The organism is Burkholderia plantarii (assembly GCF_001411805.1).
GTDB lineage: Bacteria > Pseudomonadota > Gammaproteobacteria > Burkholderiales > Burkholderiaceae > Burkholderia > Burkholderia plantarii.
This window is the reverse complement of record NZ_CP007212.1, coordinates 1-56,661: the sequence shown is the minus strand read 5'-3', so window position 1 is coordinate 56,661 and position 56,661 is coordinate 1. Positions and strand designations below refer to the sequence as shown.

At 68.2% G+C, this 56,661-nt stretch carries 51 protein-coding genes (1 of these 51 only partly in view); 30 read left to right on the top strand and 21 right to left on the bottom strand.

The genetic code is table 11. From position 1 onward, the window contains the following. On the bottom strand, positions 1–68 hold the beginning of the coding sequence (locus bpln_RS00245; RefSeq protein WP_055137834.1) for an Lrp/AsnC family transcriptional regulator. 424 nt of this gene lie to the left of the window's left edge; 68 of the gene's 492 nt are visible here — the first part of the coding sequence; the start codon lies at positions 66–68; its stop codon lies beyond the left edge, outside the window. Between the two features lie 139 nt (positions 69–207). Here bpln_RS00245 and phhA point away from each other — a divergent pair, with 139 nt between their 5' ends. Together phhA and bpln_RS00235 are read left to right on the top strand one after the other, a co-directional pair. Then, a complete protein-coding gene (phhA, locus tag bpln_RS00240; protein WP_055137833.1) occupies positions 208–1,113 on the top strand; it encodes a phenylalanine 4-monooxygenase in 906 nt (301 codons plus the stop codon). A 113-nt stretch (positions 1,114–1,226) separates the two neighbouring features. Beyond that, positions 1,227–1,538: a 4a-hydroxytetrahydrobiopterin dehydratase gene (locus bpln_RS00235; RefSeq protein WP_042623472.1), complete on the top strand. Its 312-nt coding sequence runs from the start codon at positions 1,227–1,229 to the stop codon at positions 1,536–1,538. 268 nt (positions 1,539–1,806) lie between these two features. Here bpln_RS00235 and bpln_RS33435 read toward each other — a convergent pair whose 3' ends face one another. Next, positions 1,807–2,037 (bottom strand): DUF3717 domain-containing protein, encoded by a 231-nt coding sequence (locus bpln_RS33435; RefSeq protein ID WP_080937041.1) that lies wholly within the window; start codon positions 2,035–2,037, stop codon positions 1,807–1,809. Positions 2,038–2,147: 110 nt separating this feature from the next. Here bpln_RS33435 and bpln_RS00230 point away from each other — a divergent pair, with 110 nt between their 5' ends. Further along, the gene (locus bpln_RS00230; RefSeq protein ID WP_012734156.1) at positions 2,148–2,840 is read left to right on the top strand and encodes a response regulator transcription factor; all 693 of its coding nucleotides are present in this window, start codon (positions 2,148–2,150) and stop codon (positions 2,838–2,840) included. Positions 2,841–2,947: 107 nt separating this feature from the next. Beyond that, positions 2,948–4,504, top strand: a complete 1,557-nt coding sequence (locus bpln_RS00225; protein ID WP_042623471.1) for a sensor histidine kinase — start codon at positions 2,948–2,950, stop codon at positions 4,502–4,504. 112 nt (positions 4,505–4,616) lie between these two features. On the opposite strand, the gene bpln_RS00220 is transcribed toward bpln_RS00225, so the two are convergent. The 7 genes from bpln_RS00220 to mnmC all read right to left on the bottom strand — a co-directional run bounded on the left by bpln_RS00220 (position 4,617) and on the right by mnmC (position 13,991). After that, positions 4,617–5,174 carry an SET domain-containing protein gene (locus tag bpln_RS00220; RefSeq protein WP_055137832.1) on the bottom strand — a complete coding sequence of 186 codons (558 nt, stop codon included), beginning with the start codon at positions 5,172–5,174 and terminating at the stop codon, positions 4,617–4,619. A gap of 397 nt (positions 5,175–5,571) precedes the next feature. Beyond that, positions 5,572–6,684 (bottom strand): NADH:flavin oxidoreductase/NADH oxidase, encoded by a 1,113-nt coding sequence (locus tag bpln_RS00215; protein ID WP_055137831.1) that lies wholly within the window; start codon positions 6,682–6,684, stop codon positions 5,572–5,574. 204 nt (positions 6,685–6,888) lie between these two features. Then, a complete protein-coding gene (locus bpln_RS00210; RefSeq protein WP_042623468.1) occupies positions 6,889–7,599 on the bottom strand; it encodes a glutamine amidotransferase in 711 nt (236 codons plus the stop codon). 37 nt (positions 7,600–7,636) lie between these two features. Further along, complete coding sequence (locus tag bpln_RS00205) at positions 7,637–8,278, bottom strand: MarR family winged helix-turn-helix transcriptional regulator (RefSeq protein ID WP_042623467.1); 642 nt, start codon at positions 8,276–8,278, stop codon at positions 7,637–7,639. A gap of 511 nt (positions 8,279–8,789) precedes the next feature. Next, a complete protein-coding gene (locus tag bpln_RS00200; RefSeq protein ID WP_042623466.1) occupies positions 8,790–9,905 on the bottom strand; it encodes a YbdK family carboxylate-amine ligase in 1,116 nt (371 codons plus the stop codon). 50 nt (positions 9,906–9,955) lie between these two features. Continuing rightward, complete coding sequence (locus bpln_RS00195; RefSeq protein WP_055137830.1) at positions 9,956–11,170, bottom strand: cation:proton antiporter; 1,215 nt, start codon at positions 11,168–11,170, stop codon at positions 9,956–9,958. Between the two features lie 814 nt (positions 11,171–11,984). Then, positions 11,985–13,991: a bifunctional tRNA (5-methylaminomethyl-2-thiouridine)(34)-methyltransferase MnmC2/FAD-dependent 5-carboxymethylaminomethyl-2-thiouridine(34) oxidoreductase MnmC1 gene (gene mnmC, locus bpln_RS00190; protein WP_055137829.1), complete on the bottom strand. Its 2,007-nt coding sequence runs from the start codon at positions 13,989–13,991 to the stop codon at positions 11,985–11,987. Between the two features lie 382 nt (positions 13,992–14,373). On the opposite strand from mnmC, the gene bpln_RS00185 reads away from it, so the two are divergent. Next, positions 14,374–14,652, top strand: a complete 279-nt coding sequence (locus tag bpln_RS00185) for an HU family DNA-binding protein (RefSeq protein WP_006401505.1) — start codon at positions 14,374–14,376, stop codon at positions 14,650–14,652. 169 nt (positions 14,653–14,821) lie between these two features. On the opposite strand, the gene bpln_RS00180 is transcribed toward bpln_RS00185, so the two are convergent. Together bpln_RS00180 and bpln_RS00175 are read right to left on the bottom strand one after the other, a co-directional pair. Beyond that, positions 14,822–16,171, bottom strand: a complete 1,350-nt coding sequence (locus bpln_RS00180; RefSeq protein ID WP_055137828.1) for a GTP-binding protein — start codon at positions 16,169–16,171, stop codon at positions 14,822–14,824. 387 nt (positions 16,172–16,558) lie between these two features. Further along, positions 16,559–17,017, bottom strand: coding sequence for a lytic transglycosylase domain-containing protein (locus tag bpln_RS00175; RefSeq protein ID WP_055137827.1), 459 nt, complete (start codon positions 17,015–17,017; stop codon positions 16,559–16,561). Positions 17,018–17,397: 380 nt separating this feature from the next. Here bpln_RS00175 and gspD point away from each other — a divergent pair, with 380 nt between their 5' ends. Genes gspD through gspF form a run of 3 tightly spaced genes read left to right on the top strand, consistent with a single transcriptional unit; the run spans position 17,398 to position 22,449 of the window. After that, complete coding sequence (gene gspD / locus bpln_RS00170; RefSeq protein ID WP_082465157.1) at positions 17,398–19,746, top strand: type II secretion system secretin GspD; 2,349 nt, start codon at positions 17,398–17,400, stop codon at positions 19,744–19,746. Then, on the top strand, positions 19,743–21,227 hold the full coding sequence (gene gspE, locus bpln_RS00165) for a type II secretion system ATPase GspE (RefSeq protein WP_055137825.1): 1,485 nt from the start codon (positions 19,743–19,745) through the stop codon (positions 21,225–21,227). The genes gspD and gspE overlap by 4 nt, the downstream gene beginning before the upstream one ends. Before the next feature lie 4 nt (positions 21,228–21,231). Further along, a complete protein-coding gene (gspF, locus tag bpln_RS00160; RefSeq protein ID WP_055137824.1) occupies positions 21,232–22,449 on the top strand; it encodes a type II secretion system inner membrane protein GspF in 1,218 nt (405 codons plus the stop codon). A 77-nt stretch (positions 22,450–22,526) separates the two neighbouring features. Here gspF and bpln_RS00155 read toward each other — a convergent pair whose 3' ends face one another. Continuing rightward, on the bottom strand, positions 22,527–22,937 hold the full coding sequence (locus bpln_RS00155) for a type II secretion system protein N (RefSeq protein WP_042623458.1): 411 nt from the start codon (positions 22,935–22,937) through the stop codon (positions 22,527–22,529). 149 nt (positions 22,938–23,086) lie between these two features. On the opposite strand from bpln_RS00155, the gene gspG reads away from it, so the two are divergent. Genes gspG through bpln_RS00115 form a run of 8 tightly spaced genes read left to right on the top strand, consistent with a single transcriptional unit; the run spans position 23,087 to position 29,062 of the window. Further along, complete coding sequence (gene gspG, locus bpln_RS00150; protein ID WP_042623457.1) at positions 23,087–23,539, top strand: type II secretion system major pseudopilin GspG; 453 nt, start codon at positions 23,087–23,089, stop codon at positions 23,537–23,539. 46 nt (positions 23,540–23,585) lie between these two features. Beyond that, positions 23,586–24,077 (top strand): GspH/FimT family pseudopilin, encoded by a 492-nt coding sequence (locus bpln_RS00145; RefSeq protein WP_042623456.1) that lies wholly within the window; start codon positions 23,586–23,588, stop codon positions 24,075–24,077. Further along, positions 24,074–24,493, top strand: a complete 420-nt coding sequence (gene gspI / locus bpln_RS00140; RefSeq protein ID WP_404990989.1) for a type II secretion system minor pseudopilin GspI — start codon at positions 24,074–24,076, stop codon at positions 24,491–24,493. Before bpln_RS00145 ends, gspI begins: the two co-directional genes overlap by 4 nt. Further along, positions 24,471–25,148 (top strand): PulJ/GspJ family protein, encoded by a 678-nt coding sequence (locus bpln_RS00135; RefSeq protein WP_042623454.1) that lies wholly within the window; start codon positions 24,471–24,473, stop codon positions 25,146–25,148. Before gspI ends, bpln_RS00135 begins: the two co-directional genes overlap by 23 nt. Then, positions 25,145–26,287: a type II secretion system minor pseudopilin GspK gene (gspK, locus tag bpln_RS00130; RefSeq protein ID WP_055137823.1), complete on the top strand. Its 1,143-nt coding sequence runs from the start codon at positions 25,145–25,147 to the stop codon at positions 26,285–26,287. Before bpln_RS00135 ends, gspK begins: the two co-directional genes overlap by 4 nt. A 24-nt stretch (positions 26,288–26,311) precedes the next feature. Continuing rightward, entirely contained in the window at positions 26,312–27,733 is a 1,422-nt protein-coding gene (gene gspL, locus bpln_RS00125) for a type II secretion system protein GspL (RefSeq protein WP_055137822.1), read from the top strand. After that, on the top strand, positions 27,730–28,233 hold the full coding sequence (gene gspM, locus bpln_RS00120; RefSeq protein ID WP_055139410.1) for a type II secretion system protein GspM: 504 nt from the start codon (positions 27,730–27,732) through the stop codon (positions 28,231–28,233). The genes gspL and gspM overlap by 4 nt, the downstream gene beginning before the upstream one ends. A 52-nt stretch (positions 28,234–28,285) precedes the next feature. Further along, positions 28,286–29,062, top strand: a complete 777-nt coding sequence (locus tag bpln_RS00115) for a type II secretion system protein N (RefSeq protein WP_175937934.1) — start codon at positions 28,286–28,288, stop codon at positions 29,060–29,062. A gap of 147 nt (positions 29,063–29,209) precedes the next feature. Here the strand turns inward: bpln_RS00115 and bpln_RS00110 are convergent, their stop codons facing one another. Beyond that, positions 29,210–30,769, bottom strand: coding sequence for an efflux transporter outer membrane subunit (locus tag bpln_RS00110; protein ID WP_055137821.1), 1,560 nt, complete (start codon positions 30,767–30,769; stop codon positions 29,210–29,212). Between the two features lie 314 nt (positions 30,770–31,083). Between bpln_RS00110 and bpln_RS00105 the strand changes: the two genes are divergently transcribed. Then, positions 31,084–31,533: a MarR family winged helix-turn-helix transcriptional regulator gene (locus bpln_RS00105; protein ID WP_055137820.1), complete on the top strand. Its 450-nt coding sequence runs from the start codon at positions 31,084–31,086 to the stop codon at positions 31,531–31,533. A gap of 107 nt (positions 31,534–31,640) precedes the next feature. Here the strand turns inward: bpln_RS00105 and bpln_RS00100 are convergent, their stop codons facing one another. Then, on the bottom strand, positions 31,641–32,585 hold the full coding sequence (locus tag bpln_RS00100) for a LysR family transcriptional regulator (protein WP_055137819.1): 945 nt from the start codon (positions 32,583–32,585) through the stop codon (positions 31,641–31,643). 541 nt (positions 32,586–33,126) lie between these two features. On the opposite strand from bpln_RS00100, the gene fliL reads away from it, so the two are divergent. The 10 genes from fliL (at position 33,127) to bpln_RS00050 (ending at position 44,200) form a co-directional block, all read left to right on the top strand. Further along, positions 33,127–33,624, top strand: a complete 498-nt coding sequence (gene fliL / locus bpln_RS00095) for a flagellar basal body-associated protein FliL (protein ID WP_042623448.1) — start codon at positions 33,127–33,129, stop codon at positions 33,622–33,624. A 17-nt stretch (positions 33,625–33,641) separates the two neighbouring features. Next, the gene (fliM, locus tag bpln_RS00090) at positions 33,642–34,640 is read left to right on the top strand and encodes a flagellar motor switch protein FliM (protein ID WP_042623447.1); all 999 of its coding nucleotides are present in this window, start codon (positions 33,642–33,644) and stop codon (positions 34,638–34,640) included. After that, on the top strand, positions 34,633–35,085 hold the full coding sequence (gene fliN, locus bpln_RS00085; protein ID WP_042623446.1) for a flagellar motor switch protein FliN: 453 nt from the start codon (positions 34,633–34,635) through the stop codon (positions 35,083–35,085). The genes fliM and fliN overlap by 8 nt, the downstream gene beginning before the upstream one ends. Next, positions 35,082–35,711, top strand: coding sequence for a flagellar biosynthetic protein FliO (fliO, locus tag bpln_RS00080; RefSeq protein WP_055137818.1), 630 nt, complete (start codon positions 35,082–35,084; stop codon positions 35,709–35,711). Before fliN ends, fliO begins: the two co-directional genes overlap by 4 nt. Before the next feature lie 2 nt (positions 35,712–35,713). Next, positions 35,714–36,514, top strand: coding sequence for a flagellar type III secretion system pore protein FliP (gene fliP, locus bpln_RS00075; protein ID WP_055137817.1), 801 nt, complete (start codon positions 35,714–35,716; stop codon positions 36,512–36,514). A 13-nt stretch (positions 36,515–36,527) separates the two neighbouring features. Beyond that, complete coding sequence (gene fliQ / locus bpln_RS00070; RefSeq protein WP_042623443.1) at positions 36,528–36,800, top strand: flagellar biosynthesis protein FliQ; 273 nt, start codon at positions 36,528–36,530, stop codon at positions 36,798–36,800. Positions 36,801–36,834: 34 nt separating this feature from the next. Next, complete coding sequence (gene fliR / locus bpln_RS00065) at positions 36,835–37,614, top strand: flagellar biosynthetic protein FliR (protein WP_042623442.1); 780 nt, start codon at positions 36,835–36,837, stop codon at positions 37,612–37,614. A 448-nt stretch (positions 37,615–38,062) separates the two neighbouring features. Next, on the top strand, positions 38,063–40,075 hold the full coding sequence (locus bpln_RS00060; protein WP_148653913.1) for a site-specific DNA-methyltransferase: 2,013 nt from the start codon (positions 38,063–38,065) through the stop codon (positions 40,073–40,075). Positions 40,076–40,119: 44 nt separating this feature from the next. Further along, complete coding sequence (locus bpln_RS00055; RefSeq protein ID WP_055137815.1) at positions 40,120–43,161, top strand: type III restriction-modification system endonuclease; 3,042 nt, start codon at positions 40,120–40,122, stop codon at positions 43,159–43,161. A gap of 310 nt (positions 43,162–43,471) precedes the next feature. After that, positions 43,472–44,200, top strand: coding sequence for a hypothetical protein (locus bpln_RS00050; RefSeq protein WP_148653912.1), 729 nt, complete (start codon positions 43,472–43,474; stop codon positions 44,198–44,200). A gap of 106 nt (positions 44,201–44,306) precedes the next feature. Here bpln_RS00050 and bpln_RS00045 read toward each other — a convergent pair whose 3' ends face one another. Beyond that, entirely contained in the window at positions 44,307–45,206 is a 900-nt protein-coding gene (locus bpln_RS00045; RefSeq protein WP_055137813.1) for a LysR family transcriptional regulator, read from the bottom strand. A gap of 185 nt (positions 45,207–45,391) precedes the next feature. Between bpln_RS00045 and bpln_RS00040 the strand changes: the two genes are divergently transcribed. After that, the gene (locus bpln_RS00040; RefSeq protein WP_055137812.1) at positions 45,392–46,321 is read left to right on the top strand and encodes an aromatic alcohol reductase; all 930 of its coding nucleotides are present in this window, start codon (positions 45,392–45,394) and stop codon (positions 46,319–46,321) included. A 308-nt stretch (positions 46,322–46,629) separates the two neighbouring features. Here bpln_RS00040 and bpln_RS00035 read toward each other — a convergent pair whose 3' ends face one another. Together bpln_RS00035 and bpln_RS00030 are read right to left on the bottom strand one after the other, a co-directional pair. Next, a complete protein-coding gene (locus bpln_RS00035) occupies positions 46,630–47,418 on the bottom strand; it encodes an anti-sigma factor (protein WP_055137811.1) in 789 nt (262 codons plus the stop codon). After that, positions 47,415–47,930: a sigma-70 family RNA polymerase sigma factor gene (locus bpln_RS00030; RefSeq protein ID WP_055137810.1), complete on the bottom strand. Its 516-nt coding sequence runs from the start codon at positions 47,928–47,930 to the stop codon at positions 47,415–47,417. The genes bpln_RS00035 and bpln_RS00030 overlap by 4 nt, the downstream gene beginning before the upstream one ends. Before the next feature lie 227 nt (positions 47,931–48,157). On the opposite strand from bpln_RS00030, the gene bpln_RS00025 reads away from it, so the two are divergent. Together bpln_RS00025 and bpln_RS00020 are read left to right on the top strand one after the other, a co-directional pair. After that, on the top strand, positions 48,158–49,231 hold the full coding sequence (locus bpln_RS00025) for a catalase family peroxidase (RefSeq protein ID WP_055137809.1): 1,074 nt from the start codon (positions 48,158–48,160) through the stop codon (positions 49,229–49,231). Then, complete coding sequence (locus bpln_RS00020; protein ID WP_055137808.1) at positions 49,228–49,773, top strand: cytochrome b; 546 nt, start codon at positions 49,228–49,230, stop codon at positions 49,771–49,773. Before bpln_RS00025 ends, bpln_RS00020 begins: the two co-directional genes overlap by 4 nt. Before the next feature lie 135 nt (positions 49,774–49,908). On the opposite strand, the gene bpln_RS33430 is transcribed toward bpln_RS00020, so the two are convergent. From bpln_RS33430 to dnaA, 4 genes are all read right to left on the bottom strand, one after another. Then, on the bottom strand, positions 49,909–50,847 hold the full coding sequence (locus bpln_RS33430) for a DUF5655 domain-containing protein (protein ID WP_082465156.1): 939 nt from the start codon (positions 50,845–50,847) through the stop codon (positions 49,909–49,911). A 104-nt stretch (positions 50,848–50,951) separates the two neighbouring features. Next, entirely contained in the window at positions 50,952–53,429 is a 2,478-nt protein-coding gene (gyrB, locus tag bpln_RS00015; protein WP_042623432.1) for a DNA topoisomerase (ATP-hydrolyzing) subunit B, read from the bottom strand. 238 nt (positions 53,430–53,667) lie between these two features. Then, complete coding sequence (gene dnaN / locus bpln_RS00010; RefSeq protein WP_042623431.1) at positions 53,668–54,774, bottom strand: DNA polymerase III subunit beta; 1,107 nt, start codon at positions 54,772–54,774, stop codon at positions 53,668–53,670. A gap of 185 nt (positions 54,775–54,959) precedes the next feature. After that, complete coding sequence (gene dnaA / locus bpln_RS00005) at positions 54,960–56,558, bottom strand: chromosomal replication initiator protein DnaA (protein ID WP_055139408.1); 1,599 nt, start codon at positions 56,556–56,558, stop codon at positions 54,960–54,962. Positions 56,559–56,661: the final 103 nt, after the last annotated feature.

The following is a 56,661-nucleotide window of genomic DNA, read 5'->3' as shown; positions in this document are numbered from 1 at the left end:
TGGGTCGCGCGTCCGAAGCGCTGCAGCACGTCGAGCAGCGCCAGATCGAAGTGGTCGAGTTCCAACATGAAGATTCTCCGCGTGATTTTATTCGTTGATGCGAGATTATCGCATTAAACGGGTTTCCAACGTCGAAATTGCGCCCTTCCCGCGCGTTACCCGCTCTACACTGGCATGCATCGTCACCGCAGCCATTCAGAGCCAGCCATGTCCACCGTCGTCACCGCGATGCTGCAGGAGCAGTTCGACGCGGGTCTCGAGACCCGCCCGGATTTCACCATCGATCAGCCGCTCGAGCGCTATACGCGCGTCGATCACGCGGTCTGGTCGCAGCTCTACGCGCGGCAGACGGCGCTGCTCGAGGGCCGCGCGGCCGACGCGTTCGTGACCGGCATGAAGCGCCTCACGCTGCCGGCCGACCGCGTGCCGTCGTTCGAGGACGTGAACCGGCAGCTCAAGCCGGCCACCGGCTGGGAGATCGTCGCGGTGCCGGGGCTCGTGCCCGGCGACGTATTCTTCGCACACCTTGCGAATCGCCGCTTCCCCGTCACCTGGTGGATGCGCCGCCCGGACCAGCTCGACTACCTGCAGGAGCCGGACTGCTTCCACGACCTGTTCGGCCACGTGCCGCTGCTGATCGATCCGGTGTTCGCCGACTACATGCATGCCTACGGCCAGGCCGCGCTCGCCGTGTCCGACGATCCGTTCGCGCTGTCGCTGTTGGGCCGGCTCTACTGGTACACGGTGGAATTCGGCCTGATCCGCAGCCGGCACGACCCTGACCAGCTGCGCATCTACGGCGCCGGCATCGTGTCGAGCCGCGGCGAATCGGTCTACAGCCTCGAGAGCGACGCACCGAACCGGATCGGCTTCGATCTCGACCGCGTGATGCGCACCGCCTATCGCATCGACACGTTCCAGAAGACCTATTTCGTGATCGACGATTTCGAGCAGCTGTTCGCGCTCGCGAAGGTGGACGCGCGCGCGCTGGCCAGACGGCTCGCCGGGCTCGTCGAGCATCCGGCCGGCGCCGTGCTGGCCGGCGACCGGGTCCTGCATCGCGGCACCGGCGAAGGCTGGGCCAGCGACGACGACACCACCGGCCGCTCCTGAATCAACGCCGTCCCGCGGCAAATATGAAAGAATGTGTCGATGGCGCGCCGCCGCTTCGCGAGGTTCGTGCGACGGCGGCCGGGCGCGCGTCACCCGCACACGAGGGCACTGCCATGATCCACAAACTCACATCAGAAGAACGCAAGACGCAACTCGAGACGCTCCCGCACTGGTCGGCCGTGCCCGGCCGCGATGCGATCCAGCGCAGCCTGCGCTTCGCCGATTTCAACGCGGCGTTCGGCTTCATGACCCGCGTGGCGATCAAGGCTCAGGAAATGGATCACCATCCCGAGTGGTTCAACGTCTACAACCGCGTCGACATCACGCTGTCCACGCACGACGCGAACGGACTCACCGAACGCGACATCAAGCTCGCGCGCTTCATCGACGAAGTCGGCCGCGACGCCCACGCGCAGCTCGGCTGAGCCGCACGCCGCGCGGGCACCTCGGCCACGGCCTGCAGGCTTCGCATCGCGCGTCTTCGGCGCGATGCGTCCCTCTGTCCCGTTCGCGTTCCCCGCCTCTGTTCATTCCGGCGGCCCACCGGTCGCGCGTCGCATCACGCGCCCTCGTTTCGCCGCACGCTCGTAACACACCGCAAAACAAATGGCCGCGGACAAACCCGCGGCCACGTCAACGCTTCAGCACCGCCGCACGTTGCTTGATGCAGAACCTGGTTGATGGCGCGAGCCTTCAGCTTTCCAAGCCGTTCTTAAGGCGCGCGTAAGACTCCCAGGCACGACGTGCAATGGGGTCCAAACCTTCCAGTTTTAGCGCGCTTTGCCGCTGTACAATCAGCAACGCATACGGCTTGGAAAGCGCGCTCGCCTCTTCGCACAGCTTGAGTTCATCGCCGCTCGATGGTGAGCGGGCGCGCCAGAAATTGATCGCGGCTTCGAGTTCGTGGATCGAGATGTCGGACATATAGTTGGAATTTCGTTCGCTAGCCGCCTTGCCTGTCGTCGGCCACGCGACATGCTGTTGGAAACGGCGTCGTGATGTCCCAGCCAACCCATTGTACTTGAGCGAATCTCATGCGACTCCTCCTCATCGAAGACGACCGCCCCATCGCACGCGGCATCCAGAGCAGCCTCGAACAAGCAGGCTTCACCGTCGACATGGTCCACGACGGCATTTTCGCCGAGCAGGCGCTCGCGCAGAATCGCCATGAACTCGTGATCCTCGACCTGGGCCTGCCCGGCATCGACGGCATGACGCTGCTGTCGCGTTTCCGTCAGACGAATCGCCACACCCCGGTGATCGTGCTGACGGCGCGCGACGAGCTCAACGACCGCGTGCAGGGCCTCAATTCCGGCGCCGACGACTACATGCTGAAGCCGTTCGAACCGGCCGAGCTCGAGGCACGCATTCGCGCAGTGATGCGCCGCAGCGGCCCGCACAGCGACATGCCGCGTCCGGAAGTCTCACTCGGTGGCGTGCGCCTGTCGGGCGTCGATCGCCGCATCTTCAACGACGACAAGCCGCTCGAACTCTCGCCGCGCGAATTCGCCGTGCTCGAAATGCTGCTGCTGCGCCATGGCCGCGTGGTCAGCAAGGCGCAGTTGCAGGACCACCTGACGCACTTCGGCGGCGACCTCGGCGACACCGCGATCGAAGTCTATGTCCACCGCGTGCGCAAGAAGCTCGAACAGTGCCGCGTGGAGATCGTCACGGTGCGCGGCTTCGGCTACCTGCTGCAGGAAATCCGCCAGCCGGCGAGCGTCTGAGACCGCGCCCGGCGCCGCCCGGGCACCGCCAGACGGCGCACCGCGCCCGCACGTTCCACGTCTCGCCCGGCCCCGGCCGGGCGCTGCTTTTTTCGATGATTGAAGCGATGCCCTCCGAACCGGCCGCCACCAGCCTGCGCCGCTCGCTGCTCCGGCGGCTCGCCGCGCCCCTGTCGATGCTCGCGCTGATGAGCGGCCTGATCGCCTACTGGCTCGCGTGGCAATACACGCAGCACGTGATCGATCGATCGCTTGCCGATCTCGCCACCGCGATCTCGAAGCAGATCCAGATCGCCGGCCCCGACGCGCCGTTCACGGTGCCGCCGCTCGCGCAGGCGATGTTCTCCGACCCGGCCGAACAGCTGATCTACCGGATCAGCGACGGCGAGCACGAGCTGGCCGGCGACCCGAAGCTGCCGCTGCAGGGCACGAGCGTGCGGCGCATGCATTACGCGTATGTGTTCGAGGCCGACTACGAAGGCCAGGCCGTGCGTGTCGCGCAGGTGCGCGTGGAGCAGACCGACGACGGCAACCCGATGATCGTCGAGGTGGCGCAGCCGGTGCGCCATCGCTACCAGATCGCGGCCGAGTTCCTGGTCGCGATCATGATGCCGCTGCTGTTGCTGCTGCTGGCCGGCTGGGGCATCGTCTGGCGCGTCGTGAACCAGCAGTTGGGGCCGCTCACGCACCTGGCCGATTCGCTGAACCGGCAGACCCACACCTCGCTCGAACCCGTCGACGAAACCGAGGTGCCGCTCGAAATCCGGCCGCTGACGAGCGCGATGAACGCGCTGCTCGGGCGGCTCAAGACCGCGCTCGACGCGCAGCGCAAGTTCATCGCCGATGCCGCGCACCAGTTGCGCACGCCTCTGACGGCCGTGAAGCTGCATGCCGAACACGCCGCCGTGGCGCGCGATCCGCAGCAGACGCTGGCCGCCGTCCACGAACTGCGCGCGGCCGCCGACCGCGCGGTGCGGCTCTCGAACCAGCTGCTGTCGCTCGCGCGCGCCGAACCGGGCGAACAGGCCGCGCGCTTCGTCGATGTCGATCTGGCCGCGCTCGCGTTCGAGACCGGCGCCGAATGGGTGCCGCGCGCGCTGACCGCGCACGTCGATCTCGGCTTCCAGACCAGCGACGATCCGGGCAGCGCCGAATCGCTCGCGAATCGCGCGAAGTCCGGCGACGACGAGCTGCCGCCCGACGATTTCGATCTCGCCAGCGTGCCGCCGCTGGTGGTGCGCGGCAATCCGGTGCTGTTGCGCGAGGTGATCGCGAACCTGCTCGACAACGCGCTGAAGTACGTGCCGCTGGCCCGCCCCGAGGGCGCGCGGATCACCGTGAACGTTTCGCAGGTGATGCTCGACAACGGCCGCGAAGCCGGCGAGATCGTAGTGGAGGACAACGGTTCGGGCGTGCCGCCGGGCCAGCAGGCGGACCTCTTCAAGCGCTTCTTCCGTGGCGACGCGCAAAGCGGCAACGGCGTGGAGACGGGCGCGGGCCTCGGTCTCGCGATCGTTCACGACATCGTCGCGATGCACGACGGCGACGTGCTCTATGCCGACGCGCCCGAAGGCGGCTCGCGCTTCATCGTGCGGATTCCGCTGGCCGCGAAGCCGGCCGATGTGGCGGCCAACGCGTCCGAGCCCACGCCGCTGCAAGCCTGACGGCGCCAGAGCCGGGTCGAAGCCGGGAGGCTGGACGGCCGGCGTAATGGAGGCCAGCGTAATGGAGGCCGGCGCGCTCGCTCTCGCGAAGCGGATCGCGCCCGCGGCGGCCTCATTTCTTCTTCTTGCCGTCCTTGTCCTTGCGGTCGGCCTTATCCGCCTTTTCGGCCTTCACGGCTTTCTCGTCCTTGCGGGCTTTCTTCTTTTTCTTCTTGTCCGACCCGTCGCTGACGGCCAGCATCGTGCCGCGGCAGGTGCTCGCGCCGCAATGGCAGGCGTAGTCGCGTTTCAACTGCTTGGTCAGCTTCGCGTCGATCACGAGCCCGTAGTCGTAGAACAGCTCCTCGCCGGCCTCGAGGTCGCGCAGCGCGTGGATGAACACGCGCCCCGCGGTTTCCTCGGCCTCGCAGTTCGGCGCGCACGAGTGATTGATCCAGCGCGCGCTGTTGCCGTCGACCTTGCCATCGATCACACCGCCTTCTTCGAGCGCGAAATAGAACGTGTGATTCGGATCGTTCGGGTCGTGCGGATGGCGGCGCAGCGCCTCCTTCCAGGAGATCCGCTCGCCCTTGTATTCGACCACGCGCTCGCCCGCCTTGATCGGCGCGGCCGCGAATACGCCCTTGCCGTGAACGCCGGAACGGCGCACCACGATCCTGCGTGAACTCATCGATGAATCCTTGTGAAGACGATGGGATGGCGCGATGCCGGCGGCCGGCACGCCGCGGTTCGCTCGGCGACGCGCGCGATGCCGCGCACGTGCGGGGACGTCCGGGCACGCACCCGCGACGGATCAACCGAATGCTACACGCTCGGCAATGCTTCGTTCAACCGATCAGGTGCAGGAACCGTGGATTTCCCGACGGATCCGGTAAAGAAATCAGCGGAAATCGGCGGAAACCGGCCGAAGTCGCCGGAATGCGGCGGGCTGGCTCGGGCCGGGGAAGCTATCGCGCGACCGGATCGGTGCATCGCGCGGCGGCGGACGGGCCGCCGCCGGTTCCTCACTGATCGCCATTCGTCGTCGTCAATCGTCGAACGCGGGCCGTGCGCCCCGAGCGAGCGCCTCAACGCTGACCGAACGACACCTCGCCGAACAGCGCTTTTTGTTCGCGCGGCTGCGAGCGCCAGTATTGCGGCGGCGCCGTCACCGTCGCGCCGAGTTCGGCCGCCGCATGCCACGGCCAGCGCGGGTCGTAGAGCATCGCACGGGCCAGCGCCACGCAATCGGCGTCGCCGTCGGCGATGATCTTCTCGGCCTGCGCGGGCTCGGTGATGAGGCCCACCGCGAACGTCGTCAGTTCGACCGCATGGCGCACCGCGCGCGCGAACGGCACCTGGTAGCCGGCCGACAGCGGGATCTTCTGCAACGGCGAGACGCCGCCCGAGGACACGTCGATCCAGTCGCAGCCGCGCGCCTTCAGTTCCTTCGCGAACGCGATCGTCTCGTCGAGCGTCCAGCCGCCGTCGACCCAGTCGGTGGCCGACACGCGCACGCCCACCGGCCGCTCGGCCGGGAACGCCGCGCGCACGATCTCGAAGATCTCGAGCGGAAAGCGCATGCGATTCTCGAGCGAGCCGCCGTACTCGTCCGTGCGATGGTTCGCGAGCGGCGAGAGAAATTGGTGCAGCAGGTAACCGTGCGCGGCATGCACCTCGAGCGCGTCGATACCGAGCCGCGCGGCACGCTTCGCGGTCGCCTCGAACGCGCGCCGCAGCCGGTCCAACCCGGCCGTGTCGAGCGCGAGCGGCGGCGCCTCGCCGTCCTTGTGCGGCACCGCCGACGGCGCATGGGGCAGCCAGCCGCCGTCGGCCACCTCGATCTGCGAGCCGCCCTCCCACGGCGCACGGCTCGATGCCTTGCGCCCCGCATGGCCGATCTGCATCGCGACGCGGATCGGCGAATGCCGGCGGATCGCGGCGAGCACCGGCTCGTAGGCGGCTTCGGTCGCGTCGTCCCATAGTCCGAGGTCACCGGGCGTGATGCGCCCGTCCGGCTCGACGGCCACCACTTCGGTGCAAAGCAGCGCGGCGCCCGACAGCGCGAGATGGCCAAGGTGGATCGTGTGCCAGGCGGTCGGCTCGCCGCGCTCGGCCGAGTACTGGCACATCGGCGATACGACGATCCGGTTCGGCAGCGTCAGGCTGCGCAGCGACAGGGGGGAAAACAGGGCGCTCATCTCGTGTGGCTCGCTACAAGGGGGAACGGGAGCGGATGAGGTTAGCACGCGGTGCGCAACGCTGCTGACGGCGCGCGCTGCCCGATCCCGCCGGCGGTTCGCGCAGTGGCTACGAGAAAACAAAAACGGCACGCCAGGCGTGCCGATCGATATTTCCTCATTTCCGCGCGCAGGGAACGGGCCCCGCAGCGCCCCGCGTTCCGCTCAGAGCCCGACCGAGGCGAGCCACTCGCCGAACATCCGCGCGGCGGCCGGCGCCAGTTGCGGGCCGTGGCGCGCGGTGTCGGCGCGCAGCTGCCGCGCATCCACCCCGGGAGTCGCGGCGATCTCGCCGGCATGGCCGATCAGCCAGGCCTCGAAGCTCTCGACCGCCACTTCGGGATGACATTGCAGCGCGAGCACATGCTGGCCCCACGAAAACGCCTGATGCGCGCAGTCGGGTGTCGAGGCGAGGTGGATCGCGCCGGGCGGCAGGTCGAAGGTATCGCCGTGCCAGTGCAGCATCGAGGTGGCGGTGCCCGCCAGATGGCGCAGCGGCGAGGCCTGGCCGGCCGCGGTCAGCGTGAGCGGGGTCCAGCCGAGTTCGCGGGTCTTGCCGGCGTAGACGCGCGCGCCGAGCGCTCGCGCGATCAACTGCGCGCCGAGACAGATCCCGAGCGTGGGCAGCCCGGCGTCGATGCGCCGGCGGATCAGCTCGACGAGCGGCGCGGTGGTCGGATAGAGCGCGTCGTCATAGGCGCTGATCGGGCCGCCCAGCACCACCAGCAGCGACGGCCCGCAGGCGTCGAGCACCTCGACGCGCGACGTGCCGACGTCGACGTAACGCACGCGCCGGCCGCGTTCCCCGAGCACGCGCTCGAAGCTGCCGAGATCCTCGAAGTGAACGTGGCGGATCGCTACGACTTCTGCATTCATCAACCGGACTCCGTCTGACGCGCCACGCGCGGCGAATTTACAGCTGCGCGAAAACCTTCCAGGTCTTCTTCTGCGTCAGCGCATCGGCTTCCTCATGCACCGAGCAGTCGAGGCGCAGGTCGCTGTCGGCCATCGTCAGGTCGAGCAGCGAGCAGCGGTACGACGGCTTCCTGACCGACTTGCCGGGCTGGAAATGCTTGCAGGTCACGCACATGCGGTGCAGGGGCGCCTCGCCGGCCACCTGCAGCTCGCGCAGCACCTTCAGCAGCGAACGGTACAGGGCGCCCTGCTCGTCGTTGCCGAGCACGCCGACCGCCTTCGACAGGAAATCCGGCCATTGCAACGCCTTCTTCGCCGCGGTGCGGCCGCGGGCGCTCAGGCGCACCGCGAGCGCGCGGCCGTCGTCGAGCGCACGACGCTTTTCCACCAGACCCTTGCCCTCGAGCGTGCTGACCGCATCGCTGGTGGTGGCCGCGGTGAGCTGGGTTTCGCGTGCGATCTCACCGAGCCGCATCGGCCCCTTGCGCTGGAGCAGCAGCACCAGGATCTCGCCCTGGGTCGGCGTCAAGCCGGCGCCTTCCGCCCAATCCCATGCCTGGCTCCGCATGGCCGTACTTAATCGCAACAGGCTATGGGTCACACGACCCGCCGCCTCCTTCCCGTAAACGCCTTCACTCATAGTCTTTTCGCTGTTGCCGGCCTCGGATCCATCCGACGGCCTTTGTGGGGAGATCCGTGTCCGGTCTCTGCCATCAAAATGCAGTACCCGGAACGGCGCACCAACGCCCGTTCACCGTGACCTGATTCGCCACGAACCGGCATGCGAGCGCGACGCTATCCGGCGCCGTCGATCGCAAAGCCGACATTCTAAGCGAGAGCGGAAAATCGCACAGCTAAGTTATCCAAATAAGTCTGTGGATAAACGTGGGATAAGCGAGCGTTTTCGCTGTGCTTTTCAGCAACGAATCTCATGTACGGACGCCGCCACGCTTTCATTCAACAAACAACTTCACGCGGACGGGCCGGCACGGCGCCCCGGGGAATCATCCCAGGCCTTTGACTTTGCACGTAAACCTTTGGTTATCCACAGCGGCGGATCAACAATTGTTTGCGACTACTATGTTTGTTCGCGCCGGCCGGCTGATCGATGGCCATTCGACCGGCGCCACCGGCGCGGGAAATAGTCTTTTTCATTCGCGCCAGCGCAGGCACTGCTGGCGGACCGTCTCGTTCAGCGATTTCTCCTGCTTGAAAACGGTGCGCAGCCATGAGGCGTCGTTCACGCGCGCCCGGGCCAGCGAACCGATCTCGTCGAGCGCCGCGCGCGAATCGAGCGCGGCCGCATGCGGCGCGAGCCGGTCGAGCGTGGCGAGGATGTCCTCGGCGATGGTGCGCCGCTCGCCCGTCTGCGGGTTCACGCAGGTGCCCTCCAGCCCGAAGCGGCAGGCCTCGAAACGGTTGAAGGTGTAGACCAGGTAATCGTCCTCGGACAGCATGAGCGGCTTGTCGAGCAGCAGGTAGCGCGCGAGGGTCTGGATGTAGCAGGCGATCGCGGCCGCGCGGTCGACCGACAGCGGCGTGTCCATCACGCGCACCTCGATCGTGCCGAAACCGGGCTTCGGCCGGATGTCCCAGTAGAAGTCCTTCATGCTGTTGACCACGCCGGTGTTGACCATCTTCGAGAAATACTCCTCGAAACCGTCCCAGGTCAGCGTGTACGGCGCGCGACCCGACATCGGGAACGCGAACACCGAATTCAGGCGTGCCGAATGAAACCCCGTGTCGACGTTCTGCACGTAGGGCGAGGACGCCGACAGCGCGATGAAGTGCGGGATGTAGCGCGACATCGAATGCAGCAGGAACAGCGCGCTGTCCGCGTCGGGGCAGCCGATGTGGACGTGCTGGCCGAACACCGTGAACTGCTTGGCCAGATAGCCGTACAGCTCGGACAGGTACTGGAAGCGCGGCGCGTCGTAGATCTGCCGGTCGCTCCACTGCTGGAACGTGTGGGTGCCGCCGCCGCACAGCCCGACGTTCAGATGGTCGGCCGCTTTCACGAGCACGTCACGAATCGCATGCAGTTCGCCGAGCGCCTGATCGTGCGAATGGCAGATGCCGGTCGACAGCTCGATCATGCTCTCGGTGATCTCCGGCGTGATGTTGCCGGGATGCGGCTCGTTCTCGACCAGCCGCATCAGGTCGGAGGCGGCCTTGGTCAGGTCGTAGTTGTGGGTGTTGACGATCTGGATTTCCAGCTCGACGCCGAACGTGAACGGCTCGGAATTGTTGAAGGTTTCGAGTGCCATGGCGAATTCCGGGTAACGGGTGGGGCGCCGCCGCGCGAGGGCGGCGCCGGTCAGCTCTCGTCGCGTCGTTCGCCGACGGCCGACAGGCTGCGGTAGACGAACGCCGGCCCGACGATCTGCAGGATCACGATCGCGCAGAGCACGACCGAGCGCAGCTGCGGGTCGAAGTTGGGATAGAGCTGGTAGGTGTCGTCGACGAGCAGGTAGGCGAGCGCCGACATCGGCGCGAGCGACAGGCCGAGCGCCACGCCCTGCTTCACGCCGATGCCGCTCTTTTTCGCGAACGCCACCACCCCGACCAGCTTCGCCGCGATCCGCGTGACGATCAGCACGATCGCGATCAGGCCGCCCGCGGCGAGGTCGTGCCAGCTGAACGAGGTCAGCGTCAGCACGAACAGAATCACGGTCAGCAGCCAGCCGGCGGTGCCGAAGTGCTCGGGCCAGAGCTGCGGGCGCGCCTCGAGGTTCTTCACGATGATGCCGGCCAGCAGCAGCGTGAGCACGGTGGAGAGCTTGAGCGCCTGCGCGATCGCGATGGCCAGCACGACCAGGCCGAACAGCGCGACGAACGAGTGCTCGTCGCGCATCACCGGGGCGATGTGGCGGAACAGGTAGTTGCAGGCGCGCGCGAGCAGGTAGGCGAGGATCAGCGAACCGGCGATCAGGTAGACGGGCTGCAGGATGGTGGCGAACACATTGCCGTACTCCTCCTGATGCAGCCAGCTGGTAAGCAGCTTGGTCAGCACCACCGAGTAGACGCTGTTGAGCGCGGTGAGCGTCAGCAGCCGCTGCGACACCTGCCCTTCCGCGCGCAGTTCGGTCTTCAGCTGGATCGCCATGGCGGGCGAGGTGGCCACCGCGATCGCCGCCAGCACGATCGACACCATTGCCGGCACGCGGAGCACGAGCAGCACGGTCAGCACCAGCGCGAAAGTGAGCACCGCCTCGGCCACGCTGCTCGCGATCAGCCAGGGGTTGCGCCGGATCCAGCGCAGGTCGAGCCGGCTGCCCAGCTCGAACAGCAGCAGGCCCAGCGCGACGTTGATCAGCAGGCGCGCGGTGTCGCTGGTGCTCGCGTCGATCGCGCCGAACCCGGCCGAGCCCGCGATCAGGCCGATCACGCCGTAGCCGGTCACGCGCGGCAGGCGCCAGGCGCGATAACAAAGTTCGCCGCACAGGCCCGCCGCGAACAACGCAATGCCGGCCCAGAACACGGCGTCGGGCACGAACGGCCAATTCGGTAGAAACGAGAACGCCGACTTCATCGTGGTGAATGCTCCTTATTCGAAGACAACCGGCAGCGACGCAGGGTCGAGCGTCTCGAGCGAGTCGGCGCGCGCTGGCTGGCTGTGGTCGCCCGGCCGTGAGGATTCGCTGGTCTAAGGCTTCAGGACGCGGGGCAGCCCGATTCGCGGCTGGTTGACATGCCGCTCGGGCCATGGCCGATCTGGACGTCGGCCTGAGGTGTGACGGAAACAGCGCGATCTCTCATCCTCGGATTCTGATACGCACGAACTGTTCCAGGGGTGCCGCCCCGATAACGGACCGGGGTGGCGCGAAGGTGTTCGATTGTGCCACATCTATTTCGCTCCGGATCGTATTTCTCCCGGGGCCTGGCCGGCTGGCCGATGCGCTGCCGTTCGGTTTTATAGGTTTACCTGTATGTATACGTAGTAGAAGTTAACAAGGGCACCGGCTTTCTGTGGATAACTGCTGTAAACGCTGAAAATTCAATGCGTTGAGAAATGCGTAAACGGTCGCACAGACTGTGCGGACCCACAGGGATTCACAGAACAACTTTTGCCGTCCTGTGTGGCTAGCCCGAGTTACCCCGTTTACGTCCACTGTGGCTGCACAGAGAATTCGCAGGCAATTCGCGCGCTTATCCACAGATTCCGGTGGATAAAAACCTGTGCCCTGCCAGGTTGGCCGGGACGATTGGAGGCGCGGCGGACGCGCTCCGAGCACGTGCGCCGGGGGCGGCAACAGGTAAAAAGGTGAAAGTCGGGACAAATTGAAGCAATAAGGGAGGCAGCAGGCGCGCTTCCCCGCGGCAGATCGGCAGACCGGCGGACCGGTTCAGCCGGCGCGGCCCTGGCGCAGCGCACGCAGCAGGAAACGCGCGGGATCGATCGCCTCGGCCAGTTCGCGTTCGATCGGCCAGGGTTCGCCCTCGATCTGCGAGGCGATCAGTTCGGCGCAGAGCGAAGCCCAGACGAAGCCGCGCGAACCAAAGCCGAACGCACCGTAAAGGCCGGCCGCGCGCGGCAGATCGCGCGCCTGCGCGCCCGCCAGGCTGCGCGCGTTGGACGCGGCGGCGGTTTCGTCGCCGAGCGCGCCGGCCATCGGCAGGCGGTCGCTGGCGACGCAGCGGAACGCGACGCGTCCGGTGAGCGTTCCGGCGTCGAGTCGCGCACCGGACGGGTCGACCGCGTTGGTCACCGCGTCGAAGCGCGGCAGCAGCGCCGCGAGTCGTGCGAGATTTTCCCGGTGGCCGGCTTCGCGTAGTTCGGAATCCGTAGCGTCGGGTTCGTAGGTCGCGCCGGTCAGCAGCGTGCCGTCGGCGAACGGGATCAGATAGCCGTCGCCGATCGCGGGCATCGTGACCGCCGGGGCGACGCCGGGCGGCAGTATCGTCAGTTGGCCGCGCACGCGCTGCACCGGCGCGTGCCGCAGGCCGGCGACGCGTGGCGCGTCGGCCGCGTTCGCGACGATCGCGATCGCGGCGCTCGCCAGCGTGTTGCCGGCCGCGTCGAGCGCGAGCCAGCCGCCGCCCTCGCGCGGCGCGAGCCGGGCCACCTCGGTGCCGGCCAGCCGCGTGAGCCGCTCGCCCGCCGCGGCGCACCATGCTTGCGCGAGCGCGGCTGGATCGAGCGAGCCGGCCTGCGGATACCACCAGCCGCCGTGCGCGACCTCGCTGCCCAGGCGCGCGGCGGCCGCTTCGCGCGACATCAGCATGGCGAGCGAATCCGGCATCGCGAGCGCGTCGGCGGCGGCCTGCATGCGGGCGAATTCGTCGTCGTCGCAGGCCAGCTGCAGCAGGCCGTCGCGGCTGCGCGCGAAGTCATGGCCGGCCGCTTCGAGCGCGCGCCAGCGCGACAGCGCATAGAGATAACCGGCGCGCGACAGCCGCGCGCCGAAATTGTCGTCGCGCGCGATCAGCGGATGAAACACGCCCGCCGGATTGCCCGACGCCTCGGCGGCCGGCCGCGCGTGACGTTCGATCAGCGTGACGTGCCAGCCGCGCACGCTCAACCGCTCGACGAGCGCGCAGCCGGCCAGGCCCGCGCCGATCACGATCGCATCGCGCGTCGCGACCTCGGCCGCGCGCGGCGGCTCATGGCGCCGCACTTTCCAGCGCGGCGCGAACTCGCCGACCAGCATCGCGCGCTTGCCGGCGAAACCATTCACCTTGCGCCACGCGAAACCGGCCGCCTCGAGCGCGCGTTTCACGTCGCCGGCGCTGGTATAGGTGGCGAACGTCGCGGCTTCGTCGGCCAGCTTCGCGAGCGCGCGGAATATCTCCACGGACCAGAGCCCGGCATTCTTCGCCGGCGCGAAACCATCGAGATAAAACGCGTCGGCGCGCAGCACGAGCGAGGGCAGCAGCGCGAGCGCGTCGCCGAACGCGAGCGTCAGCACCACGCGCCCTTCGTCGAATTCGAGACGATGCAGCCCGGGCGTGAGCATCGGCCATGCATCGACAAGCGAATCGATCAGCGATGCGAAGGATTTCGCATCAGTCGTTGCGTGGGCAACGAGATGGGTGGCCGCCGCGCGCAGGTCCTCCCGCGAGAACGGATGCTTTTCGATCGACACGAAATGCAACCGTTCGCCGCGCGCCGGATCGGCGCGCCATGCGGCCCAGGTCGCGAGGAAGTTGCAGCCGATGCCGAAACCGGTCTCGACGATCGTGAAGCAGCGCCGGCCGCGCCAGCGTTCCGGCAGCCCGTTGCCGCGCAGGAATACATGCTCCGCCTGGGCCAGCGCGCCGGCCGCGCTGTGATAGATGTCGTCGTAGGCGGGCGAGACGAGCGTGCCGTCGTCACGGAATACGAGCGCGGCGGGAACGATTCGGTCGGTCATGCGAACTATTCGAAAAAGCTGGTTGACGCCGCCGGAGGCCCGCCCCGCCTGGGCGTTGGCAAAAACCAACGTCGTTGCGAAGTGGCGGCGCCGCATGCTTGACAACGTTGGTGACCCGGCGGCAAAAATGCGGGCGTCGGCTCGGAGATCCGGCGAAATCTGGATGAAAATCTTTGAAACCCTTGTCGTTATTGGGTTTGCGCTGCGCTATCATAGCAAGCGCCGTACTGCGGAAGCGCCTCAGGGCTCACCCGCAGGTACGAGGCGCGGCGCGCACCGAGTGCGCCCTGCCGTCGCCGCGAACTGCGTTGCAACGGCTTGCGCACGTATAATCGGCGCGTCTGCGCTGTTCGTGTCAACTTAACCTGAGAAAGGAACCTTAATGAACAAACAGGAACTGATCGACGCCGTCGCCGCACAGACGGGCGCCAGCAAGGCTCAAACCGGCGAAACGCTGGACACGCTCCTCGAGGTGATCAAGAAGGCCGTGTCGAAAGGCGACGCGGTTCAGTTGATCGGCTTCGGCAGCTTCGGTTCGGGTAAGCGTGCAGCACGTACCGGCCGCAACCCGAAGACGGGCGAAACCATCAAGATTCCGGCTGCCAAGACCGTCAAGTTCACGGCTGGCAAGGCATTCAAGGATGCAGTGAACAAGCGCTGAGCGACGCGCTTGTGAGCGAAAAACCCGCCTGTCGGCGGGTTTTTTTTCGTCCATGCGAGCGGCGGCCGGTGTCGCCGTCGCGGCGGTTTCGCAACCGGCGCGACCGCCTTGACGAAGCTTCACAGTCTTCAACCGGCCGCGCCCGATGCATCGCGCGTGGCGATCGCGTTCAGTGGCGATGGACGATTTCGTCGTCGCCGTCGTGACCGTGATGACCGTCGTGATGATCGTGATGATCGTGGTGGTGCTCGTCATCGTGATCGTGCTCGTCGAGCTCCCAGGCCGGGAACGGATCGGGCAGCGCGCGCCAGGCCGCTTCGCCCGCCGCGTATTCGGCGTCGTCGAGCAGGCAGGCATCGAATTTCGCGCGCCACGCGTTCGCGTCCAGGCCGATGCCGATCAGCACCAGTTCCTGGCGGCGGTCGCCGATCGTGGCGTCGTCGGGCTCGCCGTACCAGTCGGCGGCAATCTCGTCGAGCAGCGCGGGATCGTCCTCGGGCCATTCCGCACGATCCTGCGCGGCCCACCAGAGTCCGGCCGGTCCGTGCCGGCAGACGCCGCCCGCCTGCGACAGCGAACCGCCGATATCGTGGCGCGTCGCGAGCCAGAAGAAGCCCTTGCTGCGCAGCACGCCCTGCCATTCCTCGTGCAGCAGCGTCCAGAAACGTTGCGGATGGAACGGCCGCCGCGCGCGATAGACGAAGCTGCCGATGCCGAATTCGTCGGGCGTGCCGTGCGCGTGATTAACGTCACCATGCTGGTCGTGATCGTGGTGATGTTCGAGCGAGGCGAGCCAGCCCGGCGCGTTCGCCGCGGCTTCGAAATCGAAGCGCCCGGTCGCGATCACCTCGGCGATCGGCACCTCGCCGAAACGGCTCACCACCTGCCGCGCGCGCGGATTGAGGCTTGCGAGGATCCGTTGCAGGCGCGCGAGTTGGTCGGCGTCGACGAGGTCAGCCTTGTTGACCACCAGCACGTCGCAGAACTCGATCTGCTCGATCAGCAGTTCCACCAGCGTGCGGTCGTCCTCGTCGTCGCTGACGAGGCCGCGATCGGCGAGGCCCTCGTCGGAGCCGTAGTCGCGCAGGAAATTGAACGCGTCGACCACGGTGACCATCGTGTCGAGCCGCGCGACGTCCTCGAGCGCGACGCCGTCGTCGTCGACGAACGAGAAGGTCTCGGCGATCGGCATCGGTTCGGCGATGCCGGTCGATTCGACCAGGATCGCGTCGAGCGGACGCTCGGCGCGCTCGTCCGCGAGCCGGCGGATTTCGACGAGCAGATCGTCGCGCAGCGTGCAGCAGAGGCAGCCGTTTGACATCTCGATGAACCGCGCCTCGACATGCGACAGGGCGGCCGCGTCCTTGACGAGCGACGCGTCGAGTCTGACGTTGGCGAGGTCGTTGACGATCACGGCCACCCGCAGGCCCTCGCGGTTCGCGAGGACGTGGTTCAGCAGCGTGGTCTTGCCGGCGCCGAGGAAGCCGGACAGCACGGTGACGGGCAGCGGCGAGTTCATGGCGGTGCGGTCCCAGGAAGATTGACGGAAGCGGCGCCGCCGGCGCCCGGCAACCGTCGGCGGCCCGGGCCCGGCAGCGCGAATGCCGCACATTGTGCATCAAACGGGAACACCGGCGTGCGCATCGGGCCGCGGCGGTGCCGTCGGTGGACGTCGGCGCGCGCGGCGCAACGAATGTCAGCGGCGTCTTGTGGCCCGCGACGGCGCGTGATGAACCGCGACGGACCGGATCGTCGGCAACATCCGGCGTGGTGCCGGGCCCGGGTTCAGGGAAGACGGAAGTCAGGTTGCCTCGGGGGCGGCGGCACCGGGAAACCATGCACCGCGACACGTCGAAGCGGCTCGGCAGGCCGAACCAGGCCCAGGCAAGCCGCCAGCGTCACGCTTTCAGTGCGGCTCGTTCTCCTCCGGCAGCAGTCGCCATTTCGACAGGATCGCGGCGATTTGCCTTGCGTACTTGTCTCGCAGCGACGGCGTTTCCGAATGGTACGAGCCGATCGCGGCCCAGGTGTTGCCGTACTTGTTCATCTTCTGGCGCAGGTGCCAGGCGGCGATGTAGACGTTCTTGCACGGCTGCATCAGCGTGTCTTTCGTGATGCCGTATTGGGCGAGCCGGGACAGGTGGATCGAGTTGATCTGCATGATCCCGTAATCGGTCGATCCGTTCGCATTCCGGTTGATCGCGTCGGGTGTGTTGTGGGATTCCTGCCACGCGATCGCCCGCAGGATGAGCGGATTGACCTTCTGATACTTGGCCGCCTCGTCATAGCAGTCGGCGTGTGCGGGCGCGCTGACCGCGCCGGCGGCCAACAGCGAGAACGTGAGGAGAACAGGCCTAATTCGCATTAGGAAGCCATCCAAAGACGGGAGAAGACGGTGATTCAGGGTGGGAAAACCCGCACACGGTTTTTGCGCCGGGACCGCGCGCCGCCCGTATCATACCGGTGCCTCATTGCATTGCGCCACCGTCCGCGGGCGCGCGCGCGGCGCTCCGGACGGCGGCGCTTTCTGACTTTTTATTCCGATTTCTTGCAAAATCTTTCCGAATCAAACGTCGTGGACATCGGCCGGGTTCGGGAATGGCGCACGCGGCTCGAAAAAGTGAGAAAGCTCTCGGTCCAATGTGATATTTCGGACACGAAAAGCTGCTAATGTCCGTTTTTTGCTCAGTGTAATCACGCTCTACCGTCGGATACGGTCACATCCCGGCATCGATCACCCACCTCATGACAACCATTCGTTTTGCTATGCGGCGCGCTGCCAAGGCGCTCGTCGTCGCCGGAATCGTGGCCTCGCAGGCCGCGCACGCCCAGGTGACGCTCAACTTCGTCAATGCCGACATCGACCAGGTCGCGAGGGCGATCGGCGCCGCGACGGGCAAGACGATCATTGTCGATCCACGCGTGAAGGGCCAGCTGAACCTCGTCTCCGAGCACTCGGTGCCCGAGGAGCAGGCGCTCAAGACCCTGCAGTCGGCGCTGCGCATGCAGGGCTTCTCGCTGCTGCAGGATCACGGCGTCCTCAAGGTGGTGCCCGAGGCCGACGCGAAGCTGCAGGGCGTGCCGACCTTCGTCGGCAACACGCCGCGCGCCAACGGCGACCAGGTCGTCACGCAGGTGTTCGAGCTGCACAATGAATCGGCCAACAACCTGCTGCCGGTGCTGCGTCCGCTGATCTCGCCGAACAACACCGTGACGGCCTACCCGGCCAACAACACGCTGGTGGTGACCGATTACGCCGACAACGTGCGGCGTATCGCGCAGATCATCGCCGGCATCGACAACGCGGCCGGCACCCAGGTGGTGGTGGTGCCGCTCAGGAACGCCAACGCGATCGACATCGCCAGCCAGCTCGGCAAGCTGCTCGACCCGGGCGCGATCGGCAACACCGACGCGACGCTGAAGGTCAACGTGAGCGCCGACCCGCGCACCAACTCGATCCTGCTGCGCGCCTCGAACGGCTCGCGCCTCGCCTCGGCGCGGCACCTGCTCGCGCAGCTCGACGCGCCGAGCGCCACGCCCGGCAACATGCACGTGATCCGGCTGCGCAACGCCGACGCGGTGAAGCTCGCGAAGACGCTGCGCGGCATGATGGGCAAGGGCGACAGCGGCGGCAGCTCGGCCTCCTCGAACGACGCCAACTCGTTCAACCAGGGCAATTCGAGCGGCAGCAGCTTCTCGACCGGCACGTCCGGCACCGCGCCGCTGCCGTCGGGTTCGTCGTCGCTGTCGTCGTCGGGCTCGGGGTCGAGCACCGGCTACGGCGGCGGTAGCGGCGGCAAGAACGACGGCTTCCTCAGCAGCGACAAGGACAAGAGCGACGACAACCAGGCCGGCGGCATGATCCAGGCCGACGCGGCCACCAACTCGCTGATCATCACTGCCTCGGACCCGGTCTACCGGAACCTGCGCGCGGTGGTCGACCAGCTCGACGAACGGCGCGCGCAGGTCTACATCGAGGCGCTGATCGTCGAACTGAATTCGACCACCTCGGCGAATCTCGGCATCCAGTGGCAGGTCGCCAACAACGCGCTCTACGCGGGCAGCTCGCTCGGCACCAACGTCTCCGGTCTCGGCAACACCATCACCGGGCTGACGGCCGCGGCGGCCACCGGCTCGGCCGGCGGCGTCAACGGCGGGGCCGCGGCCGCCGCCTCGCTGACGCCGGGCCTCAACATCGGCTGGCTCAAGAACATGTTCGGCATCACCGGCCTGGGCGCCCTGCTGCAGGCGTTCTCGGGCTCCAGCGACGCGAACGTGCTGTCCACGCCGAATCTCGTCACGCTCGACAACGAGGAGGCGAAGATCGTGGTCGGCCAGAACGTGCCGATCGCCACCGGTTCGTACTCGAACCTGACGAGCGGCACCTCGAGCAACGCGTTCAATACCTTCGACCGCCAGGACGTGGGCCTCACGCTGCACGTCAAGCCGCAGATCACCGAAGGCGGGATCCTCAAGCTGCAGATCTACACCGAGGATTCGGCCGTGGTGCCGACCACCACGTCGTCGACCACGGTCGGTGTGCCGACCTTCAGCAAGCGCTCGATCCAGTCGACCGTGCTTTGCGACAACGGCGAGATCATCGTGCTCGGCGGCCTGATGCAGGACAACTACCAGATCGGCAACAACAAGGTGCCGCTGCTCGGCGACATCCCGTGGATCGGCCAGCTGTTCCGCTCGGAAGGCAAGCAGCGCCAGAAGACCAACCTGATGGTGTTCCTGCGTCCGGTGATCCTGACCGACCACGCCACCACGCAGGCCGTCACGGAAAATCGCTACGACTACATCCAGGGCGTGCAGGGCGCGTACCGCTCCGACAACAACCTGATCCGCGACAAGGACGATCCGGTCGCGCCGCCGATGCCGCTCGGCCCGAGCGAGGGTGTCGCGCCGGCCGCGAACCTGTTCGACCTGACGCGCATGACGCGCACGCCCGGCTATCCGCCGTCGCCGGCCAACGCCCCGGCCGGCACCGTGCCGGCGCCCGCGGTGGTCGCGCCGACTCCGACTCCGTCGCCGGCCGTGACGACGCCGGTGCCCACGCCGGGCATCACGTCGCCGGGAGCGCAACCGTGAGCGAGCTCGCCAGCGCCGCGCCGGGCGAGCCGGCGGCACCGTCCGCGGTGGCCGCACGGCTGCTGCCGTATGGCTTCGCGCGGGCCGGCCAGATCCTGATTGCGCAGCAGGAAGGCGACGCGCTCGAAGTCTGGATCAGCGAGCGCACCACCGACGCGGCGCTTGCCGAGGTGGCGCGCAATTTCGGCGCACTGACGGCGCGCCGGCTGCCCGCCGACGAACTGGCGCAGGCCATCAACACCGCCTATGCGCGCCAGGACGGCAGCGCCGCGCAGGTGGTCGGCGAGGTCGAGGGCGAAGTGGACCTGTCGCGGCTGATGCAGGACATCCCCGAGGTCGAGGACCTGCTCGAATCGGAGGACGACGCGCCGATCATCCGCATGATCAACGCGCTGCTCACGCAGGCCGCGCGCGAGCAGGCCTCGGACATCCACATCGAGCCGTTCGAGAACGCCTCGGTGGTGCGGTTTCGCGTGGACGGCACGCTGCGCGACGTGGTGCGCCCGAAGAAGGCGCTGCACGGCGCGCTGATCTCGCGGATCAAGATCATGGCGCAGCTCGACATCGCCGAAAAGCGCCTGCCGCAGGACGGCCGCATCACGCTGCGCGTCGGCGGCCGGCCGGTGGACGTGCGCGTCTCGACGCTGCCGACCGGGCACGGCGAGCGCGCGGTGCTGCGTCTGCTGGAAAAGGACGCGCAGCGCCTGAACCTCGAGGCGCTCGGCATGGGGCGCGACACGCTGGTGCAGTTCGACAAGCTGATCGCGCGCCCGCACGGCATCGTGCTGGTGACCGGGCCGACCGGTTCGGGCAAGACCACCACGCTGTACGCCTCGATGTCGCGGCTCGAGACCGCGACCACCAACATCATGACGGTCGAGGATCCGATCGAGTACGACCTGTCCGGCATCGGCCAGACCCAGGTCAACGAGAAGATCGGCATGAGCTTTGCGCGCGCGCTGCGCTCGATCCTGCGCCAGGATCCGGACGTGATCATGATCGGCGAAATCCGCGATCTCGAGACCGCGCAGATCGCCGTGCAGGCGTCGCTGACGGGCCACCTGGTGCTGGCCACGCTGCATACGAACGACGCGGCCTCGGCCGTCACGCGCCTGACCGACATGGGCGTGGAGCCGTACCTGCTCGCCTCGTCGCTGCTCGGCGTGCTCGCGCAGCGGCTGGTGCGCCAGCTGTGCCCCGCCTGCAAGGCGCCGCGCGAGGAAGAAGGACGCACCATCTACCACCCGGTCGGCTGCGAGAAGTGCGGCCATTCCGGCTACACGGGCCGGCGCGGCGTGTACGAACTGCTGGTGGTGGACGACGCGATCCGCACGCAGATCCACAACAACGCGCCCGACTCGGAAATCCTGCGCGCGGGCCGCGCGAACGGCATGCGCACGCTGCGCGACGACGCCGAGCGCTGGCTCGCGGCCGGCAACACCTCGCTCGAGGAAGTGCTGCGTGTGACAGGAGGCGCATAGCGCGATGCCGGCATTCCGTTTCGAAGCGATCGACGCAGGCGGCCGCGCCCAGAAAGGCGTGATCGAGGCCGACAGCGCGCGCGCCGCGCGTGGCCAGCTGCGCGGCCAGGGGCTCACGCCGCTCGTCGTCGAGCCGGCCGCGCACCGTTCGCGCGGCGAGCGCAAGCAGCGCCTGTCGATCGGCCGCAAGCTCTCGCAGCGCGAGCAGGCGATCCTCACGCGCCAGCTGGCGAGCCTGCTGACGGCCGGGCTGCCGCTCGGCGAGGCGCTCGCGGTGCTGACCGAGCAATCCGAGCGCGACTACATCCGCGAACTGATGGCGGCGATCCGTGCCGAGGTGCTCGGCGGCCATTCGCTGGCGAGCGCGCTGGCCGAACATCCGCGCGACTTCCCCGAGATCTATCGGGCGCTGGTGGCCGCGGGCGAGCACACCGGCAAGCTCGGCATCGTGCTGTCACGCCTGGCCGACTACATCGAGCAGCGCAACGCGCTGAAGCAGAAGATCGTGCTGGCGTTCACCTACCCCGGCATCGTCACGCTGATCGCGCTCGGCATCGTCACGTTCCTGCTCAGCTACGTGGTGCCGCAGGTCGTCAACGTGTTCGCGAGCACCAAGCAACAGCTGCCGTTCCTGACCATCGTGATGATGGCGCTGTCGGCGTTCGTGCGGCACTGGTGGTGGGCGATCCTGCTGGGCGTGGCGCTCGGCGCCTGGCTCGTCAAGGCGACGCTGTCGCGCCCCGGCCCGCGGCTCGCGTTCGACCGCTGGCTGCTCGGCGCGCCGCTCGCCGGCAAGCTGGTGCGCGGCTACAACACGGTGCGCTTCGCCAGCACGCTGGCGATCCTGACCGCGGCCGGCGTGCCGATCCTGCGCGCGCTGCAGGCGGCCGGCGAGACGCTGTCGAACCGCGCCATGAGCGTCAACATCGACGATGCGATCGTGCGCGTGCGCGAAGGCACCTCGCTGTCGCGCGCGCTCAATCACGTCAAGTCGTTCCCGCCCGTGCTGGTCCACCTGATCCGTTCGGGCGAGGCCACCGGCGACGTGACCACCATGCTCGACCGCGCCGCCGAGGGCGAGGCGCGCGAGCTGGAGCGGCGCACGATGTTCATGACGAGCCTGCTCGAACCGCTGTTGATCCTCGCGATGGGCGGCATCGTGCTGGTGATCGTGCTGGCGGTGATGCTGCCGATCATCGAGCTGAACAACATGGTGCAGTAGGTCGGCGCCCGATGCGAACGGGCCGCCCGAAGGCGGCCCGTGGCAACGGCAACGCGAGGTACGCGGCGCGACCCGGTTCAGCGAACGTAGATCGCGGGGCCGGGCGTGTTGGCGGGAAGGAAGATTTCGGTATGCGCGCCGTTGCGGTCGATGATGATCGAGCGGGCGCGGACCTCGGCGAGCTTCGTGCCCTGCGCGATTGAGTCGCCGATCGTGATGGTGCGGGTGGGATTGCCACCGACGCCGACGATCGCGGCGGCGCCCTGGCGCAGCGCGAGGATGCCGAACAGGTGGACGTCCTCCACCGGGTTGTGCGTGAGCTGTCCGCCGAACAGCGCGGCGGCGTCCTCGGTGCGCAGCGGTGCGCGCACGGCGGCGGCCGGTAGCGGGGCCTGATGCGCGGACAGCGTGATGGCCCAGTAGGTGGCCGTCGCGCACAAGGCCGCGAAGAGGGCAAGGGAAAGGATCCGGATCGAGAGCGCGTTCATGCGGGCTATTGTACGGATGATTATGAAATTTGCGTTGAGTGAATGCCCTTGGCGAGGCCCGTCTTACAATGCGGCTTCGCCGGGCGGGCCAGCGTGTCCGCCGGGCCTCGTCAACGTTATCGATGGTTTTTGAAAGAGAGGTTTCACTCATGCAAACGTGGATCAATCGACGCACGCCGGTCGCGCGCCGCCAACGCGGTTTCACGCTGATCGAAATCATGGTCGTGATCGCGATTCTCGGCATCCTCGCGGCGCTGATCGTGCCGAAGATCATGAGCCGTCCCGATGAAGCGCGCCGCGTCGCGGCCAAGCAGGACATCGGCACCGTGATGCAGGCGCTGAAGCTGTACCGCCTCGACAACGGCCGCTACCCGACCCAGGAGCAGGGCCTGCAGGCGCTGATCGCGAAGCCCACGGTGGACCCGGTGCCGAACAACTGGAAGGACGGCGGCTATCTCGAGCGCCTGCCGAACGATCCGTGGGGCAACCCGTACAAGTATCTGAACCCGGGCGTACACGGCGAGATCGACGTGTTCAGCTACGGCGCCGACGCGAAGGAAGGCGGCGAGAACAACGACGCCGACATCGGCTCCTGGCAATAGGCGTTCGCCCCGCCGCCTCCGATCGCCCGCGCGCCTCACGTCCGTCATGCGAACTCCCGGCACCACCGCGCCGCGTCATCCGCCCTCGCGGATGCGCGGCTTCACGCTGCTCGAGATGCTGGTGGTGCTCGTGATCGCGGGGATCCTCGTTTCGGCCGCCACCCTGACGATGCACCGCAACCCGCGCACCGACCTGCGTGAAGAGGCGCAGCGCGTGGCGCTGCTGCTCGAGAGCGCCGGCGACGAGGCGCAGGTGCGCGCGCGGCCGATCGCCTGGCAGCCGACCGACCAGGGCTTCCGTTTCGACATCCGCGACGAGGACGGCTGGCGCACGCTGCGCGACGATCTCTATCGCCCGCGCCACTGGGACGGCGGCGTGACCGGCGCGTCGATCGACTACCCCGGTTCCGACACGCCGGTGAAGCGGGTCATATTCGGCACCGAACCGGTCGACGTGCCGGTGCGCATCACGCTCTATTCCGAGATCGGCAGCGCGACGATCGTCGGCACCGGCAACGGCCGCTACGAGGTGCGCTGACGATGGCCGCGCCGCTCACCTTCGCGCGCCGTGCCCCCCGGGCCGCCGCGCATGGCTTCACGATGATCGAGGTGCTGATCGCGCTGGCGATCATCGCGGTTGCGCTGGCCGCCTCGATCCGCGCGGTCGGCACGCTCGCCAGCAACTCGGGCGCGCTCAACGACCGCCTGCTCGCGAGCTGGAGCGCCGACAACGCGCTCGGCCAGCTGCGGCTCGCGCATGCGTGGCCCGACATCGGCGAGCAGCAGTTCGACTGCTCGCAGGGCAACGTCGCGCTGACCTGCACCGAGCGCGTCAGCAGCACGCCGAATCCGACATTCCGCCGCGTCGAGGTGGCGGTGCGCAAGACGGGCGAAGCCAGCGTGCTCGCCCAGATGGTCACGGTGGTCGCGAATGAAACCAACCGCTCGCTCTGAGCGCCGCGCCGCGCGCGCCGATCGCGGCTTCACGCTGATCGAGATGCTGATCGCGATCACGATCCTCGCCGTGCTCGCGCTGCTGTCGTGGCGCGGGCTCGACCAGGTGATCCGCGGCCGCGACCGGGTGGCCGCCGTGATGGAGGACGAGCGCACCTTCGCGCAGATGTTCGACCAGATGCGCATCGACGCGCGCCGCGCCGTGACCGACGACGAGGCCGGCCAGCCGCCCGTGCGGGTGGTCGGCAACACGCTGCAGATCGTGCGCGGCTTCGACACGCCGGGCGGCCCGCCGCGCATCCAGGTGGTGCGCTATCTGATAGCCGGCGGCCGCGTGGTGCGCTACGCCTCGCCGCTGATCTCCGACGTCCGCGTGCTGCGCAGCACGCTCGGCGACAGCAGCGTCGACGGCTGGAACGCCGTGCCGCTGATGCGCGGGGTGGGCCTGATCACCGCGCGCGTCTACGTGCCGAAGATCGGCTGGACCATCAACATGCCCACCGCCGACGACGCGCTCGCCAGGCACAACCAGGCGCTCAAGCAGCCGGTGGTGGGCAGCGCGCCGCCCGAGCGCTCGGTGACGGGCCTCGAGGTCGGCATCGGCGCGACCTCGCTGCGCGTGCCGGTCAAGCGCATATTCATGGTCGGGGAATGACGATGCGCGCGCTCCCCTCCTTCCGTGTTACGCGTCACACCGGCCGCGGCCCGCGCGTGCAGCCAGCGCCGGCGCGCCAGCACGGCGTGGCGATCATCAGCGCGCTGCTGGTGGTGGCGCTGACGGCGATCCTGGTGTCGGGCATGCTCTGGCGCCAGCAGATCCAGATCCGCCGCATCGAGAACCAGCGGCTGCTGATGCAGGCGCAGTGGATCGCGCGCGGCGCGCTCGACTGGACCCGCATGATCCTGCGCTCCGAGGGCGACACGGCGCCCGGCATCACCTATCTCGGCGGCATCTGGGCGGTGCCGATCGCGAAGACGAAACTGTCCGACTTCCTCGGCCGGATCGGCGTGACCGACACCTCGGGCGACGACGACACCTACCTGTCGGGCGACATCGAGGACGCGCAGGCCAAGTACAACCTGCGCAACCTGGTGTCGACGCCGGCGCCGGGCGTGCTGCAGATCAGCGCCAGCCAGGTCGCCACCTTCAAGCGGCTGCTGGTGTCGCTCGGCATCGACTCGCAGCTCGCGCTGCGCATCGCGCGGCAGATCCGCGCCGGCCTGCGCAACTCGGCCACCCGCTTCCAGACCGCCACCGTGCCCGGCTCCGGCAGCGTGCCGATCCCGCAGGGCGACGGCGGCGGCAACACCGGCCGTGGCGACCCCGGCTTCGACGACGGCAACGACACCGACGCGAGCGCGGGCGCCGCGCCGCTGGTGCCGAGCAGCCTCGATTCGCTGCTCGACGTGAACGGCGTGACGCCCGAGATCATCGAGACGCTGCGCCCGTTCGCGACCGTGCTGCCCACCGTCACGCCGGTCAACCTCAACACCGCGCGCCCCGAGGTGATCGCGGCGCTGATGCCCGGCCTGTCGGTGTCGTCGGCGCAGACCATCGTCGCGCATCGCGACACGGCGTTCTTCCGCAACGTCGGCGACGCGCAGCTCGCGATGCAGGCCACCGGCGTGCCGAACGTGATGCTCGATCCGACCCAGATCGACGTGACGACCAGCTATTTCATCGTCCACGGCCATATCCAGCACGGGCGCGCGGAAATCGACCGCACGTCGCTCGTGTATCGTGATCCGACCACGCATACCACGCGTATCGTCCGGGTTGCCGATCAGCTATAACAACGCCATTCGGGAGAGGAGCTCTTGAGCACGTTGATCGTTGTACTGCCGCCGCGCGAACCCGCCGTGCCGCTGCCCGAATGGCAGTGGCCCGAGCTGTCGTTCGCGCTGCTCGACAAGAGCGGCCATCCGCAGCGCGCCGGCCGCAGCTCGCTCGCGACGCTGCCGCAGGCGGCCTCGACGGTGCTCGTCGTCGCCGCGCGCGACCTGCTGCTGCTGGCCGCCACGGTGCCCGCCGTGAAGGGGCCGAAGCTGCGCCAGGCGCTGCCGAACATCGTCGAGGACTACCTGATCCAGGACCCGCAGACCTGCCACATCGCCATCGATCCGGTCGCGCTGCCGGACGGCCGGCGCGTGCTGGCGGTGATCGACCGCGAGTGGTTCCGCTTCGTGGTGGAGGCGTTCAAGGCGGCCGGCCATCGCGCGATCCGCGCGGTGCCGGTCACGCGCTGCCTGCCGGTGCCGGCCGAGCTCGCGCTGGCGGCCGACATGGTCGAGCCCGCGCCGCTACCGGTTGGCGAGGCGGGCGAGCCCGGTGAGCCGGGTGCGGTGGAGGCCGTCACCGAAGCCGCGGTGATCTCGCCGCCCGAGCCGCCCGCGGGCGGCCTGCAGCCGGCGCGCACGCCGATCATCGCCGCGGTCATGGCGCGCATCGAATCGGTGCCGCTCGACGGGGAGATCGCGCTGGCCACCGCGCCGCGCGTCGAACTCGCCATCGCGCGCGGCGCGCTCGGCGAAGGGCTGACCGCGCCGGCCGCCTCGGCCGGCTCGACGCTGGCGGCGCTGACCGCCGGCGCGCCGTTCGAGCTCTATACGCTCGGGGTGCCCGGCGCGGAGCCCCAGCTCGCCTCGATCACGCCGCAGGCCGACTCCGACGCGATCCCCGGCACCACGCCGCTGCCGTTCGACGCGTTCGCGCGGCGCGCGCTGGAGACGCGCTTCAACCTCTGCCAGTTCGATTTCGAGGTGATGCCGTGGCGCTTCGACCGCGCCACGCTCACGCGCCTGAAGCTGCCGGCCTCGCTGGTGGCGGCCACCCTGGTGGTGGCGGTGATCGGCGTGAACCTGCACTGGTGGCGGCTCGCGCGCGAGCGCGACGCGATCTCCGCGCAGATCACCGAAACGCTGCTGACGGCGTTCCCGAAGACCACCACGGTACTCGATCCGCCCGAGCAGATGACGCGCCAGATCGACCAGCTGCGGATCGCGGCGGGTGAGCTCTCGCCGAACGATTTCCTCGCGCTGGCAAGCGGCGTGGCGCGCTCGCTCGGACCGCTGCCCGCCAACGGCATCGCCTCGCTCGACTACCACGACCGCCGGCTCGACGTCGGCTTCAAGCCGCAGGTCAAGGTCGACGCCGATTTCGGCACGCGCCTCGCGCGCAACGGCCTGACCGGCGCGATCGACAGCAGCACGGGCAAATGGACCATCCGGAGCGGATCATGAAGTCGGAGTTGAACGAAACCCTGACGCAGTTCTGGGACGAGCGCAATCCGCGCGAGAAGATGCTGCTCGGCTGGGGCGGCGCGCTGCTGGTGCTGGTGGTGCTCTATTCGGTGCTGTGGTCGCCCGCGCAGGAGAACAGCGAGAAGATCGCCACCGCGCTGCCGGGCATGCGGCTGCAGCTCGCGCAGATGACCGAGCAGGCCAACGAGGCGCGCTCGCTGGCCGCCGCCGCGCAGGGCGTGGCGCCGACCGGCGTGGCGCTGCGCGACGCGCTGACCACCTCGCTGTCCGATCACGGGCTGCAGGCCGCGCAGCTGCAGGTGGTGGGCAGCGGCGTGCAGGTCCAGCTGAAGAACGCGTCGTTCCCGGTCTGGACCCAGTGGCTCGACGACGTGCGCAAGCAGTTCAAGGTGCAGGTCGGCGAGCTGCACGCGACCGCGCTGAAGGACGACGGCCAGGTGGACCTGAGCGCCGTGATGCAGCCGGCGGGCGCCAAATGAGCGGCGTCGTGCGAATCACCGCCGGGCCTGCCGCCGCGCGGACCGGGGCGGGGTGCCGATGACTTTCTGGATGCGATTGCGCGCGACCCTGCCGTGGGTCGTGACGGGCGTGCTGGCGGTGGCCGTGGTGATCGTCGTGCTGCTGCCGGCGGCCTGGGTGACGCCGCAGTTCGCGCGAGCGAGCGGCGGCCACCTCAACCTGGTCGACGCCGACGGCTCGCTCTGGCACGGCTCGGCCACGCTGCTGCTGGCGCCGGGGCACGACCGCAGCGCCTCGACGCTGCTGCCGGGCCGCATCGAATGGCAGACCTCGTTCTGGTCGCTGTTCACGGGCCACGTGCGGATGACGATGCGCCAGACCGAGGCGATGCCCGATCCGATCACCGTCGATGCGACGCTGCGCGGCGCGCTGGTGTCGTCCGGCGCGATGGCGGTGCCGGCTTCGCTGCTGGCCGGGCTCGGCACGCCGTTCAACACGCTCGACCTGCAGGGCGACGTGCGGATCGGCTGGAGCGACTGGCGCCTGTTCGGCCAGGACGTGTTCGGGCAGGTCACGCTGACCATCACCGACATGACTTCGCGGATCTCGATCGTCAAGCCGCTCGGGTCCTACCGCGCGGTCTGGCAGGCGCAGGGCGCGAACGCGACGCTCGACCTGTCGACGCTGAAGGGGCCGCTGTTCCTGCAGGGGCACGGCACGTTCGCGGGCCGCACCTCGTCGTTCAACGGCACCGCGCGCGCCGACGACGCGCAGCGCGAGAACCTGCTCGGCCTGCTGAACCTGCTCGGTCGCCCGATCGGGCCGGGCCTCGTGTCGCTGACGTTCTGAGGTTCGGATGTCGCGTGGTTCGTCCGCGCGGCGGGATCGGCGCGGCGCCGCGTCGGTCCGGCCGATTCCGGTACGCGCCGCGCGGCACGCAGGCCGTACGGGGCATGAAGCCGGCCGCCGGATCGGCCGCCGCCCCGTGCCGCGGGATCAGCGCTGCGCGAGCGGCGCGGCCGCCGTCGGCAGCGCCGACACGGCCGCCGGCGCCGAAGCGGCAGCCGGTGCCGAGGCCGGCGCGGGCGCCTCGACGTCGCCGGTCTCGCGTGCCATCTGCGACGCATCCCAGCCGCCGCCGAGCGCCTTCACCAATCCCACCGACGACACCATCCGCTGCCCGTCGATCTGCACCAGCTTCTGTTCGGCCGTGAACGCCGTGGTCTGCGCGGTCAGCACGCTCAGGTAGGCGACCGTGCCGGACTTGTACTGATTCGTCACGATGTCGAGCGCGCGCTCGGCCGAATCGACGGCCTGCCGCTGCACCACCACTTCCTGATCAAGAATGCGCAGCGAGGCGAGATTGTCCTCCACGTCCTGGAACGCGCTCAGCACCGTGCCGCGATACGAGGCGACGTTCTGGTCGTAGGTCGCGCGCGCGGCGTCGGTCTGCGCGGCGCGCAAGCCGGCATCGAACAGCGTGGCGGCCAGTTGCGGGCCGACCGTCCAGACCCGCGACGGCAGCGAGAACAGCTGCGACCACGCCGAGCTCTGCACGCCGCCCGTGGCGGACAGCGTGAGGGTGGGGAAGAACGCCGCGATCGCCACGCCGATCTGCTCGTTGGCCGAGGCCGCGCGCCGTTCGGCGGCGGCCACGTCGGGGCGCCGCTCGAGGATCGCCGACGGCACCGTGGCCGGCATCGCCGGCGGCTCGGCCGCGAGCGGCATCGGCGGCAGCGAGAAGCTCGAGGCCGGCACGCCGATCAGCGTCGCGATCGCGTGCTCGTACTGCGCGCGCGTGATGCCGTTGTCGATCGCCGAGGCCTGCGCCGACTGCAGCTGGGTCTGCGCCTGGATCACGTCCGAGCGCGCGGCCACGCCCTGCGCGTACTGGTTCTGGGTCAGCTGCAGCGAGCGCTGGAACGAGGCCACCGTCTCGTCGAGCAGCTTCTGCGCCGAATCGGCCGCGCGCAGCTGGAAGTAGGTCTGCGCGAGCGTCGATTGCGCGGACAGCCGCGCGTTGGCGAGATCGGCCGCGGCGGCCTGCTCGCTTGCGCGCTCCGAGCTGACGTTGCGGCTCACCTTGCCCCACAGGTCCACTTCCCACGACGCGTCGAGCCCGGCGCTGTAGGACGTGGTATTCGAGCGGCCGGTCGAGAACTGCGAATTGGAGGCGCCGGGGCTCGACGAGCGCGTGCCGCCGGCCGTCACGCCGAGCGTCGGGAAATACGCGGCGCGCGCCTGCGCGACGAGCGCGCGGGCCTGCCGGTAGGCGGCCGCCGATTGCGCGACGGTCTGGTTCGAGGCGTTGAGCTTGGCGACCAGGTCGTCGAGCTGCGGGTCGTGGTAGATGGTCCACCACTGGCCGCGGTCGGCGTGGTCGTCGGGCTGCGCGACCTTCCAGCCGTCGGGGGCTTCCTTGTAGGCCGCCGGCACCGCCACGTCGGGCCGATGGTAGTCGGGGCCGACCGCGCAGCCGGCGACGAGCGCCGCCACGACGGCGGACACGGCGACGCGCAGCGCTTGCGGTGCGCGCAACGGGAGAACTGGCTGCATGACTGAATTCCTGTCTGGGCGCCGCCCGCGCGCGGGCTGACGAACGATGCGGCCGCCGGCGCGAGTGCGGGCGGCGTGGCCGAAATGGTAACTGACGGACGCGGGAAAAACGAACGGGACAGCCGTAAGGGTAAGGCGCGCCGGCGACGCGATGTGTTACCGGCGTCGGGCGACCGGTTACGGACGTTTACGGCCCCGAAAGCCGGCGGCCCGCCCCAAACGGCGAAACGCTTGCCTCAATGAATATTGACCAAGCAAGCAATTTTCAAGATACTGGCGCGGTTTTCTCCTGGAAACGACAGATCGTCCGCGCGATGAACGGCCCTTACGACACCGGCAGCAGCGACCTCGAAACGAGCGTCGGTTATTACCTGACGCGCGCGCGGCAGGCATTCATCGAGCGCATGGACCAGGCGCTCGCGCCGCTCGGGCTGACCGCGCAGCAGATCGGCGTGATGCTGCTGCTCGCGCGCGGCGAGGCGCGCACGCCGCTCGAACTGTCACGGCGGCTCGCCTACGACAGCGGCTCGATGACCCGCATGCTCGACCGGCTCGAACGCAAGGGGCTGCTCGAACGCAACCGCAGCGAGGCGGACCGGCGCGTGATCGAGATCGGGCTGACCGGGCGCGGGCGCGACGCGGCCGACGCGCTGCCGGGGCTCGTGGCCGGCGAGATGAACGCGCAGCTGGCCGGCTTCTCGGCCGACGAGGTGCGCACCATGACGACGCTGCTGCAGCGCTTCATCGCCAATACGCCTGCCTGAGCGGCGCCCTGCTCCGTTGTTCCGTTCGCGGCCGGTATTGCCGTGACCTCGATGGCGCGGGCATCCAGGCCGGGATTCATTCGACGGATCGAACAGATCCAACGGATCTAACGGCGCGAGGCGTCCGCGCTCCAGGCGCGCAGGTTGTCGAATGCCAGATCGTCGTCGGGATCGACCGGCCCCACTTCACGCACCACCTCGATCCAGGCCCGCGCCGCGTGCGAAAGGTAGCCGCGCCGCAGCCAGCCGAGCGCGATCGACCATTCGATCTCGGGCTCGACGATCGGCCGGCAGCTGAACTGCGCGGGATCGAGCCGCCGGCAGTACGGCGCCGGCAGCAGCGCGATGCCGACCCCCGCGTGGACCAGCGCGGCCATGAAATCCCAGTGGCCGCTGCGGCTGACGATCGACGGCGTGAAGCCGGCCTTCGCGCAGGCGTCGAGGACGGCCTGATGCAGCGCCAGCGATTCGGCATAGAACACGAACGGCTCCTCGGCGAGATCGGCGAGCGGCACGCTGTCCTCGCCGTCCCAGCGCGCGCCGCGCCGCGACACGAGCCACAGCGGCGCATGCACCATCCGCAGCACCTCGAACACGGCCGGATCGACCGGTTCGAGCACCCCGCCCAGCTCGAGTTCGCCGCGTTCGAGCGCGGCCTCGATGGTGCGCGCGCCCTCTTCGAACAGCTTCAGCTCGATGTTTGGATAGCGACGCCGGAACACGGCGATGGCCGGCGTGAACGCGGCGCCGCCCAGCGGCGGGATGCCGATCGTCAGCTCGCCGCGGCCGAGTTCGGCCAGGTCGTCGAGCTCGGCCTGCAACTGCGCCTGCGCGGCGAGCACGTCCTGGCCGCGCTGGAACACGATCCGGCCAGCGTCGGTCAGCACCATCTGGCGGCTGTCGCGCAGCAGCAGCGGCGAGCCGATCTCGTCCTCGAGCGCCTTCACCATCTTGCTGATGGTCGGCTGGGTCACGAACATCTGCTCGGCCGCGGCCGTGAAGCTCCGCTGGCGGACCACCTCGATGAAATAGCGCAGCGCGCGCAGCTCCATGACGCCTCCGGAATCGGGAGAAAGTCCCGCCGCCGGATTCCGGCCGGGAATGGGTTCGACCCAGGCGAGTCGTTTTATATATGAGACAGCGGCCATCGTATCTCCGCCGCGTCGTCGCGAGCAAGCGCCGCGCGGCGGTCGTCGCGGCCGGGGCCGGGGCATGGCGCCCGCGGCGAACGACCGGCCGCCCGGCGTCGATCCCGACACCGATCTCGGCGCCGCGCCGCACGGCCACGCCACGGTCGCGTGGCGGATTCGCCCCCCTCGCTCCCTCCGGCGCCGCGCCGCGGCCGCCCCGCGCGAGGTTCCGGCCGGCCCGCCTCCGGCCCGGGTTCTTGCGCGAAACGGCGCCGGCCGGCCCGCCTTCGGCGGCGCCCGCGCCGTGCCGGCGGCCCGCCGCGTGGCCGGTTCGCCGCACGCCGCGTGCGCTCCACGCCTCGACAAACCGGCGAGATGGATGCAAATCCCCCCTCTGTTCTCCCCATCGCAACCGGCGCCGCGCCCCGACAATCAGGCTACAAGTCATCACGTAAGCAAGCACATGGCCACCACGACCGCTTCCGCTTCACCCGAACGTCCGCCGACCGGCAAGTTCAAGCGCATCTTTTTGTTCGCGCTGATCGGCCTGCTGATTGCCGCCGCCGGCGGCGCCGCCGCCTGGTTCTTCCTGCTGCACCGCGAGGCGCCGGCCAGTGCCGCGCATGCCGCCCCGCAATCGATGTCGACGCCGGTGTTCTTCCCGCTCGAGACGATGACGGTGAACCTGCAGTCCGACGACGGCCTGCACTACCTGCGCATCGGCCTGACGCTGAAGCTGACCGATCCGACCGCGCAGGATTACCTGACGCAGCACATGCCGGAGATCCGCAGCCGGATCCTGCTCGCCCTGTCGAACAAGCATCCCGAGGATCTCGCGACGCTCGACGGCAAGCGCGCGCTGGCCGACGAGTTGCGCACGCTGATCGAGCAGCCGACGCAGCCGGGCAATCGCAGCGCGCGCGTCGACGCGGTGCTGTTCACCGATTTCGTCGTCCAGTAACGCCGCAAGGGAGCGCCATGGGCCACGAAGAATTCATGTCGCAGGAGGAGGTCGATGCCCTCCTCAAAGGTGTCACGGGCGAGATCGACGCGAGCGACGAACCAGTCGAGCAGAAAGGCGTCCGCCCGTACAACCTCGCGACGCAGGAACGGATCGTCCGCGGCCGGATGCCCGGCCTCGAGATCATCAACGACCGCTTCGCGCGGCTGTTGCGCGTCGGCATCTTCAACTTCATGCGCCGCACGGCCGAAATCTCGGTCAGCCAGGTGAAGGTGCAGAAGTACAGCGAGTTCACGCGCAACCTGCCGATCCCGACCAACCTGAACCTGGTCCACGTCAAGCCGCTGCGCGGCACCTCGCTGTTCGTGTTCGATCCGAACCTGGTGTTCTTCGTGGTGGACAACCTGTTCGGCGGCGACGGACGTTTCCACACGCGCGTGGAAGGCCGCGACTTCACGCAGACCGAGATGCGCATCATCAGCCGGCTGCTGCACCTGGTGTTCGAGCACTACACGGTGGCCTGGAAGAGCGTGCGCCCGCTGCAGTTCGAGCACGTGCGCTCGGAGATGCACACGCAGTTCGCCAACGTCGCCACCCCCAACGAGATCGTGATCGTCACGCAGTTCTCGATCGAGTTCGGGCCGACGGGCGGCACGCTGCACATCTGCATGCCGTACTCGATGATCGAACCGATCCGCGACGTGCTGAGCTCGCCGATCCAGGGCGAGGCGCTCGAGGTGGACCGCCGCTGGGTGCGGGTGCTGTCGCAGCAGGTGCAGGCCGCCGAGGTCGAACTCACGGCGAACCTCACCGAGATGCCGACCACCTTCGAGAAGATCCTCAACCTGCGGGTCGGCGACGTGCTGCCGATCGACGTCGAGGAATCGATCATCGCGAGGGTCGACGGCGTGCCGGTGATGGAATGCGGCTACGGGATTTTCAATGGGCAATATGCGCTGCGGGTGAACCGGATGATCAGCGCGAGCGATACGATGAAGGAAGGTGGATATGACTGAGCTGAACCCGACGCCCGACGGCACGCAACCCGGCGCCGACAAGGCCGCCGGCCCAGGTGAAGAGTCGGCGCTGGACGATTGGGCCGCCGCGCTTGCCGAGCAGAACGACCAGCCGCTCGCCTCTGGCGCGGGTGGCGCGGGCGTGTTCCAGCCGCTGTCGAAGGCGGCCTCGAACGCGACCCACAACGACATCGACATGATTCTCGACATCCCCGTCAAGATGACCGTCGAACTGGGCCGCACCAAGATCGCGATCCGCAACCTGCTGCAGCTCGCGCAGGGCTCGGTGGTGGAGCTCGACGGCCTGGCCGGCGAGCCGATGGACGTGCTCGTGAACGGCTGCCTGATCGCGCAGGGCGAAGTGGTGGTGGTGAACGACAAGTTCGGTATCCGCCTCACCGACATCATCACGCCGTCCGAGCGGATCCGGAAGCTGAACCGATGAGTGACGCCGTGCGTCGCGCCGGGTCGGCGCGCGTATCAAGCATTGCTCGCGTAGCGCGCCCGGCCGCCGTGACGACAGCGCTCGCCGCGGCGGGCCTCTCACTTTCACTCGCGCTCGCCCCCGCGCTCGCGTTCGCGGCCGACATGAACGCGGTCAACCATGCCTCGCACTATGCCTCGGGCGTGGTGGTCGGCTCCGCGGTGCCCTCGCTCGGCGTCGGCGCGGTGATGCAGACGCTGGTCGGGCTCGCGGTCGTGATCGGGCTCGTGTTCGGCTGCGCGTGGCTCGCGCGCCGCTTCGGGTTCCAGCCCGCCAAGCGCGGCGGCGCGCTGAAGGTGGTGGCCAGCGTCGCCGTGGGCGGCAAGGAAAGCGCGACCGTCGTCGAGATCGGCGACACCTGGCTCGTGCTCGGCGTGGCGCCCGGCAACGTGCGGCTGCTGCATACGCTGCCGGCCGGCAGCCCGGGCATCGCGTCGGCCGCGTCCACCCCGTCCGGCCAGGCCGACGGCGGCGCGCCCGCGCCCGGCGACGGCACGCTGCCCGGCAGCTTCGGCGAGCGCTTTCGCAGCGCCCTGTCCGGCGAAGTCGCGAAGCGGCTCGGCGGCCGCCACCGCAAGGATTCCTGACGATGACGTCGTACCGATCGGGCGCGCGCGACGCGCGCCGTTCCCGCGTGGCCGCGCTGCTGGCCGTGCTCGCGCCGCTGGCGCTGCTGGCCGCGCTCGCGCTGCCCTCGCTCGCGCATGCGCAGGCCGCCGGCCTGCCCGCCTTCAATTCGAGCCCCGGCCCGAACGGCGGCACGACCTATTCGCTGAGCGTGCAGACCATGCTGCTGCTCACGATGCTGTCGTTCCTGCCGGCCATCGTGCTGATGATGACGAGCTTCACGCGCATCATCATCGTGCTGTCGCTGCTGCGCCAGGCGCTCGGCACTACCACCACGCCGCCGAACCAGGTGCTGGTCGGGCTCGCGCTGTTCCTCACGCTGTTCGTGATGTCGCCCGTCATCGACCGCGCCTACAACGACGGCTACAAGCCGTTCTCGGCCGGCACGCTGCCGATGGACCAGGCCGTGCAGCGCGGCCTCGCGCCGTTCAAGACCTTCATGCTCAAGCAGACCCGCGAGGGCGACCTCGCGCTGTTCGCGAAGATCGCCAAGGCGCCGCCGATGCAGGGCCCCGAGGACGTGCCGCTGCCGCTGCTGGTGCCGGCGTTCGTCACCAGCGAGCTGAAGACCGGCTTCCAGATCGGCTTCACGATCTTCATCCCGTTCCTGATCATCGACCTGGTGGTGGCGAGCGTGCTGATGTCGATGGGGATGATGATGGTCTCGCCCACCACCATCTCGCTGCCGTTCAAGCTGATGCTGTTCGTGCTGGTGGACGGCTGGCAGCTGCTGATCGGCTCGCTCGCGCAGAGCTTCACCTAGGAGGGCATGCCCGATGACACCCGAAGCCGTCATGACCCTGGCGCACGAGGCGATGATGATCGGCCTGATGCTGGCCGCGCCGCTCTTGCTCGTCGCGCTGGTGGTGGGCCTCGTCGTCAGCCTGTTCCAGGCCGCCACGCAGATCAACGAATCGACGCTGTCGTTCATCCCGAAGCTGCTCGCGATCGTGGTGACGATGGTGATCGCCGGGCCGTGGATGCTGACCTCGATGCTCGATTACACGCGCAACATCCTGATGCACGTCGCCACGCTCGGCACCAGCTGAGCGGCGCACGCCGGCCCGCCCTTCCCGCCCTACGATGGTTTCCGTCACCTACGCGCAACTGAACGTCTGGCTGACCGCGTTCCTCTGGCCATTCGTGCGGATTCTCGCGCTGGTGGCCGCCGCGCCGCTGGTCGGCAACGCGGCGGTGCCCACCCGCATCAAGATCGGCCTGTCGGCGCTCACCGCGATCGCCGTGGCGCCGGCGCTCGGGCCGCTGCCGCAGGCCACCGTGTTCTCGGCCGAGGGCATCTGGATCCTCGTCAACCAGTTCCTGATCGGCGTGTCGATGGGCTTCGTGATGCAGATCGTGTTCGCCGTGGTGGAAGGCGCGGGCGACTTCATCGGCCTGCAGATGGGCCTCGGCTTCGCCACCTTCTTCGATCCGCACGCCGGCACCACGCCGATGCTTGGCCGCGTGCTGAACGCCTTCGCGATGCTCGCGTTCGTCGCGTTCGACGGCCACCTGCAACTGATCGCGGTGCTGGTCGAATCGTTCGCGAGCGTGCCGATCTCGTCCGACCTGCTGCATCCGGCCGGCTGGCAGATGCTGGCCGGCGCCGGCATCAACGTGTTCGCGATGGGGCTGCTGCTGGCGCTGCCGGTGGTGGCCGCGCTCCTGATCGCCAACCTCGCGCTCGGCATCCTGAACCGCGCGGCCCCGCAGATCGGCATCTTCCAGGTCGGTTTCCCGGTGCTGATGCTGATCGGGCTGCTGCTCGTGCAACTGATGGTGCCCAACATGATCCCGTTCTTCTCGCGCCTGTTCGACAACGGTTACGAGATGATGGGCCGCGTCGCGGCGGGCTTCCGTTAAAATCCGCATCGCGTTGCGCGAACCGGCCCCGGCGCCGGCCGCGCCGTCGCCGCCTCACGCGCCCCTCGCCTCGCGGTCCCTCCGGCCCGCGCCGGGCGCATCCGGCGCGCCGAAGCGCCGTTGACGGCCCTCCCGCCGCCGTGCCCCGGGCCTCGCCGCCCGAGGCCGCGCCGGCAACCGGTTCCGCGCCCCCGAAGGTTTCGTCCGGCCGCCCGTCCCGCCGAGCGTCGCCCGCCATCGCCCGCTGTCGCCCGTGGCTTCAGGCTGCGCGCCGCGGCGGTGCCGGGCGCGGCCCGTGGTCCTCCGTTCCCCTCGCGACCCGCCGCGCCGTGCGGCCCGCGCCGGTGCCGCGCGGCACGGCGCGAGGCGCCGGCGTCGCCCGCGAGCGGCGCGGCCGGCGACGGCACCCGGGGCCGACGCACCGATCATGCTTTACATGGAAGACACGATGCGAAAGATCGAATCCGCCAGTCCCGAGGCCCGCTCCGCGGATCTCGCGGCGGACAACCTCGAACGGCTCAAGGCGCTGTTCCCCGAAGCCGTGACCGAAGGCCCCGACGGCGCCGCGCTCGACCTCGACGTGCTGAAGGCACTGGTCGGCGACCGCACGCTCGGCGAGGCCGACGAGAAATACGGGCTCGCCTGGCACGGCAAGCGCCGCGCGCGCCAGCTCGCGCTCACGCCCTCCACCGGCACGCTGCGGCCCTGCCGCGACGAGAGCCTGGACTGGGACGGTACCCGCAACCTGATGATCGAGGGCGACAACCTCGAGGTGCTGAAGCTGCTGCACAAGAGCTACGCGGGCTCGGTGAAGCTCGTCTACATCGATCCGCCGTACAACACCGGCAAGGAGTTCGTCTATCCCGACAACTTCACCGACAGCCTGCGCCACTACCTCGCGCTGACGGGCCAGGCCGCCGGCGGCGTGAAGGTCAGCAGCCACACCGAGGCGAGCGGCCGGTTCCACACCGACTGGCTCAACATGATGTATCCGCGCCTGAAGCTCGCGTTCGACCTGCTCGCGCGCGACGGCCTGATCGCGATCCACATCGACGAGCACGAGCTGCCGGCGCTGGTGCTGGTGATGCGCGAGATCTTCGGCGAGGAGAACGAGCTCGGCGTGGCGGTCTGGGACAAGCGCAACCCGAAGGGCGACGCGCGCGGCGTGGCCTACCAGCACGAGTCGATCGTGCTGTTCGCGCGCGACGCCGAATGGCTGTTCGAGCACGCGCCGCTGAAGCGCCCGAAGCGCAACGCGCAGCGCATGCTCGACGCCGCGCACGACGCGATCGCCGACACCACCAACATCGCCGCGGCCACCCAGGCCTACCGCGCCTGGCTGCGCGCGCAGACCACGCTGTCGGGCGGCGAGGCGATGTACGACCGGCTCTCGCCCGACGGCCGCGTCTACCGTCTCGTCTCGATGGCCTGGCCGAACAAGAAGCGCGCGCCCGACGACTACTTCATCCCGCTGGTTCATCCCGTCACCGGCAAGCCGTGCCCGGTGCCCGAGCGCGGCTGGCGCAATCCGCCCGCCACCATGCGCGAGCTGCTCGAACGCGGCCTGATCGAGTTCGGTGCCGACGAGACCACGCAGCCGCAGCGCATCTATTTCCTCGACGAGAACCTCTACGAGAACGTGCCGTCGATCCTGCCGTTCGGCGGCTCCGACGACGCGCGCCTGAAGTCGCTCGCGATCCCGTTCGACCTGCCGAAGCCGACCGACTTCGCGGCCGCGCTGATCGGCTGGCTGACGGGCGGCGAGGACCTGATCGTCGACTGCTTCGCCGGCTCCGGCACCACCGCCCACGCCACGCTGGCGGCCAACGCGGCCGACGGCGCGCGGCGCCGCTACGCGCTGGTGCAGCTGCCCGAGCCGCTCGACGCATCGAACAAGGACCAGAAGGCCGCCGCCGATTTCTGCGCGAAGCTGCGGCGCCCCGCCAACCTTGCCGAGATCACCAAGGAACGGCTGCGGCGCGCGGCCGAACGGATCGCGGCCGAGCATCCCGAGGCCGCGCTCGACGTCGGCTTTCGCGTGTTCCGGCTTGATTCGACCAACGTCGTGGAATGGGACCCGCGCGGCGCGAACGTGCAGCAGTCGCTGCTCGACGCGGTCGAGCACATCAAGTCCGGCCGCACCGACGCCGACCTGCTCGCCGAACTGGCCATCAAGCTCGGCCTCGACCTGTGCGCGCCGATCGACACGCTGCCGGTCGCCGGCAAGGAAGTCCACGTGATCGACGGCGCGATCGTCGCCTGCTTCGCCGCGCGCATCGATCGCGCCGAGGCCGAGGTGCTCGCGCTCGGCATCGTCGGCGTGCTCGACGCGGTCGATGCGCCGCCCGCGCACGACGTGACCTGCGTGTTCCGCGACGCCGCGTTCGTCGACGACGTCGCGCGCGTGAACCTGTCCGCGATCCTCGAGCAGCACGGGATCCGTTCGGTGCGGAGTCTCTGATGACGCGCCGGGGATTCGACGCGAGGGTGGCGGGCGCGCCGCTCATGGAACTGCATTTCGAGGCCGATCTCGACTACCAGCGCGAGGCCGTGGACGCCGTCTGCGACCTGTTTCGCGGCCAGGACGCGCCGCGCGCCGCGTTCAGCGTGACCGCGGCCGACGGCAACGACGATGGCGACGGCGACACCAGCGCCGCGCGCCAGATGCCGCTCGGCGTGGCCGAGACCGCGCTCGCGGTCGGCAACCGGCTCGCGCTCGAGCCCGCCGCGCTCGCGCGCAACCTGGCCGAGGTGCAGGCGCGCGGCGGCCTCGCGCCGTCGGGCGCGCTCGCCTCCACCGACTTCACGGTCGAGATGGAGACCGGTACCGGCAAGACCTATGTCTACCTGCGCACGATCTTCGAGCTGCACCGCCGCTACGGCTTCACGAAGTTCGTGATCGTGGTGCCGTCGGTCGCGATCAAGGAAGGCGTCCACAAGACGCTCGACGTCACGCGCTCGCACTTTCGCCGGCTCTACGACGGCGTGCCGTTCGACTACTTCCTGTACGACTCGACGCGGCTCGGCCAGGTGCGCCGCTTCGCGACCAGCGCGACCGTGCAGATCATGGTGGCCACGGTGGCCGCGATCAACCGCAAGGACGTCAACAACCTCTACAAGCCGAGCGAGAAGACCGGCGGCGAGAAGCCGATCGACCTGATCCGCGCCACCCGCCCGATCCTGATCGTCGACGAGCCGCAGAGCGTGGACGGCGGGCTCGACGGGCGCGGCAAGGAGGCGCTCGAGGCGATGGCGCCGCTCTGCACGCTGCGCTATTCGGCGACCCATGCCGACCTGCACCAGATGGTGTACCGGCTCGACGCCGTGGACGCCTACGAGCGGCGCCTCGTCAAGCAGATCGAGGTGGCCTCGGCCACCGTCGAGGATGCGCACAACAAGCCCTACGTGCGGCTCGTATCGGTCAGCAACCGGCGCGGCACCATCGCCGCGCGCGTCGAGCTCGACGTGGCCACGCCCGCCGGCGTCGAGCGGCAGACCGTCAGCGTCGGCGACGGCGACCTGCTCGAACGCGTGACGCGCCGCGCCGTGTACGGCGACTACCGGATCGGCGAGATCGACACCACGCGCGGCGGCGAATTCGTCGAGCTGCGCTATCCCGGCGGCGAGACGTTCCTTGCCGTCGGCGACGCGCACGGCGACGTCGATCCGCTCGCGATCCAGCGCGAGATGATCCGCCGCACGATCCGCGAGCACCTGGACAAGGAGCTGCGCCTGAAGCCGCTCGGCGTGAAGGTGCTGTCGCTGTTCTTCGTCGACAGCGTCGAGCGCTACCGGCGCTACGAGCCGGGCGGCCGCGCCGTGAAGGGCGCCTACGCCGAGATCTTCGAGGACGAGTACCGGCGCGCCGCGAAGCTGCCCGCCTATCGCGCGCTGTTCACCGGCTTCGACGCCGAACGCGACGTGGCGGCCGTCCACGACGGCTATTTCTCGATCGACCGCAAGGGCGGCTGGACCGAGACCAGCGACAGCAACGCCAGCGGCCGCGAGAACGCCGAGCGCGCCTACGGCCTGATCATGCGCGAGAAGGAGCGGCTGCTGTCGTTCGCCACGCCGCTGCGGTTCATCTTCTCGCACTCGGCGCTAAAGGAAGGCTGGGACAACCCGAACGTGTTCCAGATCTGCACGCTGCGCGACATCCGCACCGAGCGCGAGCGCCGCCAGACCATCGGGCGCGGGCTGCGGCTCGCCGTCGACCAGCGCGGCGAACGGGTGCGGGGCTTCGACGTCAACACGCTCACCGTGATCGCGACCGAGAGCTACGAGCAGTTCGCCGCCCATCTGCAGAAGGAGATCGAGGCCGACACCGGGATTCGTTTCGGGGTGGTCGACACGCACCAGTTCGCGGCGCTGCCGGTGACGCGCGACAACGGCACGCTCGCCCCGCTCGGCGTCGAGCGTTCCGCCGCGTTGTGGACGCATCTGCACGAGGCCGGCTTCGTCGATGCGCAGGGCAAGGTGCTCGACGCGCTGAAGATCGTGCTGAAGGGCGGCGTGCTGCCCCTGCCCGCCGCGTTCGAGCCGCTGCGCCAGCGCATCGTCGAACTGCTGCGCAAGCTGTCGGGGCGGCTCGACGTGCGCAACGCCGACGACCGCCGGCAACTCGAACCGCGGCGCGGCGCCGACGGCGAGCCGGTGATCCACGGCGAGGCGTTCCGCGCGCTGTGGGCACGCGTGCAGGCGCGCACCACCTATCGCGTGAGCTTCGACGACGCCGCGCTCGTCGCGGCCTGCGTCGAGGCGCTGCGCGCCGCGCCCGAGGTGCCGCGCGCGCGGCTGCAATGGCGCAAGGCCGACATCTCGATCGGCAAGGCCGGCGTGGAGGCCACCGAGACCGCGTCGGCCGGCACCGTGGTGCTCGATGAAGGTGACCTCGCGCTGCCCGACCTGCTCACCGAGCTGCAGGAGCGCACCCAGCTCACGCGCCGCACGCTCGCCGCCGTGCTCGCCGACAGCGGCCGGCTCGACGATTTCCGCGTGAATCCGCAGGCGTTCATCGCGCTGGTGGCCGACGCGGTCAACCGCTGCAAGCGGCAGGCGCTGATCGACGGGATCACCTATCAGCGGATCGGCGACGGCGTGGTGTGGCCGCTCGCGCGCTTTATCGAGGAGCCCGTGATCGCCTATCGCAAGGACCTGCGCGAGGATCTGCGCAAGTCCGTGTACACGGCGGTCGAGGTGCGCACGGTGGCCGAGCGCGCGTTCGTGGACGCGCTGGAGGCGACCGACGCGGTCAGGCTCTACGCGAAGCTGCCGGCGTGGTTCCGGATTCCGACGCCGCTCGGCGACTACCGGCCCGACTGGCTGGTGCTGGTGGAGCCGCCGGGCGCGCCGAGCCAGTGCTATGTCGTGGAGATGGACAATCGCGACGACGACGCCGAATTGCGCGGCCGCGAGCGGCGCAAGGTGCAGTGCGGCGAGGCGCACTTCCGCGCGATCGCGGGGGCCGATGCGCCCGTGCATTTCGTGCGCGCGCGCACCGTCGACGCGCTGCTCGGATCGACCGGGCAGACTTCGTTCGCGTTCTAGGGCGCTTTCTCGCGGCGTTCGGATGATCGGCGCGGGATCGGGATCGCCTCGCGCCCGATCCCGCCTCGCGCCGGCTCACAGCATTTCATACCATTTTCTCGACCGGTTATCCACAGCCGGCCCCGGTGGCCGCAAGCGGACGCCATCCGCTCGAAAGGGTGAATTTCCACCGCGCCGGCGGCCATGCAAGGTCAAATGCAACCCATCGCCGGTTCGTCGCCGGCACCGTCAGCGGCGCCGGCAAAGGCGGCAGCTTCGATCCGGTCGTCGGTATCCACTGGCATGCCGCTTGCGTTTGGAATGGCCTCCGATGACAGATCATCGCGACGATCACGAGGAAACCCACGCCATGTTCCGCTCCCTGCAAGCACTTCCCCAAACCGCTTCAAAACTCAAGAACACCTTGTCGCCGCAGATGTTGTACCACCAGTCCCGGCGCACTTACCTCACCTATCACGATCCCGGCCTCAGACAGACGGCCAATGAATTGCAGGCGAACATTCCCGGGACCAATACGCCGCAATATCCGACCTCGAAAGCCGATTTCGAAATGATGGAGAATTCGCTCCACGAATATCACGTCAAATACGGCAACAAGAATTCCTTCAATGAAGAGAGCCGCACCATCACGATCAGGAACGGTCAGGTCGGCCCCGGTATCGTGCAGGATCCGGAAAAGGAACGGCTCGCGCACGAAGCGAGTCACGGCGCGCAGCACGACGCGATCATGACGCTCAACGCGGGGCCGTCGCAGTTCACGAAGACCGAAAACTTCTATCAATCTCCGCACAACGCTCTGGCTCTCGAGGGGGCCGCACTCGTCACGCAATGGCAGGTCAGGGAAAACAGCGTCAATCTTTCCCCTTTCGCGCAAAAGAGCGTGCGCGATCATTTCCAGAAGTACGTGAACCTCCCCGGCAGCGCTTACGCCGGATCGAAATTCAATGTCGCCGAGCAGAACTTCAATTCCCTGGACGAACATGATTATTCGCGGACGCGGCTGGCAAGCACCAACATGACATTTCAGGATCTGAAGTAGCCGACGGTTCGCCGACCGGAGGGGCGGCATGGGCCGCGTGCCGGACGTGGGTCGACATGGGTCGGCGGTAGCCGCCGCGCGGATACCGCCTCGTCGACGCATCGCTCTACTGCACCAGTTCCTGCCTCGCCACCTCGACGATCCATTCGACGAACGCCGTCAGCGCCGCCGTCGCGCGCGGCTGCGGATAGACGATCGACACCGGCACCGGCGCGCAGCGCGCGTCGGCCAGCACTTCCTTCAGGCGCCCGCTGCGCAGATACGCGGCCACCGCGAACTCCGACAGCTGGATCAGCCCGAGCCCTTCCAGCGCGCATTGCAGATAGGCCTCGGTTTCGTTGACGGAGAAACGCGCCGGCAGCGTCAGCGCCTGATCCTCGCCGTCCACGCGAAACCGCCACTCCATCGGCCGTCCCGTCGCGCCGGACAGATAGTTGACGACGCGGTGCCGCCCCAGCGCCTGCACCGACGCCGGCTCGCCGTACCGCCCCAGATAGCGCGGCGACGCGCAGGTGATCCAGGCCAGCTGCCCGAGCCGGCGCGCGACCAGCGACGAATCGGCCAGCTCGCCCGTACGGATCACGCAGTCGATGCCTTCGTGGATCAGGTCCGCGGGCCGGTCGCTCATGCCCAGCACCAGCTCGATGTCGGGATGGCGCGCCTCGAATTCGGCGAGCCGCGGCACCACCAGCGCGCGGCCCAGCACGCCGGGCATGTCCACCCGCACGCGGCCGCGCGGCGTGCCCGCGCCGGCCGACAGGTCGCGCTCGGCCTCGGCGATCTGCGCGAGGATGGCCCGGCACGACGCGAGGTAGCGCTCGCCCGCCTCGGTCAGGCTCAGGCTGCGCGTGCTGCGCCGGAGCAGCGGCGTGCCGAGCTGCGCCTCCAGCTGCTTGATCGTGGTGGTGACCGACGAGCGCGGCATCGACAGCGTCTGCGCGGCCTTGCTGAAGCCGCGCGCCTCGACCACGCGCACGAACGTCGCCATTGCCTGAAGTTTGTCCATGCCGGTGCGCCCCGCGAGAAAGATCCGCTCACTCTAGCCGAACCCGCTTGGCACGCGGAACGGCCCGGCCGGTTCGGCGCGCTCGCGTTCTGCATTCCGGCACCGCGAACAATGGCGGCCCGCCACGCCACTAGACTGCCCGTCATCCGATTTCCTCAGCGATTACATCCCCGAAGGAGAACCGCATGACAAACCAGGAAACCATTCTCGTGCTGGGCGCGGGCGAACTCGGCATGGCCATGGTCCGCGGCCTCGCGCGCCGCGCCGGGGCCGCCGGCCGCGTGTCGATCTCGGTCCTGCTGCGGCCGTCCACGCTCGCCTCCGACGATCCGGCCAGGCGCCGTGACGTCGCCGAACTGCGCGCGCTCGGCGCCGAGCCGGTGGCGGGCGACCTGGCCGCGCAATCCACCGACGAACTCGCCGCGCTGTTCGGCCGGTTCGACATCGTGATCTCGTGTACCGGCTTCGTCGGCGGCCCGGGCGTGCAGGTGAAGCTCGCGCAGGCCGCGCTGGCGGCCGGCGTCAAACGCTACTTCCCCTGGCAGTTCGGCGTGGACTACGACCTGATCGGCCGCGGCAGCGCGCAGGACCTGTTCGACGAGCAGCTCGACGTGCGGGATCTGTTGCGCGCGCAACGACGCACCGAATGGGTGATCGTCTCGACCGGCATGTTCACGAGCTTCCTGTTCGAGCCGTCGTTCGGCGTGGTGGATCTGGCGGCGCGCCGGGTCAACGCGCTCGGCGGCCGGGACAACGCCGTGACGCTGACCACGGCCGACGACATCGGTGCGCTGACGGCCGAGATCGTGTTCACCGAGCCGCGCATCGCGAACCAGGTGGTCCATGTGGCCGGCGACACCATCAGCTATCGCGAGCTGGCCGACACGCTGGAGCGGCTGCTTGGCCGGACCTTCGAGCGCCGCGAATGGCGCGTGCCCGAACTCGAGCGGCAGCTGGCCGAGGCGCCCGACGACGCGCTGCGCAAGTATCGCGTGGTGTTCGCGCAAGGGCGCGGCGTGGCCTGGGACAAGACGCGGACGTTCAATGCGCGGCACGGCATCGAGGTCTGCACGGTGGCGCAGTGGGTTCGGGCCAATCTGCTGGCGCCGGCCTGAAGCCGGTCTCACAGCATTCGAAACCGGTTGTGCACGCAGTTATCCACGCGCGGCGCCATCCCCACAGGTTTTGGCCGGCGCGTATACGCAAGTAGTAGTAGTTAACAAAAGGCGGCCGTCGCTGTGGATAACCGCGATTCCGCCTTGTCGATCAGCGCTGTGCGATCCGCATAACCGGGCGGGAACCGGGCGAACAAGCGCGGCGAGCACGGAACAACTTTCCGCACAGCCGGTGGATAGTCGGGTTTTGCCCAAATTGTCCACAGCGAATCCCCTGTGTCGCGCTGTGCGGCGGACGGGATGGCGGCCTAGCCGCGCGTGACGGCCAGCGCGTTGGCGAGCGCGGCGTCGTCGACGCCGTCGGTCGGCGCGACGAGCGCGTAGTTGTAGCCGCGCTGCGAACCGTATTGCGCGACGAGCGCGCCGTCGCGGCGCGAGCCGTCCTTCAGCAGCAGGCGCTGGCCGCCCGGCGGCCGCACGTAGAAGCTGACCGCGTGGCCCGCGTCGTCCTCAAAGAGCACCATCGCCGCCGGGCCGTCCTCGGTCGCGAACAGGCGCCCGCCCACCGGCGTGAAGCCGGCCCCGCTCAGGTCGGGCAGCCGCACCGTCTGGCCGACCGCGCGATCGAGCCACGCCTGCAGATCGGCCGCCTGGTGCGTGGCCAGATCCACGCGCGCGCTGCGGTCCACCACCATCCGGTAGGCCGCCAGCGCGTCGCCCATCGGCGCCGCCGGCATCGCGAGCGAGGCGAGCGCCTCGGCCCCGGCGCCGTGCATCTGCCAGCCGCGCATCTGCCAGCCGGCACCGCCGCCGAGCCCGACGCTCAGCACCAGCGCCGCCGCGATCGCGAAGCGCGTGCGGCGCCGCGTGTCGCGCCGCTCGCGCAGCGCGGCCGGATCGAGTTCGCGCGTGGCGGGCGGCAGCGCGACGCCGTCGAGCGCCGCGCGCAGCTGCTGCGCGTCGCGGCGCCACTGGCGCACCTGTTCGGCGCGCTCGGGATGATGGTCGAGCCAGCGCTCGACCGCCGCGCGCTCGTTCGCGTCGAGGCGGCCGTCGACATAGGCGTGGAGATCGTGGTCGTCGGGCGGAATGTTCATTTCATCAATCGCAGCGAGGGAGCGGGAGATTCGCCGTCGCCGAGCGCGCGCAAGGCGGCGCGCGCGCGCGACAGGCGCGACATCACGGTGCCGATCGGCACCTCGAGCAGTTCGGCCACCTCGCGGTAGCTGAAACCTTCCACCGCCACCAGCAGCAGCAGGCTGCGCTGCTCGGCCGTCAGCTTGCCGAAAGCATCGAGCATCGAGCGCGCCATCACCTGATCCTCGGCCGACGGCCACTGCGGCTCGTCGTCCTCGCGGATCCGGCCGAGCAGCCCGGCGTAGCGTTTCGCGCTGCGCCGCGAATCGAGGAACTGGCGGTACAGGATCGTGAACAGCCAGCTGCGCAGCGCGTCGTCGTCGCGACGCTCGCCCCAGTGGGTCAGCGCGCGTTCGAGCGAGGCCTGGACCAGATCGTCGGCCGCGTGGACGTCGCGGGTCAGCCACAGCGCGAAGCGCCGCAATCGCGGCAGCAACTCGCGCAGGCAATCGTCGAGGTCGGCTGAGGACATGGTGGGCCGCCGGGCGGCACGGGTGGATGTCGAGGTGAGACGACGGTCAGCGCAGTTTATTCCCGAAATGCGGGCTTTGGCGTCGGGCGACCGGCTGGGTGGATGGTTTGATCGTCGGTCATGCCGCTGCCGGGCACGGAGAAAATATGCGGCCGCGATGGAATAAACCACCGGGCCGGTCGTCTCACCCGAGTCCCCTCAACGACCGAAGGTCAGGAGCGAATTCCATGACGCATCCTCCCCCATCCAGCCCGCGTGGCGGCCAAGCCTGGCGCTGGGCCGTGATCGGCGGCACCGTCGCGGTAGCCGTCGCCGCGTTCGGCTATACCGCTGGCTGGTTCGCGCCGCACCGGCTCACGCCGCAGCGCATCATCACCGCGCTGCAGGCCAACGGCGGCGAGCATCCCGGCTTTCGCCGCAACCATGCCAAGGGCATTTGCGTGACCGGCTACTTCGAGAGCAACGGCGACGGCGCCGTGTGGTCCAGCGCGCCGTTCTTCGGCGCCGCCGTGCGCACGCCCGTGGTCGGCCGCTTCGCGCTGCCCGGCGGCAATCCCTATGCGCCCGACACCAGCGTGCCGATCCGCAGCCTTGCGCTGCGGCTGACCGCGCCCGACGGCCAGCAATGGCGCACCGGCATGAATGCGATGCCGGTGTTCCCGATCGCGACGCCGCGCGCGTTCTACGAGCAGACCGTCGCGACGCGGCCTGACCCCGCCACCGGCAAGCCCGATCCGAAGAAGGTGGCCGCGTTCTTCGCCGCGCATCCGGAGACGGCCGCGTTCCGCGCCTGGGTGAAGACCGCCAAGCCGAGCGCGAGCTTCGCCACCGAGACCTATTACGGCATCAACGCGTTCTATTTCGTGGACGCGCAGGGCATGAAGCACGCGGTGCGCTGGCGCGTGGTGCCCGAGCAGACCGCCGGCGCCGGCGTGGCGAGCGGCGCGAACGTGCTGCAGCCCGACCTGGTCGAGCGGCTCGGCGCCGGGCCGCAGCGCTGGCACTGGCTCGTGACGTTCGCGAACCCCGACGACCCCGTGAATGACGCGACGCGCAGCTGGCCCACCGATCGCAAGACGATCGACGTCGGCACGCTCGTGCTCGATCGCGCCGAGGCGCAGGACAGCGGGCCGTGCCGCGACATCAACTACGACCCGACGGTGCTGCCCACCGGCATCGAGCCGTCCGGCGACCCGCTGCTGGCGGCGCGCTCGGCCGCCTATGCCGATTCGTACAAGCTGCGCACCAGCGAGGAAGCCGGCGTGCCCGGTTATGCCCATGCCGCGACGGAGGCACGATGATGAACACGACTTCTTCTCCTTCGGGATTCAGCCCGCTCGCGCGGGCGCTGCACTGGCTGATGGCCGCGATGATCATCGCGATGCTGTTCATCGGGGTGGGCATGGTGGGCTCGGTGTCGGCGCGGCACGCGGTGCTGGTGGCGATTCACAAGCCGCTCGGGATCGCGATCCTGGTGCTGGTGATCGTGCGGCTGGTGGTGCGGTTCACGCGCAAGGCCCCGCCGCTGCCTGACGATCTGCCGATCTGGCAGAAGGCGGCCGCGCACCTGTCGCATTGGGTGCTGTACGGGCTGATGCTCGTGATGCCGTTGATCGGCTGGGCGATGCTGTCGGCCGGCGGGTATCCGGTGGTGCTGGGCGGCGGGGTGCAGCTGCCGGCGCTGGTAGCGGCGGACCCGGTCGCGTTTGCGTGGCTGCGCAATGCGCATGAGGTGCTGGCGTTCGTGCTGTTTGCCACCGTGGTGGTGCATCTGGCCGCGGCGCTGTTTCATGGGCTGATCCGGCGCGACGGGGTGCTGGGGAGTATGGCTCGGGGGCGGTGAAGCGCTTTGGCTTGGCTTCGGTATCGGTTTCGGCCGATTTGATTTGATGGCGCGCCCGCTGATGCGGGCGTGCTTTGCACTTTTACTCCACCGCTTCAATGACGTCAGAGTCTTGCATGAATTAATGGCAACGGTCTAGTTATTGAGATAACTAAGTGCCAACAGCGGCTTTGCGCGCTCGAGATCATCCAAGGTACGAAGAATCAGCTCTACATTCCCGGTCCCCCAGTGGCCGATTTCGCTGACGTCGCGACTGAATCCTTCTTCAAAAGTCACTGATGATGAGTCGAGTTTTAGCATTATTAAAAGCCGACCGGGATAAACAATAACGCAGGCGAAGTTTTTTATTTTTCGAAAGGCAGTGTAAAGCTTGAGATGATTTTCTTGGACATCTTCTCCAAGTGAGAACAAGTATCCAGTCACCTGGGCGTGCAATTCAAGAATTTCGGGAGAGGCTAGTGCAAGTTGTTCTTTCAAGGATTTGTCTTTGCCGATAGCTTTTGATTTCTCCGGTGGCAACTCCCTGGCAAGCTCTTGAGACGCCGGCTTGGCGCTGGTTACATCAGGAATGCTCTGAGAATTAACTAATTCAAGCAGCAGTAGATCTTCATCGAACAGCTTGTAACGAATCAGTTCGATATTACGCTGAATTTGCTGAACGGCATGCTGATCGTATCGTGTGAAATCGGCAGCGATGCATAGCAGACGTGTTCCCGACCACTCAATTTGATTCGCGGTTTCTTTGCCAAGCTTTTCCATCACCAGCCAGCGGAATTCGGCTCGGTGATCAAGCAGCCAATCTAGGTAGAACAACCCTTGGGTTATGACGTTTTCGTTGCTTTGGCGTTTGTACTCGATGATAACGGGGCATCCATTTTCATCAAGCCCGAGCGAATCAATGCGGCCTTTATGGGTTTTTCCGGTGGCATACTCAGTGGCAAGGAATCTAACGCCAATGAGAGTTGGCATGTTTGATTCGACTACATTCTGGAGATTTTTTTCCAATTTGGCAGTTTGACCGGATAATTCGGTTGCTCTGCCGTTGGATAAACGAAATAACTGAATGTCACTCATATGGCTCGCCCGTACGCCATGGCATCGAGAATATATAATATAGAAATGGCCCATAACCTGTTAGGTAATGGGCCAGCTTTTCTTATGGTTTGATCACATCATTCTCAAACATCAATATTCCCCGCCCGCAGCGCATTCGACTCGATGAACGCCCTTCTCGGCTCCACCTCATCGCCCATCAGCGTCGTGAAGATCCCGTCCGCCGCAATCGCGTCCTCGATCTGCACGCGCAGCAGACGCCGCACGTTCGGATCCATCGTCGTCTCCCAAAGCTGCTCGGGGTTCATCTCCCCCAGCCCCTTGTAGCGCTGCTTCGACACGTTGCGCTCGGCATCCGACATCAGCCACTGCATCGCGCTCTTGAAGTCCCTCACGGCCTGGCTGCGTTCGCCGCGCTTGATCAGCGCGCCCTCGCCGATCAGGTCCTTGAACGTATCGGCGGTGCTGACCAACTGCTTGTAGTCGGCCGTGAGCAGGAACTCCTCGTCGATCACCGAAATCCGCACGTTGCCGTGATGCGGCCGCTCGATGCGCAGCGACCAGTGCTCGCGCACCTCGTCGTAGCGCGTCTTCACGCGCACCTCGTTCTTCATCGAGTCGCTTGCGAGCATCGCGGCCTGCAGGGCCTCAGCCGACGCCGTCGCGGCCTGCTCGCCGGCCAGGTCGATCGCCACGCCGTCCATGATCGCCTCGAGCGCGGCCGGGTCGTACAGGCGCCCCAACCGCGCCACCACGCCGCGCGACAGCAGGTACGAGCGCGCCAGCGCCCCGAGCGCGTCGCCCGAGATCGCCGCCGCCTCGCCGCCCGGCTGCAGCTCCGAGCCCTGCAGCGCGAGCCGCAGCATGTGCGCGTTCAGCTCGCCCTCGTCCTTCAGGTAGCGCTCGTCCTTGCCGGCCTTCACCTTGAACAGCGGCGGCTGCGCGATGTACACGTAGCCGCGCTCGATCATGTCCGGCATCTGGCGATACAGGAACGTGAGCAGCAGCGTGCGGATGTGCGCACCGTCCACGTCCGCGTCGGTCATGATGATGATGCGGTGGTAGCGCAGCTTGTCGAGGTTGTAGTCCTCCTTGCCGATCCCGCAGCCGAGCGCGGTCACCAGCGTGACGATCTGCTCCGACGACAGCAGCTTGTCATAGCGCGCCTTCTCGACGTTCAGCACCTTGCCGCGCAGCGGCAGGATCGCCTGGAACTTGCGGTCGCGGCCCTGCTTCGCCGAGCCGCCGGCCGAGTCTCCCTCGACGATGTAGATCTCGCACTTGGCCGGATCCTTCTCCTGGCAGTCGGCGAGCTTGCCCGGCAGGCCGACGCCGTCCAGCACGCCCTTGCGGCGCGTCATCTCGCGCGCCTTGCGCGCGGCGTCGCGCGCGCGCGCGGCCTCGACGATCTTGCTGCAGATGATCTTCGCGTCGTTCGGCGTCTCGAGCAGGAACTCCTCGAGCGCCTTGGCCACCACTTCCTCCACCGGCGCGCGCACCTCGGACGAGACCAGCTTGTCCTTGGTCTGCGAGCTGAACTTCGGCTCCGGCACCTTCACCGACAGCACGCACGAGAGCCCCTCGCGCATGTCGTCGCCCGAGGTCTCGACCTTGGCCTTCTTGGCGATCTCGTTGTCGACGATGTACTTGTTGATCACGCGCGTCATCGCCGCGCGCAGGCCGGTCAGGTGGGTGCCGCCGTCGCGCTGCGGGATGTTGTTGGTGAAACACAGCACGTTCTCGTTGTAGCTGTCGTTCCACTGCATCGCCACTTCCACCCCCACGCCTTCCTTCTCGCCGATGATGTGGAAGATGGTCGGGTGCAGCACGGTCTTGGTCTTGTTGATGTACTCGACGAAGCCCTTCACGCCGCCCACGAACGCGAAATCGTCTTCCTTGCCGCTGCGCTGGTCGGTCAGGCGGATCCGCACGCCGTTGTTCAGGAACGACAGCTCGCGGATCCGCTTGGCGAGGATGTCGTAGTGGTATTCGACGGTGCCGAAGATCGTCGGATCGGCCATGAAATGCACTTCGGTGCCGCGGTTCTCGGTCTCGCCGACGACGGTCATCGGCGACACTTCCACCCCGTTGCGCGTCTCGAGCTCGCGGTTCTGCGCGACGCCGCGGTGGAACTCCATGAAATGCTTCTTGCCGTTGCGGCGCACCACGAGGCGCAGCCAGCTCGACAGCGCGTTCACGCACGACACGCCCACGCCGTGCAGGCCGCCCGACACCTTGTAGCTGTTCTGGTCGAACTTGCCGCCGGCGTGCAGCTCGGTCATCACGATCTCGGCGGCGCTGCGCTTGGGCTCGTGCTTGTCGTCGAGCTTCACGTCGGTCGGGATGCCGCGTCCGTTGTCGGTGATGGAGATGGAATTATCCGCGTGGATCGTCACGTGGATGTCGTTGCAGTAGCCGGCCAGCGCCTCGTCGATCGAATTGTCGAGCACTTCGAACACGAGGTGGTGCAGACCGGTGCCGTCAGACGTGTCGCCGATGTACATCCCGGGCCGCTTGCGGACCGCTTCCAGACCCTCGAGGATCTGGATCGACGAGGCGCCATAGCTGCTGTTGTCGGGCTGCGAATTGTGCTGTTCAGTCATGGATGTCTTCCGGTTCTGCTGGCCGCCACGAAGTGCTGCGGCCCGGTGCTTCTGTCAGGAAAACGAGGCCCGTCGAATGATCCGCTCGCGCCATTTCGGGGTGCGAAACGGGTGGTTCGAAACGGCGATCCGGCCGGGAAACGCCGCGCGAGACGGCTGGCCGGGTGCGGGCCCGCATTTGCCATAAAAACGCCAAAGGGGCGTGGCGCCCCTTGGTGTGTCGGTGTATCGAGCGCGCTCAAATGCGCATCGGCATGACCACGTACTTGAATTCGTCGATCTCGGGAATCGTGATCAGCGCGCTCGAGCTGGCATCGCCGAGGCTCACCTGGATGTTCTCGACCTTCAGGTTCGCGAGCACGTCGAGCAAATACGTGACGTTGAAGCCGATGTCCACCGTGTCGCCCTGGTACGCGATCTCGAGTTCTTCCTGCGCCTCTTCCTGATCGGCGTTGGTCGACATGATCTTCAGCTGGCCCGGGGCGATGATGCAGCGCACGCCCTTGAACTTGTCGGAGGTCAGGATCGCGGCGCGCTGCAGCGAACGCTGCAGTTCTTCACGGCCGATCGTGAACGTGTTCTTGTGCGCCTTCGGGATCACGCGCTGGAAGTCGGGGAACTTGCCCTCGACCAGCTTCGAGACGAGCTCGACCTGGCCGAACGTGAACTTCGCCTGGGTCTGCGCGATGTCGATGTTGACGACGTCGTCGATGTCCTCGAGCAGGCGCTGCAGTTCGAGGATGGTCTTGCGCGGCACGATCACTTCCTGGCGCGGGAACGTGCCGCCCTCGATCTTCATCGACGAGTAGGCGAGGCGGTGGCCGTCGGTGGCCACGGCCATCAGCTGGTCGCCATCCACCACCAGCAGCATGCCGTTCAGGTAATAGCGGATGTCCTGCTGGGCCATCGCGAAGTAGACCATCCCGAGCAACTGGCGGAACGCCTTCTGCGGCACCGCGAGGCTCGCGCCGAAGTCCTTCGATTGCGCAACGGTCGGGAACTCGTCGGCGGCCAGCGTCTGCAGCGCGAAGCGGCTCTTGCCGGACTGCACCGTCAGGCGCTTGTCGGCGAGCGACAGCGTGACCTGGCCGTCGGGCATCGCGCGCAGGATATCGAGCAGCTTGCGGGCGGCCACGGTGGTCGCGACCTGTTCGCCGCCAACGCCGAAATCGGCGCGCGTGGTGATCTGGAGTTCGAGGTCGGTCGACAGGAACGATACGTCGGAACCCGTCTTCGTGATCAGCAGGTTCGCGAGGATCGGCAGCGTATGGCGGCGTTCGACGATACCGCTTACGGTTTGCAGCGGCCTGAGGAGGGTGTCTCGTTCGGTCTTGACCAGTTGCATAGAGTTCCTTCGTTGAATTAACGGCCTGCAAGCCACGCAACGCCCACCCGGCGGGCCGCTGCCTTCCCGCCGCCAGGGCGGTCATAAACCTGTATTGTGCCTCAAAACCGAACCGCCCCTTTCAATTTGACCGGGATCGGCGTATTACATCGCGCGCGCGAAGGTACCGGCCCCGCGCGCCGCGATCATCCCTTCAGCGTCTGTTCGAGCACGTGCAGCTCGTGGTTCAGCTGGGCATCCTTGCCGCGCTCGTCGGCGATCTTGCGCACCGCGTGCAGTACCGTGGTGTGGTCGCGTCCGCCGAACAGCTCGCCGATTTCGGGCAGGCTCTTCTGGGTCAGCTCCTTGGCCAGGTACATCGCGATCTGGCGCGGCCGTGCGATGTTCGCCGGACGCTTCTTCGAATACATGTCGGCGACCTTGATGTTGTAGAAATCGGCGACGGTCTTCTGGATGTTTTCGACCGAAATCTGCCGGTTCTGCACCGTCAGCAGGTCCTTCAGCGCTTCCTTGGTCAGCTCGATCGAGATCTCGCGGCCGTGGAACTTCGAATACGCGAGGATCTTGCGCAGCGCGCCCTCGAGTTCGCGCACGTTCGAGCGCAGGTGCTTGGCGACGAAGAACGCGACGTCCTCGGACAGGCTCACGCCCTCCGACTGCGCCTTGCGCATCAGGATCGCGACGCGCATCTCGAGCTCGGGCGGCTCGATCGCCACGGTCAGCCCCGAATCGAAGCGCGAGATCAGGCGGTCGTCGATGCCCGAGATTTCCTTCGGGTAGGTATCGCTGGTGATGATCACCTGCGCCTTGTTGGCGACCAGCGCCTCGAACGCGTAGAAGAATTCCTCCTGCGTGCGCGACTTGCCCGAGAAGAACTGGATGTCGTCGATCAGCAGCAGGTCGAGCGAGTGGTAATAGCGCTTGAAATCGTCGAACGCCTTGCGCTGGTAGGCCTTCACCACGTCCGACACGTATTGCTCGGCGTGGATGTAGCGGATCCGCGCGCCGGGCTTGTCGAGCAGCAGCTGGTTGCCGATCGCGTGGATCAGGTGGGTCTTGCCGAGGCCGACGCCGCCGTAGAGGAACAGCGGGTTGTACGACACGCCGGGGTTGTCGGCGACCTGGATCGCCGCGGCGCGCGCGAGCTGGTTGGCCTTGCCGGTGACGAAGTTGTCGAAGGTCAGGACCGGGTTCAGCTTCGAGCGCTCGTAGGTCGAGTCGGCCGCGTCGCCGGCCGCGGGCGCACCGCTGCCGGGCCGCCAGGTGCGGCGGCCGGCGGCGGCCTCGTGCGCGGTCAGGCTCGGCAGGTCGAGGTCGGCGGCGTCGTCGGCGTTCAGCGCGGCGGCCTGGGCCGCCGCGTGGGCGGCCGCCTGCGCGGCCTGCGCCGCGGCGACGGCCGGATTCGGCGTGGCGTGGGCGATCACCTCGGGCGCCGCTGTCGGCGTCGCGGCGGCCGTCGGCGCCATGCCGGTGGCCGCGGCGGTCGCGCCCACCGACGGCCGCGGCGCGACCGCCGGTGCGGCACCGCGCGCGCCGGCCTTCGGGTCGAGCACGAACTGGACGTCGATCGGAGCGTTCCAGAAGTCCCGGGCCAGATCCGAGATCCGGCCCGAAAACTGGCTCTTCACCCAGTCGAGCTTGAAGCGGTTGGGAGCGGCAATGGACAGCGTCTGCGCGGCGGCGTCGAACGCCACCGGCGCCAGCGGTTTTATCCACGTCACGTACTGCTGGGGCGTCAATTCACGCTCCAGCAGGGCGGAACAGTGTTGCCAGAAATCGTTCATCGAGTTGCTGTCGTTCTTGGGTTGCACAGCGGCACGAGGCCGCCCTCGTCGCGGGTCGGCAACAAGGCCCGGTGCGGCCGAGCGAGCATGCTCCGGAGGCGCG

What these genes read in the sequence shown, in the direction of transcription:
- bpln_RS00225 (WP_042623471.1), top strand. Translation starts at nt 2,948, where the DNA reads ATGCCCTCCGAACCGGCCGCCACCAGCCTGCGCCGCTCGCTGCTCCGG.
- fliL (WP_042623448.1), top strand. Translation starts at nt 33,127, where the DNA reads ATGGCCACCACGACCGCTTCCGCTTCACCCGAACGTCCGCCGACCGGC.
- fliN (WP_042623446.1), top strand. Translation starts at nt 34,633, where the DNA reads ATGACTGAGCTGAACCCGACGCCCGACGGCACGCAACCCGGCGCCGAC.
- bpln_RS33430 (WP_082465156.1), bottom strand. Translation starts at nt 50,847, where the DNA reads ATGAGTGACATTCAGTTATTTCGTTTATCCAACGGCAGAGCAACCGAA.
- bpln_RS00040 (WP_055137812.1), top strand. Translation starts at nt 45,392, where the DNA reads ATGACAAACCAGGAAACCATTCTCGTGCTGGGCGCGGGCGAACTCGGC.
- bpln_RS00060 (WP_148653913.1), top strand. Translation starts at nt 38,063, where the DNA reads ATGCGAAAGATCGAATCCGCCAGTCCCGAGGCCCGCTCCGCGGATCTC.
- gspM (WP_055139410.1), top strand. Translation starts at nt 27,730, where the DNA reads ATGAAGTCGGAGTTGAACGAAACCCTGACGCAGTTCTGGGACGAGCGC.
- bpln_RS00100 (WP_055137819.1), bottom strand. Translation starts at nt 32,585, where the DNA reads ATGGAGCTGCGCGCGCTGCGCTATTTCATCGAGGTGGTCCGCCAGCGG.
- bpln_RS00185 (WP_006401505.1), top strand. Translation starts at nt 14,374, where the DNA reads ATGAACAAACAGGAACTGATCGACGCCGTCGCCGCACAGACGGGCGCC.
- fliQ (WP_042623443.1), top strand. Translation starts at nt 36,528, where the DNA reads ATGACACCCGAAGCCGTCATGACCCTGGCGCACGAGGCGATGATGATC.
- bpln_RS00200 (WP_042623466.1), bottom strand. Translation starts at nt 9,905, where the DNA reads ATGGCACTCGAAACCTTCAACAATTCCGAGCCGTTCACGTTCGGCGTC.
- fliM (WP_042623447.1), top strand. Translation starts at nt 33,642, where the DNA reads ATGGGCCACGAAGAATTCATGTCGCAGGAGGAGGTCGATGCCCTCCTC.
- fliR (WP_042623442.1), top strand. Translation starts at nt 36,835, where the DNA reads ATGGTTTCCGTCACCTACGCGCAACTGAACGTCTGGCTGACCGCGTTC.
- bpln_RS00035 (WP_055137811.1), bottom strand. Translation starts at nt 47,418, where the DNA reads ATGAACATTCCGCCCGACGACCACGATCTCCACGCCTATGTCGACGGC.
- gspF (WP_055137824.1), top strand. Translation starts at nt 21,232, where the DNA reads ATGCCGGCATTCCGTTTCGAAGCGATCGACGCAGGCGGCCGCGCCCAG.
- bpln_RS00230 (WP_012734156.1), top strand. Translation starts at nt 2,148, where the DNA reads ATGCGACTCCTCCTCATCGAAGACGACCGCCCCATCGCACGCGGCATC.
- bpln_RS00135 (WP_042623454.1), top strand. Translation starts at nt 24,471, where the DNA reads ATGAAACCAACCGCTCGCTCTGAGCGCCGCGCCGCGCGCGCCGATCGC.
- gspG (WP_042623457.1), top strand. Translation starts at nt 23,087, where the DNA reads ATGCAAACGTGGATCAATCGACGCACGCCGGTCGCGCGCCGCCAACGC.
- bpln_RS00050 (WP_148653912.1), top strand. Translation starts at nt 43,472, where the DNA reads ATGACAGATCATCGCGACGATCACGAGGAAACCCACGCCATGTTCCGC.
- bpln_RS00025 (WP_055137809.1), top strand. Translation starts at nt 48,158, where the DNA reads ATGACGCATCCTCCCCCATCCAGCCCGCGTGGCGGCCAAGCCTGGCGC.
- gspK (WP_055137823.1), top strand. Translation starts at nt 25,145, where the DNA reads ATGACGATGCGCGCGCTCCCCTCCTTCCGTGTTACGCGTCACACCGGC.
- bpln_RS00105 (WP_055137820.1), top strand. Translation starts at nt 31,084, where the DNA reads ATGAACGGCCCTTACGACACCGGCAGCAGCGACCTCGAAACGAGCGTC.
- bpln_RS00045 (WP_055137813.1), bottom strand. Translation starts at nt 45,206, where the DNA reads ATGGACAAACTTCAGGCAATGGCGACGTTCGTGCGCGTGGTCGAGGCG.
- bpln_RS00180 (WP_055137828.1), bottom strand. Translation starts at nt 16,171, where the DNA reads ATGAACTCGCCGCTGCCCGTCACCGTGCTGTCCGGCTTCCTCGGCGCC.
- bpln_RS00235 (WP_042623472.1), top strand. Translation starts at nt 1,227, where the DNA reads ATGATCCACAAACTCACATCAGAAGAACGCAAGACGCAACTCGAGACG.
- bpln_RS00175 (WP_055137827.1), bottom strand. Translation starts at nt 17,017, where the DNA reads ATGCGAATTAGGCCTGTTCTCCTCACGTTCTCGCTGTTGGCCGCCGGC.
- phhA (WP_055137833.1), top strand. Translation starts at nt 208, where the DNA reads ATGTCCACCGTCGTCACCGCGATGCTGCAGGAGCAGTTCGACGCGGGT.
- bpln_RS00020 (WP_055137808.1), top strand. Translation starts at nt 49,228, where the DNA reads ATGATGAACACGACTTCTTCTCCTTCGGGATTCAGCCCGCTCGCGCGG.
- dnaN (WP_042623431.1), bottom strand. Translation starts at nt 54,774, where the DNA reads ATGCAACTGGTCAAGACCGAACGAGACACCCTCCTCAGGCCGCTGCAA.
- mnmC (WP_055137829.1), bottom strand. Translation starts at nt 13,991, where the DNA reads ATGACCGACCGAATCGTTCCCGCCGCGCTCGTATTCCGTGACGACGGC.
- bpln_RS00215 (WP_055137831.1), bottom strand. Translation starts at nt 6,684, where the DNA reads ATGAGCGCCCTGTTTTCCCCCCTGTCGCTGCGCAGCCTGACGCTGCCG.
- bpln_RS00145 (WP_042623456.1), top strand. Translation starts at nt 23,586, where the DNA reads ATGCGAACTCCCGGCACCACCGCGCCGCGTCATCCGCCCTCGCGGATG.
- bpln_RS33435 (WP_080937041.1), bottom strand. Translation starts at nt 2,037, where the DNA reads ATGTCCGACATCTCGATCCACGAACTCGAAGCCGCGATCAATTTCTGG.
- bpln_RS00195 (WP_055137830.1), bottom strand. Translation starts at nt 11,170, where the DNA reads ATGAAGTCGGCGTTCTCGTTTCTACCGAATTGGCCGTTCGTGCCCGAC.
- fliP (WP_055137817.1), top strand. Translation starts at nt 35,714, where the DNA reads ATGACGTCGTACCGATCGGGCGCGCGCGACGCGCGCCGTTCCCGCGTG.
- dnaA (WP_055139408.1), bottom strand. Translation starts at nt 56,558, where the DNA reads ATGAACGATTTCTGGCAACACTGTTCCGCCCTGCTGGAGCGTGAATTG.
- bpln_RS00205 (WP_042623467.1), bottom strand. Translation starts at nt 8,278, where the DNA reads ATGAGTGAAGGCGTTTACGGGAAGGAGGCGGCGGGTCGTGTGACCCAT.
- bpln_RS00055 (WP_055137815.1), top strand. Translation starts at nt 40,120, where the DNA reads ATGGAACTGCATTTCGAGGCCGATCTCGACTACCAGCGCGAGGCCGTG.
- bpln_RS00220 (WP_055137832.1), bottom strand. Translation starts at nt 5,174, where the DNA reads ATGAGTTCACGCAGGATCGTGGTGCGCCGTTCCGGCGTTCACGGCAAG.
- gyrB (WP_042623432.1), bottom strand. Translation starts at nt 53,429, where the DNA reads ATGACTGAACAGCACAATTCGCAGCCCGACAACAGCAGCTATGGCGCC.
- bpln_RS00210 (WP_042623468.1), bottom strand. Translation starts at nt 7,599, where the DNA reads ATGAATGCAGAAGTCGTAGCGATCCGCCACGTTCACTTCGAGGATCTC.
- bpln_RS00110 (WP_055137821.1), bottom strand. Translation starts at nt 30,769, where the DNA reads ATGCAGCCAGTTCTCCCGTTGCGCGCACCGCAAGCGCTGCGCGTCGCC.
- bpln_RS00155 (WP_042623458.1), bottom strand. Translation starts at nt 22,937, where the DNA reads ATGAACGCGCTCTCGATCCGGATCCTTTCCCTTGCCCTCTTCGCGGCC.
- gspD (WP_082465157.1), top strand. Translation starts at nt 17,398, where the DNA reads ATGACAACCATTCGTTTTGCTATGCGGCGCGCTGCCAAGGCGCTCGTC.
- fliO (WP_055137818.1), top strand. Translation starts at nt 35,082, where the DNA reads ATGAGTGACGCCGTGCGTCGCGCCGGGTCGGCGCGCGTATCAAGCATT.
- bpln_RS00030 (WP_055137810.1), bottom strand. Translation starts at nt 47,930, where the DNA reads ATGTCCTCAGCCGACCTCGACGATTGCCTGCGCGAGTTGCTGCCGCGA.